Origin of the sequence: Desertivibrio insolitus, assembly GCF_017355965.1 — a bacterium.
Taxonomy (GTDB): domain Bacteria; phylum Actinomycetota; class Actinomycetes; order Actinomycetales; family Microbacteriaceae; genus JAFIQW01.
Map to the genome: position 1 here is coordinate 55,348 of NZ_JAFIQW010000007.1, position 57,142 is coordinate 112,489.

Genomic DNA, 57,142 nt, shown 5'->3' on the forward strand with positions numbered 1-57,142 from the left:
GAGCTGGTCGAGCTTGCCGCGCATCGCCTCGAGCCCCGCCTTGAGCTTCGCGACGACCTCGTTCTGCGCGGCAATCGTCGGCTCGGCCGACTTCGCCTCGTTCTCGGCGGAGATCTGGCGCTGCAGCGCGACCTTGGCGAGGTTGTCGAACTTGTCGGCGCCGGCGGTGTCGCCGGACGTGCGCAGCTCGTCGGCCTTACGGCTCGCCGCGAGGGCCTTGGAGCCCCACTGCTCGGCGGCCTGCAGGTCCTCGCGGTGGTCGTCCTCGAGCAGCCGCAGGTTGCCGATCGTCTCGGCGATCGCCGACTCGGCCTCCGCGATGTTGTTGGTGTAGTCCCTGATCATCTGATCGAGCATGAGCTGGGGGTCCTCCGCCTGATCGATGAGGGCGTTGATGTTCGCCCTCGCCAGCTGGGCGATACGTCCGAGGATCGATTGCTTAACCATGCGTTCCCTTTCTCGTGTGGTCGTCTTGTCCGACCGTCAGAACCTGCCGCCGCCGCGGCGTCCGCGGGAACCGCCGCCGCCGAAACTGCCGGCGCGTCGACCGCCGCCGCCTCCGAAGCCGCCGCCTCCGAAGCCTCCGCCTCCGAAGCCTCCGCCGCCGAAACCGCCGCGGGAGCCGCCGAACCCGCCGCCTCCGAAGCCGCCGCCGAATCCACCCCGCGACCCGCCGCCGCCGAGCACCGAGCCGATCAGGATGCCGCCGAGCATCGCGCCGAGGTCGTCGCCGTCGCGCCCGCCGCCGGACCACTGCGCTCCGCCGTAGCCGTACGGGGCCGCCTCGGCGCGGGCGATGCGGTGCGCGTCGTCGGCGAGCGCGGACGCGCGGCCGGCGATGCTCGCGGCGCGAGCCGGGTCGCTCGCCGCGAACGCCTCGGCGTCGGCGAGTGCACGAGCCGCCTCGTCGAGGCGGGTGCGGGCGGTGTGACCGATCGCGCCGCGGCGGGTCAGGATGTAGTCGCGCGCCGCGGCGAAGCGGCTGCGCGCGTCGAACAGGGCGTGCTCCGCGGCCGCGCGGGAGCGTCGCTCCTGCTCGGCCGACTCCCGCACCCCGACGAGCACCGCGTCGACGCGCCGGTCGAGCTCGGCGATCCGGGCGAGGCGGGCCGTCGGATCGTCCGGGCCGTTGGGCGCCTCGGCGAGCAGCCGCTCGGCGGCATCCGCGGCGCCGACGGCCTCCGGGTGCAGGGGAGAGGCGGGCGGCACCGCCCGCAGCGCGGCGACGTCGCTGCTCAGCTCGGCGAGCGCCCGCGGCACGGTCTCGGCGGCCGCGCGCAGCTCGTCCGCGCGGCGGAGGATCGCGTCGGCGAGCGTGCCCGCCTGGTCGACGCCCTCCTCGGCGGCGCGCACCGCGGTCGCGGCGGCGCCCGTGTCGGCGGCGAGGGCGGACTCCGCCTCGGCGAGCTGCGTGCGGGAGAAGCTCAGCCGGCGCTCCGCCTCCGGCAGGTTGTCGTCGACCAGGTCGACGGCTGCGGCGCCGTAGCGGGAGGTCATGTCGGCGAGCGCCGCCCTCGCCCTGTCCAGGCGGTCGGCGACGGCCTCCGCCTCGGCGCGGGCGGCGGCGATCGCGCTCGGCAGGTTCTGCTCGAGCTTGCGCAGCTCGTCGAACGCGTCGGCCTGCTCGTCGAGGCTGCGGTCGACGCCCTCGGCGACCTCGATGATGCGGGTGAGGGCGGCGCGTCGCTGGTCGGGGCTCTCGGGGTACGCGTCGTCGAGCTGCTGCCGCAGCGCGAAGGCCTCGGACAGGGAGCGGCGGGCCTCCTCGAGGGCGCGGCCGAAGCCGGCCGTCGCCTCGGTGCCGTACTGCGCGGTGGCGAAGCCGAGCTCGTCGGTGCTGGTCGCGATCGCGTCGTCGGCGGCGACGAGGGCGCGTCCGGCGTGCTGCTCGAGCTGGGCGAGCTCCTGTTCCGCGCGTTCCCTCGCGGCGGCCGCCGTGCGGCGGCGACGGATGGCACCGACGAGGGCGAGCACGCCGATCAGCACGAGTGCCGCGAGCGCGAGCCAGAGCAGCCACGACAGGTCGGGCCCCGCGGCCTCGTCGGCGAGCCCGTCCGCGGCGGCGACGGCGGCGCCCGCCCAGTCCTCCGACGCGAGCTCGGGCTCGACGCGCTGGGCCTCGATCCGGGTGACGGCGTCGAAGCCGACGGGACCGTCCGACGTCGAGGAGATGTAGTAGGTGCGCCCCTCGGTCGCGACCGCGAGGAGGTAGTCGCGCGGCCCGAGCCCGTTGAGCTCGGCTGTCGCGTCGGCCCACGCCTGCGCGTCGGCCGGGTTCTCGAAGTCGTCGACGTACGCCACGAAGAGATCGATCTGGTGCTCCGCCGACAGCTGCTCGATGGCGGACTCGACGTCGGCGCGACCGGAGCCCAGCACCCCGTCGGGGTCGAAGATCGGCGAGGAGCCGAGGGTCGGCGGTTCCTCGGCGACCGCCGCGACGGGCGAGAGTGCGAGCATCAGTGCCGAGACGACGGCGGCGGCGATCCCGCGGATCCTCATGCTTCCCCTCCCGGTTCGGCTCACTTTCCGCAGGCTAGCGCACCGCGTCGAACGCCCGGTCCGAGCCGTCGTGGCACCCCTTCTGGGGCTGACTTGACGGTGGTCAGGAATACGAGGATTGATGAAAGCCACATTCCAGTCAAATATCCGGGGACGACTCTTCCGCTCATGACCGCGCGCATCTTCCAGGCGTCTGGCCTGGTCCTGTTCATCGTCGGCGCCGCACTGATGGCGATCGGCACCCCGTCGCTCGTGCTGTTCCTCGTCTACGTCGCGGTCACCGTGGTCGGCGTCGCCCTTTTCGCGGTCGGGCACCACGCCCACGAGAAGACGCTCGGCTGAGGTGGGTGCCACGCTGCCCACCGCGACCGGCCGGATCCGCGGGCCCTGGCGTCGACGGCGCCTCGACGGCTTCGCGACGCCGCTCGAGCCGGTCGAGGTGCTCGCGGCGCTGCACGACGGCTCCGACGGCTGCGAAGGTCTCCGGTTCGTCCCTCGCGAGGATGATCCGCTGCTGCTCGAGTGCGTCACGGCGTCCGGGCTCCGTGCGGAGGTCAGGCTCGACGAGCGGACCGCGGGCGGATGCCGCGTGCGCTGCCGCGTCGTCGATCGCGGTGACGCGTCGGGGGCGGAGCTCGACGATCTCCGCGGATGCCTCCGGCGGCGGATCGAGCGGGCGGAGCACGGCACGGCCGAGAACGGAACGGCGGAGGAACCCGACCGGGCGGGGTCCGGCACGGCGGGGGAGCCCGACCGGCCTGGCGAGGAGCCCAACCCGTACGCACGCACCGGCTGGGTCGCGTCCGAGGACTGACGGCGGTGCGATCATCGAGGCATGACCGCCGAACTGCACATCACCGGTGACGACGCCGCCGACGCGCTGCTCTCGACCGATCCGCTCGCGCTGCTCGTCGGCATGCTGCTCGACCAGCAGGTCGCCATGGAGACCGCGTTCGCCGGCCCGGCCAAGATCAGGGACCGGCTCGGCGCCTTCGACGCGGCGACGATCGCCGCGCAGGACGAGGACGCCTTCGTCGAGCTCTGCCGCACCCCGCCCGCGGTGCACCGCTACCCGGGCTCGATGGCGGCCCGCATCCGCACCCTGTGCCAGTCCGTCGTCGACGACTGGGGCGGACGGGCGGAGGCGATCTGGACCGACGGCGAGCCGGACGGGCCCGAGGTGCTGCGCCGGCTCAAGGGACTCCCGGGCTTCGGCGAGCAGAAGGCGAAGATCTTCCTGGCGCTGCTCGGCAAGCAGTACGGCTTCACCGGCGCCGGCTGGCGCGAGGCGGCCGGTCACTACGGCGACGAGGGCTCGTTCGTCTCCGTCGCCGACATCGTCGACCCCGCGTCCCTGACGAAGGTGCGCGAGGCGAAGCGGGCGATGAAGGCCGCGGCGAAGAGCAAGTAGGTCCGGGAGTTCAGAACAGGGCCCGGGAAGCAGAGAGGCCGGATGCCCCGCGGCATCCGGCCCGACCGTCAATCGATCAGTCCTCCGAGCAGACCCCCGGAGCCCCCGTCTCTCTAAGTCGCCGTGGTGGACGCGGCGATCCACTCCGAGGGCTGCACGATGACCCAGCCCGGCCCGTGGAAGGCGTACTGGAAGCCCTCGCCGCTGCCCCGGCCGATCAGCGCGCCGGCGGTGAAGGAGGACTTGATGCCGGGCACGAGGTTCGCCGACCAGCCGACCGTCGCGTTCATGTCGGTGAACGTGGGCTGCTGGGAGCAGTCGAGGATGACGGGCTCGCCCTGGGCGAGGATCGCGACGGTGCCCTGACCGGTGAGCGTCGTGTTGAAGAGGCCGCCCGTCACCATGCCGGCGCCCTGCACCCGGTTGAGGTCGTACTTCAGGTGCGCCTGGAAGGCGAGGAGGTTCTTGCCGTTGACGGTGATCGACTCGTTCTCGAGTTCGAGCAGGTGGATGTCGCTGCGCTGGCTGGCGAGGAACACCTCGCCGTCGCCGGTCACGCGCATGAGCGGCTGATCGTCGGAGGAGACCATCTTCTTGAGGAACTGGCCGACGCTCGAGGAGCCCTCGTGCGCGAACTCGATGTTGCCCTGGTAGGCGACCATCGACCCCTTCTGCGCGATGAGGTCGTATTGCGGGTACACCCGCGCCTTCAGCATGTAGGGGTTCTGCAGGGCCAGCCACTCGCGGGCCTGCGTCTCGTTGTGCCCCTGGTTGAACAGAGTCGACTTCACGTCGGGGTTCCCTCCTCCGGCGCCCGGCCGGGCGGGGTGCGCGGCCTCGTGGCATCCGCCTGCACGGTACCGGTGCTCAGCACTCCGTCGTCAAGCGCTCGTAGGATCAGGAGGTTGCCGCGTTCTCGGGGCATTCAGCATGCTCCCGGATTGCGGACAGCCCATCGGGGGAACATGTAGAGCAGACGCTCGAACACCAGACTCTCGACAGGAGACCCGTTGAACGGAAACGCGACGACGACGCACCGCAACGTCGCGCTACTCGCAGTCAAGACGACGATCGCGCCGATCGTGACGACCTCCGAGGCGATCGAGCGTCAGCTCGCCCCGGTGCTCAAGCGTCTCAAGCTGCCGACCGGGCTGCTGCAGCGCGTCGCCGGGGTGCACGAACGCCGCAACTGGGGCAGCGAGCTCGCGTTCGACAGCGCCGCCGTCGCCGCGGGTCGCGCCGCGCTCGACGAGGCGGGCATCGAGGCCAAGGACATCGGGCTGCTCATCAACACGTCCGTCACGCGGCCGCATCTCGAGCCGAGCGTCGCCGTGCGGATGCACCACGGACTCGGTCTGCCCTCGAGCGCCATCAACTTCGACATCGCCAACGCGTGCCTCGGCTTCGTCAACGGCATGACCCTCGCCGCGCAGCTGATCGACTCCGGGCAGATCAAGTACGCGATGATCATCGACGGCGAGGACGCCGACGAGGTGCAGATCAACACGATCGAGCGCCTGCAGCGCGAGGGCATCAAGCGCAAGGACTTCATGAGCGAGTTCGCGAGCCTGACCCTCGGGTCGGGCGCCGCCGCCGCGATCCTCGGTCCCGCCGACGAGCACCCCGGCGGGCACCGCCTCGTCGGTGGCATCACGCGCGCGGCGACCCAGTTCAACGACCTGTGCGTCGGCAGCGTCGACGGCATGTTCACCGACGCGAAGGCGCTGCTCAAGGGCGGCATGGACCTCGTCGTCTCCGCGTGGAAGGAGGCGAAGAAGCACTGGAGCTGGGACTCGATGGACCGCTACATCCTCCACCAGGTCTCCGACGTGCACACCGACTCCATCGTCAAGGCCGCCGGCCTCGACCGCTCGCGCATCCCGCTGACCTACCCCAAGTACGGCAACGTCGGCCCCGCGTCGATCCCGATCACCCTCGCCGAGGAGCAGCACAAGCTCAAGCGCGGCGACCGGGTGCTGCTGATGGGCGTCGGCAGCGGGCTGAACACCTCGATGCTGGAGCTCGCCTGGTGAGTCGCCGGCTCCCGGCGACCCCCCGCTCCGCTGCCACCGTCCCGCCGCCCGGCCTGCCCGGGCTCGACCCGCGGTTCTCCCGGCTCGTCGACGACGGCGAGGCGACGTGGCACGTGCTCGACACGGGCGCGGTGCTCGCGGAGCACGGCGTGGAGCCGGTCGGCACCGTCCTGTGCGTGCACGGCAACCCCACCTGGTCGTACCTCTGGCGGCGCTTCGCCGAGCAGGCGACGGATGCGGCGCTGCGGGGCGGCCCCGCCTGGCGCGTCGTCGCCGTCGACCAGCTCGAGATGGGCTTCTCGGAGCGGACGGGGGAGCGGCGGCCGCTCGCACGCCGCGTCGCCGACCTCGGCCGGCTCACCGACGCCCTGGGGCTCGCCGGCCCCGTCGTCACGTTCGGCCACGACTGGGGCGGCGTGGTGTCGCTCGGCTGGGCCGTCGACCACCCCGAGCTGCTCGCCGGCGTCATGCTGCTCAACACGGCGATCCACCAGCCCGAGGGCGTGCCGATCCCGGCGCCGCTGCGGCTCGCGCTCGCGCCCGGCGTGCTGCCGAGGGGCACCGTCGCGACCCCGGCGTTCCTCGAGACGACGCTCGCGCTCGCGTCGCCGCCGCTGCCGACCGACGTGCGGAACGCCTACCGCGCCCCGTACCGCGGCTCCGACCGCCGCGGCGGCATCGGTGCGTTCGTGGCGGACATCCCCGTCGGCCCCGAGCACGAGAGCTTCGCCGAGCTCGAGCGGATCGCCGCCGGCGTCCGCGCGCTGGACGTGCCCGCCCTCTTCGTCTGGGGTCCCCGCGACCCGATCTTCAGCGACCGCTACCTCGACGACCTGATCGACCGGATGCCGCACGCCGACGTGCACCGCTTCGAAGGAGCCGGTCACCTCGTGGCCGAGGACGCCGACTATGCCGGGGTCGCGCTCGCGTGGCTCGACGAACGGCTACCGGACGGAGCGCTCTCCGAGGCTGCGTCCGGCGCCTCGCATCGTGGGGCGCCGGGCATCGATCGGGCAGAGGATCCCTCGCACGTTCGCCGCCCCCTCTGGCATCACCTCGACGAGCGCGCGGACTCCGACGAGCTCGCCCTCGCCGAGCTCGCCCCGCCGACCGGGCCCGCGCCGCGGCGCATCAGCTGGCGGCTGCTGTCGCGGCGCGTGCACGAGCTCGCCGCCGGGCTCGTCGCCGCGGGCGTCCGTCCCGGTGACCGCGTGTCGCTGCTCGTGCCGCCGGGCGCCGACCTCACCGCGGCGCTCTACGCGTGCCTCCGCATCGGCGCGGTCGTCGTCGTCGCCGACGCCGGTCTCGGCGTGCAGGGCCTCACCCGCGCGGTCCGTGGCGCGTACCCCCATCACGTCCTCGGCGCCGTGCCCGGGCTCACCGCCGCCCGCGCGCTCGGCTGGCCGGGCCGGCGGATCTCGACGGCGACGCTTCCTGCCGCGAGCCGTCGCCTGCTCGGCGTCGACCACTCCTTCGGCGAGCTCGTCGCGCTCGGGCGCGGCAGGGAGCTGCCGCCGGAGCCGGCTGCCGGCGCTCTCGCCGCCGTCCTCTTCACCTCGGGCTCGACCGGTCCCGCGAAGGGCGTGCGCTACACGCACGCGCAGCTCGAGGGCGTGCGCGACGTGCTCGCCGCCCAGTACGGCATCGGCCCGGGCACCGGGCTCGTCGCGGGCTTCGCCCCGTTCGCACTGCTCGGCCCCGCCCTCGGCGCCCGCTCGGCCGCCCCCGACATGGACGTCACCGCGCCCGCGACCCTCACCGCCAGGGCCGTCGCGGCCGCCGCGCGAGAGGTGGACGCGACCGCGCTGTTCCTCTCTCCGGCGGCCGTCGCCAACGTGCTCGCGACCGAGCAGGCGCTCGGCGCCGACGAGCGGGCCGCGCTCGGCGGCATCCGTCTCATGCTCTCGGCCGGCGCGCCGCTGTCGCCCACCCTGCTCGAGGGCGCGGCCGGCCTTCTGCCGAACGCGAGCGTGCACACCCCCTACGGCATGACCGAGGGGCTGCTCATGACGGATGTCTCGCTCGAGACCATCCGCGACGCCGCGACCTCCGGCGAGGAGGGCGTCTGCGTCGGCACCCCCGCCGCGAACGTGCAGGTGCGCATCAGCGCGCTCGACGACGACGGGCGCGCCGTCGGCGAGCTGTCCGACCGGCCGCACGTCACGGGCGAGATCGTCGTCTCGGCCCCGCACGTGAAGTCCGGCTACGACCGGCTCTGGTTCACCGACCGCGCCGCCGTCGCCGGCACCCCCGACGACGAGCGCTGGCACCGCACTAGCGACGTCGGCCACTTCGACGCCGAGGGCCGACTGTGGGTCGAGGGACGCCTGCCGCACGTCGTCGTCACCGCGCACGGCGTCGTCACCCCGGTCGGGGTCGAGCAACGCGTCGAGACGGTGCCCGACGTGCGCCGGGCCGCCCTCGCGGCCGTCGGCCCGCGGGGCACTCAGCACTGCGTCGTCGTGCTGGAGACGGTCGCCGGGGTCTCCCAGCCCCGGCTCGCCCCGGCCGACCTCGCCTCGGCGGTGCGGACGGCGGCGGGCCTGCCGGTCGCGGCTGTGCTCGTCGTGCCGGCCCTGCCCACCGACATCCGGCACAACTCGAAGATCGACCGCACCCGGCTCTCGCGCTGGGCGGAGGACGTGCTCGCCGGCGGACGGATGACGGCACCGTGAGGGTGCTCGTCACCGGGGCCAGCGGACTGCTCGGCGGCGCCGTCGCCGCCGAGATCGCCCGCCGCGGCCACGAGGTGACGACGTTCCAGCGCCGTCCCTCCGGCGTCGCGGGCGTCGCCGACCTGCTCGGCAGCGTCACGGAGCCCGGCGACGTCGCGCGCGCGGTGGCCGGTCAGGACGCCATCGTGCACCTCGCCGCGAAGGTCTCCCTCGCCGGCGACCCCGCCGACTTCACCCTCGTCAACGTCGGCGGCACCTACGCCCTCCTGCAGGCCGCCAAGGCGGCGGGCGTCGGGCGGTTCGTCTTCGTCTCCTCGCCGTCGGTCGCGCACACCGGCGACTCGATCATCGGCGACGACGCCACCCCCGCCGACCCGGCGCACGCACGCGGCGACTACGCGCGCACGAAGGCCGAGGCGGAACTGCTGGCCCTCGCCGCCGACGACGAACGGATGCCCGTGGTCGCCGTGCGCCCGCACCTCGTGTGGGGCCCCGGCGACACGCAGCTCGTGGCGCGGATCGTCGACCGCGCCCGCTCCGGGCGCCTGCCGCTCCTCGGTCACGGCGCCGCGCTCATCGACACGATCTACCTCGACAACGCCGCGACGGGGATCGCCGCCGCGCTCGACCGGGCCCCGGAGGTGCACGGCAAGGCGTACGTGCTGACGAACGGCGAGCCGCGCCCCGTCGCCGAGCTGATCGGCGGCATCTGCCGAGCCGCGGGCGTCGCCCCGCCGGAGTGGCGGGTGCCCGCCGGGGTCGCTCGCACGGCCGGTGCCGCCGTGGAGGCGGTCTGGCGCGTCGCACCCGGCGAGGACGAGCCCCCGATGACCCGGTTCCTCGCCGAGCAGCTCTCCACCGCGCACTGGTTCGACCAGCGCCGCACGCGCGCCGAGCTCGAGTGGCAGCCGGAGGTCAGCCTCGACGAGGGGCTACGACGGCTGGCGGAGTGGTACTCGTCGGCGCCCGGCGGATCGCGAGACTGAGCACCGCCGCGACGACGCAGAGACCCGCCGCACCGAACCAGGCGAGCGTGTACTCCCCGGTCGCGTCGCGCACGAAGCCCGCGACCGAGGCAGCCAGCGCGGCGCCGAACTGGTGCGACGCGAACACCCAGCCGAAGACGACGGGCCCGTCCATGCCGAACAGCTCGCGGCACAGCGCGACCGTCGGCGGCACCGTCGCCACCCAGTCGAGGCCGTAGACCACGACGAACACGAGCATCGGCGGCTCGACGGTGGCACCGAGCAGGAACGGCAGCACGAGCAGGCCGAGACCGCGGCCGGCGTAGTAGATGCCGAGCAGCACGCGGGGGTTGTAGCGGTCGGTCAGCCAGCCGGAGGCGATCGTGCCGACCACGTCGAAGATGCCGACGACGGCGAGCAGCCCCGCCGCGGTCGTCTCGGCCATGCCGTGATCGTGGGCGCTCGGGATGAAGTGCGTGCCGACCAGGCCGTTCGTCGTCGCGCCGCAGATCGCGAAGCCCGCCGCGAGCGCCCAGAACGTCGGTCGCCGGGACGCGCGGGCGAGCGTCGACAGGGCGATCCGGGCGGCGTTGCCCGTCTGCCGCGGCGGGGGAGTCCACCCCTCCGGCGCGCCGAACGGGGTGACCTGCAGGTCCTCGGGGCGGTTGCGGATGAAGACGAGCACGAGCGGCACGACCGCGAGGGCCGCCGCCGCGACGAGCAGCGTCGCCTCGCGCCATCCGTTGGTCTCGACGAGGGCCGCGATGAGCGGGAGGAAGACGAGCTGTCCGGTCGCGCCGCCCGCCGTGAGCACGCCCACGACGAGCCCGCGCCGCTCCACGAACCAGCGGTCGGCGACGGTCGCGGCGAAGACGAGCGCCATCGAGCCCGTGCCGAGCCCGATCAGCACGCCCCACGTGGCGACGAGCATCCACGGGGCCGTCGCGAAGACGCTGAGGCCCGCGCCCGCCGAGACGAGCACGAGGGCGCCGGTCGTGATCGCCCGCATGCCGAACCGGTTCATCAGCGCCGCGGCGAACGGCGCGGTGAGGCCGTAGAGCAGCAGGTTCACGGTGACGGCCGAGGAGATCTCGGTGCGGGACCACCCGAACTCGCCCTCGAGCGGCAGCATCAGCGCGCTCGGGGCGGCACGGAACCCGGCCGCCGCGACGAGCGCGACGAAGGCGACGGCGGCGACGATCCAGCCGGGGTGCAGGCGGCGCCGGGGCGGGGTCGGGGTGCGGACCGCATCGCGCGAACTCGTGCTCACGACGAGGAAGGCTAGCGACGATCGGGCCCGAGCGACCGGTCCGCATGCCGGGCGGTGGCTCCCTCGGCAGGAACTCGTCGGAACTCGGCCGTATTCTCACGGGATGACCTCCCGCGATCCCCGCCACGACGCCCTGCTCTCGACCGTTCCGCTGCGGCTCGGCGCGGACATCGCCGTCGAGCCCGTCGGGTACGAGATCGCCGGCGAGCCGTTCGAGGGGGTGCTCGCCGCCGACCGCTCGACCGACGAGCGGCGGCCGGGCGTGCTCCTCGTGCACGACTGGACGGGCGTCGGCGAGTACGTCGCGACCCGCGCCGAGATGTTCGCCCGCCTGGGCTTGGTCGCCTTCGCCTGCGACGTGTACGGCGCCGGCATCCGGCCGCAGGGGGATGCGGCCGCGCAGGAGGCGGGCCGGTACTACGGCGATCTACCGCTGCTGAGGGCCCGGGTGCGCGCGGGCCTCGACCGGCTGCTCGCCGACCGGCGGGTCGACCCCGAGCGCGTCGTCGTGCTCGGCTACTGCTTCGGCGGCACGGCCGCGATCGAGCTCGCCCGCAGCGGGGCGGCGCTCCGCGGCGCGATCTCGATCCACGGCTCGCTCGTGACGCACGAGGCCGGCGACAGCGGAGACATCCGCTGCCCGCTGCTGATCCTCACCGGCGGCGCCGACCCGGTCGTGCCCGACGAGCGCGTCGCGGCGTTCCAGGACGAACTGCGAGCGACGGATGCCTCGTGGGAGGTCGTCACGTACTCCGGCGCGCCCCACGCGTTCACGCTGCCGACGCTGCCCGTGTACCGCGAGCTCGCCGACCGGCGGGCCTGGCGGCGCATCGTCGATTTCCTCGACGAGGTGTTCGCCGACTAGCTGCCGGTCTCGCTGTGCGGGGCGCCGACGTCCTTCGACTCGGGGGAGCCCCGCTGGCGCAGGTAGATCGCGAGCACCGACATGCTGCCGACGGCGAGCAGCTCCGACTGCCAGTTCTGGAACGTGCGGTTCCAGAAGTCGGCGGACGCGAGGTACTCGAGCCACGACTGGGGGCGCTGCAGCGAGGCGAGCTGTTCGGCGTTGAACGCGGCGTTGCCGGTGACGGACTGCACGAACCACGACAGGAAGAAGATGCCGCCCATCACGAGCACGAGCGAATTCGAGTAGAGCCTCAGTCGCCAGCCGCCGGCGTGCACCGGCCCCGGCGAGTCGACCTCGGCGAACCGGCCGAGGCGCTCGTCCTCGTCGCTGCCGACGCCGACGTGCTCGACCTTCTTCGAGTCCGGCGACCCGCGCTGCACGAGCCAGACGAGAGCTGCGATGTAGAGCGAGAACTGCAGGTACTCCGACTGCCAGTTCTCGCTGACGTCGACCGCGAAGCTCGCACTGGTCAGGTAGTCGAAGTAGCCGATCTCGCCGAGGTGGTCCGAGATCTGCTGCTGGTTGAAGGCGGCCCAGCCGGCGAAGGACTGGGCGACGAGCACGACGAGGAAGGCCAGGCCGAAGCCGAGCCCGATGCCGTTGTCACGCAGGAAACGCTTCATCGCCCGAGCAGCCCGATCGCGAGGAAGTACACCAGACCGCCGAGGATCACGGTCAGGTAGGTCACGAACAGCGCGCGCACGTCAGCTCCCGTCCACGATGCACTCGAACGGGGCCTCGACGACGGCCTCGACGCAGCCGGCCGCGCGGACGAGCCAGGACTCGCCGTCGCGGGTCAGGAACAGCGCCGCCTCGGTCGACTCGGCGAAGGCCTCGCCGCCCCACGCCTCGGCGGCGGAGGGCGTGGAGGTCGGCAGATCGAGGGTGACGACGCCCGCGGCGCAGGGCGAGCCGGTCTGCTCCTCCACGTCGGCGGCGGCGCGCTGGGTCAGCAGGGCGCAGGCGTCGGCGCCGTCGCCCGAGGCGACCGCGTCGGTGAACTCCGTCGCGATCGACAGGGGCGGGGTGCCGGATGCCGCGCAGCCGCCGAGCAGCAGCGGCAGCGCGAGCGCCGCGGCCGCGGAGCGGGGGAGCGAGGACCTGACCATCACTCCGATCGTATGGCCCGGAAGCGACGAGTCCTCGCGTTCGCAAGGGGCTAGACGAGACGCTCCGCGAATGAGCGCAGCAGCGCGGCGCCCGCCTCGTCGTGGATGAGGTCGCCCTCCGTCAGCACCGGATAGGGCTTGTCGAGCACGCCGTCGGCCGGACGCACGTCGACGTGGGCGACGTCGTACCCGTCTGCGTGCAGCGCGTCGGCCATCTTGTAGTCGCTCCGGGAGTCGCCGACGCTCCGCCACGTGCGGGGTAGGGCGCCCGTCCGCTCGAAGTGCTGCAGCGCGCGCCGCGCGGCGTGGTCCTTGTCGAGCCGCACGCTCTCGATGTCGGTCGAGATGATCGTCGGGTCGATGCGGAAGGGCACGGCGCCCGAGGCATCCGTCACCTGCCGCTCCCGGTAGCGCATGCCGAGTCCGTGCCGGGCGGCCAGCCCGAAGGCCTCCTCCTCGAAGCGCTGCTGGGCCTCCGGGTAGCGCTCGGCGGGCAGCGAGGTCTGCTGCTCGACCGAGACCATGGCGCGCTTGGTCTCGTCGTAGAACATCGCCTCGGCGTAGCGCTCGGCCACGATCGCGCGCACGTCGTCGGCGAACGCGGCCGGCAGGGCGACGCTGTCGTCGATCTCGATCTCGCCGAGCCCGTCGGGCAGGACCTCGGCCCAGACCGCGCCCTTCTCGAACACGGCGAACATCCTCGCCCCCGGCGTGCGCAGGGCGTCGCCGAGCCCGCGCTCGAGCAGCGGGGTCACGACGCTCTCGCGTACGAACCCGTCGGAGCGTCCGGTGATGAACGCGACGGGCACCCCGGCCGCGGTCAGGGCGACGAGGTCGTCGAGGATCGAGGGGATGCGGATGGTGCGCGTGGCCGGACTCGCAATGGGTCCGTCGACGTCGAGTAGCAGGCCGAGATCGAGCATCCTTCGATTCTGCCGTGTATGCCGGTGGCCCCCTTCCCGAGCCGGGTACGGAGTACTCGACTGGGACTGAAGCACCCCAACGGAAGGAGACGCACGTGACTCAACCGCCTCAGCAGCAGCAGGTGCCCGGCACGGACGAGGAGATGACCCCGAAGCCCGACTACGGAGAGACGTCCTACAAGGGCTCCGGCAAGCTCGAGGGCAAGGTCGCCGTCATCACCGGCGGTGACAGCGGCATCGGCAAGGCCGTCGCGCTCGCCTTCGCCCGCGAGGGCGCCGATCTCGTGATCAGCTACCTGGACGAGCACGAGGACGCCGAGGAGCTCAAGGGCTGGGTCGAGAAGGAGGGGCGCCGCATCGTGCTCGTGCCCGGCGACATCTCGAAGCCGGAGCAGTGCCGCCGAATCATCCAGAAGACGATCGACGAGTTCGGCAAGCTCGACGTGCTCGTCTCGAACGCCGCGTTCCAGATGAACCACGAGACGATCGAGGAGATCCCCGACGAGGAGTGGGACTACACCCTCGCCACCAACCTGAGCGCGTACTTCCACCTCGTCAAGGCCGCCGCGCCGCACCTCAAGGCCGGCGCGTCGATTATCGGCTCGAGCTCGGTCAACTCCGACAACCCGTCGCCGACCCTGATGCCCTACGCCGCGACGAAGGCCGCGATCGCCAACATGTCGGCGTCGCTCGCCCAGCTGCTCGGACCCAAGGGCATCCGCGTGAACAGCGTCGCCCCCGGACCCGTCTGGACGCCGCTGATCCCCGCGACGATGCCGGAGGAGAAGGTCGAGTCGTTCGGCCAGGACGTCCCCCTCGGTCGTCCCGCGCAGCCGGTCGAGCTCGCGCCCGTCTACGTGCTGCTCGCCTCGGACGAGGGCAGCTACGTCTCGGGCGCCCGCATCGCGGTGACGGGCGGTCGGCCGATCCTCTGATCCGGCCGACGCACTGATCGGGTCGATCCTTCGATCGGCCCATCTTCCGAACCGGGCGAGGGGCGGATGCCACGAGCATCCGCCCCTTCCGCCTCTCCCACCCCACGGTCCCTCAGGAGCACCCATGACGAACGCAGCGGCTGCGGCCAAGAACCCGGCCCTCGAGAAACTCGCCCGTGTCGGCCACGCCATGAACGGCGTGCTGCACATCCTGATCGGCGTGCTCGCGATCTTCGTCGCGCTCGGCAGCGGTCAGGCGAGCGCCGACCAGTCGGGCGCGCTCGGCACGGTGGCATCGAACCCCGCCGGCGTCGTGCTGCTGTGGGTGATGGCGCTCGGGCTGTTCGCCCTCGCGCTCTGGCAGATCGCCTCGGCGGTGCTCGCGCGCGAGTCCGACAGCAAGGAGCGCTGGAAGACCCGGCTCAAGGAGGGCGGCAAGGCTGTCGCCTACCTCGTCGTGGGGATCACCGCGCTGCGGTTCGCGCTCGGCAGCGGCACCTCGAGCGGCGGCCAGACGCAGTCGTTCACGTCGACGCTCCTCCAGGCTCCGGGCGGCGTCGTGCTCGTGGTGCTCGTCGGGCTCGGTGTCGCCGCCGTCGGCGCGTACTTCGTCTACTCCGGGGCGACCAAGCGCTTCACGCAGGAGATCCGGGTGCCCTCCGGTGCGGCCGGGACGACGGCCGTGCGGCTCGGGGTGGTCGGCTACGTCGCGAAGGGCGTCGCCCTCGTCGTCGTCGGGCTGCTCTTCGTGTGGGCGGCGCTGACCGCCGACCCCTCGAAGGCCACGGGTCTCGACGGCGCCCTGCACGCGATCGCGTCGCTGCCGTTCGGCGTCGTGCTGCTCGTGCTCGTCGGGCTCGGCTTCATCGCCTACGGGGTCTACTGCTTCGTGCGGGCGAAGAACGCCAAGCTCTGAGGCGCTGCGGCCCCGGCCGCCCGCCCGGCTCCGGTCAGCCGGCGCTCTGCCGAAGGGCGCTCCGTCCGGCGAAGCTCCGCTTCAGCCCCGGCGGGTGCTCCGCCCGGTCAGTGCGCCGCCCGCTCAGTCCTCCGGGCCCTGCCCGGCGTCGAAGTGCTCCTGGTAGTGCGCCTCCGCCTCGTCGAGCAGCCCCTCGCTCAGCCGCGCGACCGGCTCGACGTCGGCGAGCAGCGGCTCCGAGTCCGGTCCCCGGGCGATCAGCTTGCCGCGGAGCAGCCACGCGAAGCGGTCGCCGTTCTTGTCCTTCAGCTGCTTGTACTGGCACAGCTGACGCGACAGCCAGTCCTCGCGCGGCCGCGACCACCAGCTCTCCGGATCGATCGGCACGACCGAGAGCCCGGGCAGGTCGAGCCCGCTCTCGGTGTCACGGCTGCTGTGCGACGCGTCGGCCTCCGGCCCCTCCGAATAGCGGAGGTACAGCCCCGATTCCCGTTCGGACAGCTTGGTCAGTTCGTCGAGCGAATCGATCACCGGAAGCTCGTTGCCCATACTCCGCAGGATATGAGCGCCACTCGCGTTCTGGCTGAGCGAGTGCTCGGTCAGCGCTCCACGGCGCTGCCGCGCCGGCCGGCGGGCACGGCCTGGCCCTCGTCCTGCACGCGCTCGACGAGGGCGCGCCACGGTCCGTCGAGAGAGGACTCCGGCACGGTGGCGGTGCGCTCCTGCGGCGCGCCGGGTCGCGCACCGGGTGCCGTCGTGTCCGCGAGGCTGATGCGGTAGACGAAGCCGTCGCGGGCGGAGGTGCCGGGGGCGGAGGCGCCGGGGGCGGAGGCGCCAGGGCCAGGGGAAGCAGGGCCGGAGGAATCAGGGACGGCGGAGGGTGCGGATGCCTCCCAGGGGCACGCGTCGACGAGGGGCCGCCAGCGCGCGGCATCCGCCTCGTCCCGGACCTCGACGCGCCAGCGACGGGTCAGGCCGGCGAACCCGCCCGACCGGGCGACGACGAGGACGAGCCGCGGGGCGTCGTCACTGCTGCCGCTCGACATCGATCCCGACTCCGTTCCATCCGCCGCGGACCGCGGCGACCTCCTCGGAGTCTTCACCGTACCGCTGAGCCGCGGCGTCCAGGGTGGCGGCCGCGAAGGCCGCGAAGTCGGCGGTGGGGGAGAGCTCGGCCGTGATCGTGTCGTACCAGATCTGTCCAGCACGCTCCCAGGCGAAGCCGCCGAGCGCGACCGCGGTGAGGTAGAACGCCCGGTTCGGGATGCCGGAGTTGAGGTGCACGCCGCCGTTGTCGTCGACAGTGTCGATGTAGTCGCGCATGTGGCCGGGCTGCGGGTCGCGGCCGAGGACGTCGTCGTCGTAGGCCGTGCCCGGCGCGCTCATGGAGCGGAGGGCGCGACCCTCGACCTGCGGGGTGAAGAGCCCCTCTCCGATGAGCCAAGTGGCCTGCTCGACATCCTGAGAGAAGAGGTACTGCTCGACGAGCGCGCCGAAGACGTCGCTGACCGACTCGTTGAGCGCGCCCGGCTGCCCCTGGTAGACGAGGTTCGCCGTGTACTGGGTCACCCCGTGCGCCAGCTCGTGCCCGATCACCGAGACCGAGCCGGTGAAGCGGGCGAAGATCTCGCCGTCGCCGTCACCGAAGACCATCCGGCCGCCGTCCCAGAACGCGTTGTCGTAGTTGCGCCCGTAGTGCACGGTGCCGTCGAGGCGCAGGCCGGCGTCGTCGATCGAGTTGCGGCCGTACACCTCGCTGAACAGTGCGAACGTCGAGCCGAGCCCGTCGTACGCCTCGTCGGCGGCGACGTCGCCCGTCGGCTCCTCGCCCTCGCGCCGCACGATCACACCGGGCAGCTCCTCGCGGTTCTGGGCGTCGTGGATGCGGCGGTCGGGCGCGTCGAGCATCTCGGCGACGAGCCCGTCGGTCTCGTCGACCGACAGCGACAGACGGGCCCGCGTGCGCAGGGGCGCGTCGAGCGTGAGCGCCCGCCGGGCGGCCTCGGCCGCGACGCTGAACGTCGGCGGCGCCTGCTCGGCGATCCGGGAGAGGAGGTAGGGCGGAACGATCCCTCTGCGCATGTACCCCACACTAGGTCGCGCCACCGACGTCGCCCCCTCGTCCTCCGAGGACGCGCAGGCACGGTTTGTAGACTTCGACCGTGGTCAGCGGGAACGACGAGGTCAGCTCCCGCATCTGGACCGTGCCGAACGTGCTGAGCTTCGTGCGGCTGCTGCTCGTGCCGGTGTTCCTGGTGTTCCTGCTGCGCGGCGAGGACGCCCTCGCGCTGGCGACCCTCATCTTCTCGAGCGTCACCGACTACCTCGACGGCGTCATCGCGCGGCGGTTCCACCAGATCACCCGCCTGGGACAGCTGCTCGATCCCGCCGCCGACCGGCTCTACATCTTCGCGACGCTCATCGGCCTCGCCGAGCGCGACATCGTGCCGTGGTGGATCGTCGCCGTCATCGTCGGCCGCGACCTCATGCTCGTCGTGCTCGGCGTGATCCTCGCCAACCACGGCTTCGGTCCGCTGCCCGTCCACCACCTCGGCAAGCTTGCGACGTTCTGCCTGTTCTACGCGCTGCCGATCATCATGCTGGCCCAGGCGCTCCCGGTGACCGCACCGGTCGCGGGCCCGGTGGGCTGGTCGTTCGCGATCTGGGGCGCGTTCCTGTATTGGTGGGCGGGCGTCATCTACGCGATCGAGACCGTCAGGGTCATCCGTCTACCGCGGGTGGAATCGCCCGCCGAATCGGATACGCTAAACCGCTAGCAGAGGAGGTTCCGGGATGGCGGAATTCGGGTCGCCGGGTCGGGCCGGCGGCGATCGGCCTGCGGACAACGAGACGACGGCGACGTTCAGTCACGAGTTCGCTGCGCAGCTCGCTGCGCTCGAGAACACCGCGACGACGGAGGAGCAGGAAGCCATCGGCGCGCTCCCCTCGGGCTCGGCGTTGCTCGTGGTGCGACGCGGACCGAACACCGGTGCACGGTTCCTGCTGGACGCGGATGTCACGACGGTCGGGCGCCACCCGGACGCGGACATCTTCCTCGACGACGTGACGGTCTCGCGTCGCCACGCGGAGTTCCTGCGTCACGGCACGGCCTTCCAGGTGCGCGACCTCGGCTCGCTCAATGGCACGTACTTCGACGGTGTGCGGATCGACACGGCCCTCCTCAGCGACGGCGCCGAGGTGCAGGTCGGCAAGTTCCGTCTCACGTTCTACGCGTCGCGCCTCGACCTCGCGCACGCGTCGCAGCGCTAGTGGCGGCCCGCGCGACCGCGGCCGCGCGTGAGGCCGCGAGCCCGGCGCTGCTCAGCATCGGTCAGGTGCTCGCGAAGCTCACGCCGGAGTTCCCCGACCTCAGTCCGTCGAAGCTGCGCTTCCTCGAGGAGCGTCAGCTCATCACGCCGCAGCGCACCGAGTCGGGCTACCGCAAGTTCTCCCCGAAGGACGTCGAGCGCCTGCGCCTCATCCTCGCGATGCAGCGCGACCAGTACCTCCCGCTCAAGGTCATCCGGGGCTACCTCGAGGACCTCGACGCCGGGCGTCAGCCGCAGCTGCCGGGGGCGAACCCCGCCGCCGCGTCGATCCTGTCGACCGAGCGCCGCTTCAGCCGCGAGGAACTCGTGCGCGAGGCCGGGGCCACGCCGCTGCTGCTGAACGACGCGATCAGCGCGTCGCTCATCCAGCCCGCGGAGCGCTTCCCGCAGGAGGCGCTGACGGTGCTCAAGGCTCTCGTCGAGCTGCAGCGCACCGGCATCGAGCCGCGCCACCTGCGCGGCTACCGCGCGTCGGCGGAGCGCGAGCTCAGCCTCATCGAGTCGGCGCTCATCCCCGTGCGCCGCCGCAAGGATCCGGCGAGCCGGGCCAAGGCCGCCGAGATCGCCCGCGAGATCGCGGAGCAGCTCGAGGTCGTGCGGGCGGGGATTATCCGCTCCGCGCTCGGACGCCTCGACGCGTAGACTGGCGCGAAGCGGATGCCGCGACACGCCGATTCCTCGACGCGGATGTCGTTGATCGGGTGGGGGCCCGCCGCTAGGTTTGACGCAGTTCGAACTTTCAACCGGTACTTGAGACTTTTCGAGGGTCCGGAGCAACGAGGGGTGGAAGGCAGCGCATGAGCGATCTCGGCCGCGGCGGGGAGCGATACGACCTCGGGCTGCTGTTCACCGACGGTCTGCCCGACCTCGACGTCGATGCGGGGTACCGCGGCGCCGTCGCCGCGCGTGCCGCCGGCATCAGCTACCGCCAGCTCGACTACTGGGCCCGCACGGAGCTCGTCGAGCCCACGATCCGCGGCGCCGCCGGCTCCGGCTCGCAGCGGCTCTACAGCTTCCGCGACATCCTCGTGCTGAAGCTCGTCAAGCGCCTGCTCGACACTGGCATCTCCCTGCAGCAGATCCGCACGGCGGTGAACCAGCTGCGCGAGGCCGGCGTCAACGACCTCGCTCAGACGACGCTCATGAGCGACGGCGCGAGCGTCTACCTCTGCACCTCCGACGACGAGGTCATCGATCTCGTCAGCCGCGGGCAGGGCGTCTTCGGCATCGCCGTCGGCAAGGTGCTGCGCGAGGTCGAGACGAGCCTCGTCGAGCTCGACTCCTCCCCGTCGGCCGACCCCATGGACGAGCTCGCGGCCCGCCGCGCCTCCAAGGCCTCCTGACCCCGCCGCGTCCCGCGCTCGAGCACCAGTCGGCTGTCGAGTAGCGCACGGCGCGCGCACGAGCAGCGCGAACCGACCCGCCTCGGCGGTCGAGTAGCGCGCAGCGCTATCGAGGCCCCTCGCACCGACGCGAGCGCGTCATCGCCCGTGTTCCCTCAGCAGGACAAGTGACGCGACACACCGGGGGAGCGCCCGGGCGCAGCGGCGCGTCGTCCGTTTCGTCCTGTTGAACGCTCGCGCCAGCAGACAGCGAGGCGCGACCAAGTCGCGCGCGCGTGGGTGTTCCGTCAGCAGGACAAGTGACGCGACACACCGGGAATCACCCCTGCGCAGCGGCGCGTCGGCAGCTTCGTCCTGCTGAACGCACGCGTCAGCCCACAGCAAAGCGGGCGCCGAGCCCAAGGGGTGCTCTCGCGCCCCGAGTCATCCGGCGACGAACGTCACAGGCGCGACCTACGCCGTGCGCGTCTCCGCGTACTCGCCGATGCGGGCCGTGCGCATGACGCGCTCGAGCAGCTGGTCGAAGTTGCGCGCCATCTCCTGCGCGCTCTCGCCCGGCCAGATGTGCAGCGGCTTCGCAGCGCCCTGCGCCTGCTGCAGCGACGTGCGCTCCGGCAGCTGAGGCGACAGCACGAGGGGGCCGAACATGTCGCGCAGCTCCTTGATGCGGAACTGGTGCTCGAGCGACTGCACGCGGGCGCGGTTCACGATGATGCCGAGCGGCTGCAGCCGGGGCGAGAGGCCGCGGCGGATCTCCTCGATCGCGCGCAGCGCCCGGTCGGCGGCGGCGACGGAGAACAGTCCGGGCTCGGTCACGACGGCGACGCGGTCGCTCGCGGCCCACGCCGTGCGGGTGAGCGCGTTGAGCGAGGGGGCGCAGTCGATGAGCACGAGGTCGTAGTCGGCCTCGACGTTCGCGAGGGCCTCCTCGAGCTTCCAGATGTCGCGGATCGACGGATGCGGTCCGTCGAAGTTGATGGCGGAGGGGCTGCCGATGAGGACGTCGATCTTCCCGGGACGCCCCTTGGTCCAGCCGCTCGGGACGATCGCCGAGCGGACGATCTTCTCCTTAGGCGACGCGAGCACGTCGGCGACGTTCAGGTGACCGGCGACGGTGATGTCCATGCCGGTCGAGACGTCGGCCTGCGGGTCGAGATCGACCACGAGGGTGCTGAGGCCCTTGGCGAATGCGGCGGAGGCGAGACCCAGGGTCACCGTCGTCTTGCCGACGCCTCCCTTCAGGGAGCTGACGCTGAGTACGTGCACGAGGAGACACGATACTTCACTACTCTGAGAGCACCTAAAGCCTCGGCGGCGTTCCGCGAACGTCGTCCGGCGCTCTCGTCGAGCCCCCTGGCGGCGCCCGAAAGGACCTGCATTTGTTCTCGAAGATCCTGGTAGCCAACCGCGGCGAGATCGCCATCCGTGCGTTCCGGGCCGCGTTCGAACTCGGCGCCCGCACGGTGGCGGTGTTCCCGTACGAAGACCGCAACTCTCTGCACCGCCTGAAGGCCGACGAGGCGTACCAGATCGGCGAGCCCGGGCATCCGGTGCGCGCCTACCTCGACGTGTCGGAGATCATCCGCGTCGCGAAGCTCTCGGGCGCGGACGCGATCTACCCGGGCTACGGCTTCCTCTCCGAGAACCCCGAGCTCGCCCAGGCCGCCGCCGACGCGGGCATCACGTTCATCGGCCCCGCCGCCGGCGTGCTCGAGATGGCCGGCAACAAGGTCACGGCCAAGGAGCACGCGATCGCCGCGGGCGTTCCGGTCCTGAAGTCGACCCCGGCGTCCCGCGACATCGAGGAGCTGCTCCGCGGCGCCGACGAGATCGGCTTCCCCGTCTTCGCCAAGGCCGTCGCCGGCGGTGGCGGGCGTGGCATGCGCCGCGTCGAGACCCGCGAGGAGCTGCGCGCCGCCCTCGAGGCCGCCATGCGTGAGGCCGAGAGCGCATTCGGCGACCCGACCATGTTCCTCGAGCAGGCGGTGCTGCGGCCCCGGCACATCGAGGTGCAGGTGCTCGCGGATGCCACGGGCGAGACCGTCCACCTGTTCGAGCGCGACTGCTCCGTGCAGCGCCGCAACCAGAAGGTCGTCGAGATCGCGCCGGCGCCGAACCTCGACGAGTCGATCCGCCAGGCGCTCTACCGCGACGCCATCGCGTTCGCCCGCTCGATCGGCTACGTCAACGCCGGCACCGTCGAGTTCCTCGTCGACACCGTGGGGGAGCGCGCGGGTCAGCACGTCTTCATCGAGATGAACCCCCGCATCCAGGTCGAGCACACGGTGACCGAGGAGGTCACCGACGTCGACCTCGTGCAGGCGCAGATGCGGATCGCATCGGGGGAGACCCTGGAGCAGCTCGGCCTCGAGCAGGACTCGATCCACCTGCGCGGCGCCGCCCTGCAGTGCCGCATCACGACGGAGGACCCGGCGCAGGGCTTCCGCCCCGACACCGGCAAGATCACGACGTACCGCTCGCCCGGCGGTGGCGGCATCCGCCTCGACGGCGGCACCGCGAGCGCGGGCTCGCAGATCAGCCCCCACTTCGACTCGATGCTCGTGAAGATGGTCACGCGCGGTCGCGACTTCCCGGCCGCGGTCGCCCGCGCCAAGCGCGCCCTCGCCGAGTTCCGCATCCGCGGCGTCTCCACGAACATCCCGTTCCTGCAGGCCGTGCTCGACGACCCGACCTTCGCCGCCGGCGACCTGTCGACCTCGTTCATCGACGAGCGCCCGCAGCTGTTCCAGGGCAACCGCTCGAAGGACCGCGGCACCAAGATCCTCAACTGGCTCGCGGATGTCACGGTCAACAAGCCCAACGGCGACGCCCCGACCCTCGTGCACCCGGCCGACAAGCTGCCCGTGGTCGACCTCGCCTCCACCCCGCCCGCAGGGTCCCGTCAGCGCCTCCTCGAGCTGGGGCCGCAGGGCTTCGCCCGCGCCCTGCGCGAGCAGACCGCCCTCGCCGTCACCGACACGACGATGCGCGACGCCCACCAGTCGCTCCTCGCCACCCGCGTGCGCACCCGCGACCTCGTCGCCGTCGCGCCGCACCTCGCCCGCCTCACCCCCGAGCTGCTCTCGGTCGAGGCGTGGGGTGGCGCGACCTACGACGTCGCGCTGCGCTTCCTCGGCGAGGACCCGTGGGAGCGGCTCGCCGAGCTGCGCGAGGCGCTGCCGAACATCGCGATCCAGATGCTGCTCCGCGGTCGCAACACCGTCGGCTACACGCCGTACCCGACTCAGGTGACGGACGCCTTCGTCGCCGAGGCCGCCGCGACCGGCGTCGACATCTTCCGCATCTTCGACGCGCTCAACGACGTCTCGCAGATGCGCCCTGCGATCGACGCGGTGCTCGAGACCGGCAGCACGATCGCCGAGGTGGCCGTCTGCTACACCGGCGACCTGCTGAACCCGGCCGAGGACCTCTACACCCTCGACTACTACCTCCGCCTCGCGGAGCAGATCGTCGACGCGGGCGCCCACGTGCTCGCGATCAAGGACATGGCGGGCCTCCTCCGCGCCGGCGCCGCCGAGAAGCTCGTCGCGGCGTTCCGCGAGAACTTCGACCTGCCCGTGCACGTGCACACGCACGACACCGCCGGCGGCCAGCTCGCGACCCTGCTCGCGGCCTCGCGCGCCGGCGCCGACGCGGTCGACGTCGCGAGCGCGCCCATGGCCGGCACGACGAGCCAGCCCTCGGCATCGGCCCTCGTCGCCGCGCTGGCGCACACCGAGCGCGACACCGGCCTCTCCCTCCGCGCGGTCAGCGACCTCGAGCCCTACTGGGAGGCCGTGCGCCACGTCTACGCGCCGTTCGAGTCGGGACTTCCCGGTCCGACCGGCCGCGTGTACGAGCACGAGATCCCCGGCGGGCAGCTGTCGAACCTGCGCCAGCAGGCGATCGCGCTCGGCCTCGGCGACCAGTTCGAGAAGGTCGAGGACTGGTACGCCGCCGCGAACCGCATCCTCGGCCGCCCGCCGAAGGTGACCCCGTCGTCGAAGGTCGTCGGCGACCTCGCGCTGCAGCTCGCCGCGACGAACGCCGACCCGGCGGACTTCGAGGAGAACCCGCGCAAGTACGACATCCCCGACTCGGTCATCAGCTTCATGGCCGGGGAGCTCGGCGACCTGCCCGGCGGCTGGCCCGAGCCGTTCCGCAGCAAGGTGCTCGAGGGCCGCACCGTGAAGATCGGCGTCGAGGACCTCGCTCCCGCGGATGCCGAGGCGCTGTCGGTCCCCGGTCCGCAGCGTCAGGCCACGCTGAACCGCCTGCTCTTCCCGGGGCCGACCCAGCAGTTCGGCGAGATCCGCGAACTGTTCGGCGACCTCTCCGTCGTCGAGACGGTCGACTACCTCTACGGCCTGCGCCAGGGCGCGGAGCACGTGATCGAGATCGAGAAGGGCGTCAGCCTCTACATCGGGCTCGAGGCGATCGGCGAGGCGGATGCCAAGGGCATGCGCACCGTCATGGCCACGCTCAACGGGCAGCTGCGGCCGACGTTCGTGCGCGACCGCAGTATCAAGGTCGAGACGAAGGCGGCCGAGAAGGCCGACCCCGCACGCCCCGGTCACGTCGCCGCCCCGTTCTCGGGCGTCGTCACGGTGGGCGTCGAGGAGGGCCAGCAGGTCGCCGCGGGCGAGGCCGTCGCCACGATCGAGGCGATGAAGATGGAGGCCGCGATCACCTCGCCGGTCGCCGGACGCGTCGTGCGCCTCGCCGTGCCGAAGACCCAGCAGGTCGACGCCGGCGACCTCCTCGTCGTCGTCGAGTAGGTCGCCGGAGCCGGGCCTCCGGCTGCCGGATCCGGCCGCTTCGCTAGAGTTGCCGGTACACCACCTGAAAGGGACCAGCATGATCTCTCGCCAGCGAAGGCTCGGATCAGGGCTCCTCGACCAGAAATGGGACGGCCTCGCCGGAGGCGACGCCCGCCGCGACGACGAGGAGGGCCGCGACGGCGCCGCCCTCGAGAAGACCCCGACGTTCAGCATCGACCTGCCCGCGCCCGTGCACGAGGCGCCAGAGGACGAGCTCGCCGTGACCATCGACGAGGTGCCGATCACGCCGGTGTCCGTCGACACGGGCAACCTCAGCGCGATCCGCAGCGTTCCGCTGCGCCCGACCGCCCTGCCCGCCGCCGAGGAGCCCGTCGTGATCGCGCCGCTGCCGAGCGCCGAGACGACGCCGCGCCTCGCCCGGCCGCACCTCGAGCAGCCGGAGTCGGCCTCGATGCTGACCGCGGACCGCCTGCTCGACCGCGGCCTCCGCCGCGGCGGCCCCGAGGGCGGTCTCCGGCCGCTGCTCTACCGGGCGAGCTTCGGGCTCGTCGACCTCGGCGATTCGCCCAAGGTGCGCGCCCGCAAGGAGCTCGACGCCCGCATCCACAAGCAGCTCGAGGGCGGCACGCGCTACGTGCCGATCCTCACCCGCAAGGGCGGCGTCGGTAAGACGACCATCACGACGCTGCTCGGCATGGCGCTCGCGAGCGTGCGCGAGGACCGCATCATCGCCGTCGACGCGAACCCCGACCGGGGCACCCTGTCCGAGCGCGTGCCGCGGCAGACCCGGTCGACCGTGCGCGACGTCGTCGTCAAGGCGCCGAGCGTGCAGCACTTCACCGACTTCTCGCAGCTCGTCTCGCGCGACGTCACGCGTCTCGACATCCTCGCGAGCGACACCGATCCGCTGCTGAGCGAGGCCTTCGACGAGAACGACTACAACGTCGTCGCCGACCTCGCCGCGAAGTACTACTCGATCATGCTCACCGACTGCGGCACGGGCATCGTGCACTCGGTCATGCGAGCGACGCTGCAGCGCGCCGATTCCGTGGTCATCGTGTCTGGCGGCAGCGTCGACGAGGCCCGGCTCGCCTCCGAGACGCTCACCTGGCTCGAGGCCAACGGCTACGGCGACCTCGTCGAGAACGCCGTCGTCGCGCTCAACACCGCGACGCAGGGCACCAACCTCGTCAAGCTCGACGAGATCGAGGCGCACTTCCGCTCCCGCGTGCGCGAGATCGTGCGCATCCCCTACGACCCCGTGCTCGCCGCCGGCAGCGTCGTGAACTGGCACGCGCTCCGCCCGCTGACCAAGCAGGCCGCGCGCGAACTCGCGGCGCTCGTCGTCGACGGGCTCCCCTCGGAACGGGACATCTGAGCGCAGTGCCCGACCGTCCCATCCGCCTCTTCGGCGACCCCGTCCTCCGCTCGCCCTCCGACCCCGTGAAGCTCCCCGCCGACGAGCGTGTTCGCGCGCTCGTGACCGACCTCGTCGACAGCGTCAAGGTGCCCGGCCGCGCCGGCGTCGCCGCCCCGCAGATCGGCGTCGGCCAGCGGGTCTTCAGCTACAACGTCGACGGCGAGGTCGGCTACGTCATCAACCCCGAGCTCGTGGAGGTCGGGGGAGAGCCGGAGCTCGTCGAGGAGGGCTGCCTCTCCGTGCCGGGCTTCTACTTCCCGCGCCGCCGCTACCCGTACGCGAAGGTGCGCGGCGTCGACGTCGACGGCAACGCGATCGAAGTCGAGGGCACCGGCGTGCTCGCCCAGGCGCTGCAGCACGAGACCGACCACCTCGACGGCAAGCTCTACATCGAGGGGCTCGACCCCGAGGTCAAGCGCGACGCGATGCGCCAGGTGCGCGCCGCCGACTGGTTCCGCCGCTAGGCCCACCGAGGCAGCCGAGAACGACGGATGCCCCGGGGCCGGTGGTTCACCGGGCCCGGGGCATCCGTCGTTGCGGCTCCTCCGCCCGGATCAGAGCACGAGCGAGTTGCCCTGCGTCGTGGGGACCGTCGCGTAGAGCTCGTCGATGACGGGCGCGAAGTCCTGCACGATGATGTTGCGCTTGATGCTCATCTTCGGGGTGAGGTGACCGGAAGCCTCGGTGAACTCCGTCTCGAGCACCTGGAACTTGCGGATCGACTCCGCCCGCGAGACGTGCGTGTTCGCCTCATCGATCGCGCGCTGGATCTCCGCGAGCACCTTGGGGTTCTTCGCGGCCTCGGGCAGCGGCATGTCGGCCGGCTCGCCGTTGTTGTTGAGCCACACCGGCAGCATCTCGGGGTCGAGCGTGATGAGCGCCGAGATGAACGGCCGCTTGTCGCCGACCACGACGACCTGCCCGACGAGCGGGTTGGCGCGGATGGGGTCCTCGAGCACCGCCGGAGCGACGTTCTTGCCGCCGGCGGTGACGATGATCTCCTTCTTGCGGCCGGTGATCGTGAGGTAGCCGTCGTCGTCGAGCGAGCCGATGTCGCCGGTGCGGAACCACTCGCCGTCCATCGCCTCTGCGGTGGCCGCCGGGTTGTTCCAGTAGCCGCCGAAGACGTTGACGCCCTTGATCTCGATCTCGCCGTCCTCGGCGATCCGCACGCCGACGCCCGGCAGGGCTGGACCCGTGGTGCCGATCTTGAAGCGGCTGGGCACGTTGACCGTCGCCGGAGCGGTGGTCTCGGTCAGGCCGTAGCCCTCCAGGATCCGCACGTCGAGGCTGCGGAAGAAGTGACCGAGCCGCGGCCCGAGCGGCGCGGAGCCGGAGACGGCGTAGCGCACGTTGCCGCCCATCGCCGCCCTGAGCTTGCTGTAGACGAGGCGGTCGAACAGCGCGAACTGCACCTTGAGCCCGAGCGGCACGTGCCCGGCATCCAGCGCCTTCGAGTGCTCGACGGCGACCTCGGCGGCCTTGCGGAAGATGCGGCCCTTGCCGCCGGCCTCCGCCTTCTGCTCGGCCGAGTTGTAGACCTTCTCGAACACGCGCGGCACGGCCAGGAGGAACGACGGCTTGAAGCTGCCGAGCGCGTTCAGCAGCTGCTTCGTGTCGGCCTGGTGGCCGACGCGGACGCCGGCGTGCACGCACATGATCGAGATGAACCGCGCGAACACGTGCGCGGTCGTGATGAAGAGGAGCGTGGACGCGCCGGGCGTGACGACCTCGGGCAGGGCGGCCGCGGCGTTGCGGGCCGTGTCGACGAAGTTGCGGTGCAGCAGCACGCAGCCCTTCGGCTTGCCGGTCGATCCCGACGTGTAGATGAGCGTCGCGAGGTCGTCGCCCTTCGCGAGCCTGCGGCGGCGCTCGATCTCGTCGTCGGAGACGCCGGCACCGGATGCCTCGAGCGACTCCAGCGCGCCGCTGTCGAGCTGCCACACGGTGCGCACGTGCGGCACCTCGTCGTGGATCTCGTCGAAGCGCGCGAAGTGGTCGGCGGTCTCGACGATCACGGCGACGGCGCCGGAGTCCTCGAGGTTCCATTTCACCTGGCCGGGCGAGGAGGTCTCGTAGATGGGCACGAGCACGGCCCCCGCGAAGAAGACCGCGAAGTCGAGCAGCGTCCACTCGTACTTCGTCTTGCACATGAGCCCGACGCGTTCGCCGGGCTCGATGCCCGCCGCGACGAGCCCCTTGGCGACCGCGCGGACGCGGGTCAGGAACTCCGTCGCGGTGACGTCCGACCAGCCGCCCGCCGCGGTGGGCAGGGAGAAGAGCGGGAGGTCGGGGGTCGCCCGAACGCGCTCGACGAGCAGGTCGCTGATGTTGGCCGCCGGGTCGGCGGGCACGAGGGGCGGGAGAACGTATTCGTTCACGGCAACTCCTTCGGTACCGGTATTGCCGCCAGTGTAGTGGGTGCGGTAACGCCCGCCCGCGTGGCTAGGATCGATGCTCGTGCACGCGATCGGAATTGACATCGGCGGTACCAAGATCGCGGGCGCGGTGGTCACCGAGCTCGGGGAGATCATCGCCGAGGACCGGGTCCCCACCGAGGCCGAGTCGGCCGACGGCATCGTCGATGCCGTCGTCGAGATGGTGCAGCGCTTCCGCGCCGACCACGAGGTCGTCGCGGCCGGCGTCGCCGCCGCCGGCTTCATCGACGCGGCGCAGTCGACCGTCTACTACGCGCCCAACATCGACTGGCGCAACGAGCCCCTGCGGGCCCGCCTCGCCGAGCGCATCGGCGAGCTCCCACTCACGATCGACAACGACGCCAACGCGGCCGGCTGGGCCGAGTTCCGCTTCGGCGCCGGGCGGCTCGTCAGCGACATGACGATGCTCACTATCGGCACGGGCGTCGGCGGTGCGATCGTCGCGGGCGACCTGCTGCTGCGCGGCGGCTTCGGCTCAGCCGGCGAGCTCGGTCACATGCGCGTCGTGCCGAACGGCCTGCCGTGCGGCTGCGGTGCCCGCGGCTGCATCGAGCAGTACGGCTCGGGCCGGGCGCTCCTGCGCATGGCCTCCGCCGTCGCCGACGAGGGCGGGGCGGATGCCGCGGGCCTCGTCGCCGCGCGCGAGGCGCGTCGCAGCGGCAAGCTCAAGGGCGCCGACGTCGCGAAGCTCATCGAGGCCGGCGACCCGGGCGCGCTCCGCGCCCTGCGCGAGCTCGGCGGCTGGCTCGGCCAGGCGTGCGCGTCGATCTCGGCGGTGCTCGACCCGCAGCTCTTCGTGTTCGGCGGGGGAGTGGCCGACGCCGGCGACCTCCTGCTCGACTCCGTGCGCGAGGCGTTCGAGGCCAACCAGCCCGCCCGCGGCTACCACCCGGAGCCCGAGTTCACGATCGCGGAACTCGTCAACGACGCCGGCGTGGTCGGCGCGGCCGACCTGGCGCGTCTGCGCGCCGGCATCCGCTGACTACACTCGGAACGCCGGAAGGAGGCCCCGATTGTTCTACTGGATCATGAAGAACATCATCGCGGGGCCGATCCTGCGCGGACTCTTCCGCCCGTGGGTGCACAACCTCGAGGCCGTGCCCGCGACCGGCGCCGCGATCCTCGCGTCGAACCATCTGTCGTTCATCGACTCGATCTTCCTTCCGCTCGTGCTCGACCGGCGGATCTCCTTCCTCGCCAAAAGCGACTACTTCACGGGCAAGGGGCTGAAGGGCTGGGCGACCCGCGCCTTCTTCAACGCGACCGGGCAGCTCTCGATCGACCGCTCCGGCGGCAAGGCGTCGGAGGCCTCGCTCAACACCGGTCTCGGCGTGCTCGCCCGCGGTGAGCTGCTCGGCATCTACCCCGAGGGCACCCGCAGCCCCGACGGCAAGATGTACCGCGGCCGCACGGGCGTCGCACGGATGATCCTCGAGGCCGGCGTGCCCGTCATCCCGGTCGCGATGATCGACACGGAGAAGGTCATGCCGATCGGCACGCGCATCCCCAAGGTGCAGCGCATCGGCATCGTCTTCGGCGAGCCCCTCGACTTCTCGCGCTTCGCGCACCTCGAGGACGACCGCTTCATCCTTCGCTCGATCACGGACGAGATCATGTACGAGCTCAACCGGCTGTCGGGCCAGGAGTATCGCGACGTCTATGCGTCGACGGTCAAGGAGCGGATGGCCTCGAAGGCCGCCGCGACGAAGACCGTCGCCTCCCGCTGACGCCGCGCCGCCCGCGGCATCCGCCCCTCCCACCCGCTAGGCTCACAGGCGGCTTTTCCGCCGCCGTACCGTTGACAAGGACACATCCCGTGGTCTACACCTCCGAACCCGTCGTGCTGCCCGAACCCGCAGTTGTCGCTGGGCTCGACCACTGGCGCACCCTGCCGATCAAGCAGCAGCCGACCTGGCCGTCGGCCGAGGAGGCCGCCGCCGCGTCCGCCGAGATCGCGACCATGCCGCCGCTCGTCTTCGCGGGCGAGGTCGACCAGCTGCGCGAGCGACTGGCGCGCGCGGCCCAGGGCCGTGCCTTCCTGCTGCAGGGCGGCGACTGCGCCGAGACCTTCGCCGGCGCGACCGCGGACCAGATCCGCAACCGGGTCAAGACGATCCTGCAGATGGCCGTCGTGCTGACCTACGGCGCCTCGATGCCCGTCATCAAGATGGGCCGCATGGCGGGCCAGTTCGCCAAGCCGCGCTCGAGCGACACCGAGACCCGAGGCGGCGTCACCCTGCCGGCCTACCGCGGCGACATCGTCAACGGCTACGACTTCACGCCGGAGTCGCGCAACGCCGACCCGGCCCGCCTGGTGCGCGGCTACCACACGGCCGCGTCGACCCTGAACCTCATCCGCGCGTTCACGCAGGGCGGTTTCGCCGACCTGCGCCAGGTGCACAGCTGGAACAAGGGCTTCGCCCAGAACCCCGCCAACGCCCGCTACGAGCACCTCGCGCGCGAGATCGACCGCGCCATCAAGTTCATGGAGGCCGCCGGCGCCGACTTCGACGAGCTCAAGCGCGTCGAGTTCTACGCGAGCCACGAGGGCCTTCTCATGGACTACGAGCGCCCCATGACGCGGATCGATTCCCGCACGGGCCTGCCGTACGACACGTCCGCGCACTTCCTCTGGATCGGCGAGCGCACTCGCGAACTCGACGGCGCGCACGTCGACTTCTTCTCGCGCGTCCGCAACCCCATCGGCGTCAAGCTCGGCCCGTCGACCACACCCGAGGCGATGGAGCGGCTGATCGACAAGCTCGACCCCGAGCGCGAGCCCGGCCGCCTCACCTTCATCACGCGGATGGGCGCCGGCAAGATCCGCGACGCCCTGCCGCCGCTGCTCGAGCACATCAAGACCCTGGACGCCACGCCGCTCTGGGTCACCGACCCGATGCACGGCAACGGGCTCACGACGCCGACCGGCTACAAGACGCGTCGCTTCGACGACGTCGTCGACGAGGTGCGCGGCTTCTTCGAGTCGCACCGCGCCGTCGGCACGTTCCCCGGCGGCATCCACGTGGAGCTCACGGGCGACGACGTGACCGAGTGCCTCGGCGGGTCGGAGCAGATCGACGAGGAGACCCTCGCGACGCGCTACGAGTCGCTGTGCGACCCGCGCCTCAACCACATGCAGTCGCTCGAGCTCGCGTTCCTCGTGGCCGAGGAGCTCGGCGGCACGGCGCCGACGACCGCGGCGCTCTAGCTCGCACACGACGAAGCGCCCGGGCGGATGATCCGCCCGGGCGCTTTCTCGTCGCGGGCCTAGCCCGGCGCGAGCGCGCGTCGGGCGCGCTGGCGCCTGAAGGATCAGACCGACCCGGTGATGGTGATGGTGCTGCCCTTCTTGACCTCCTGGCCGGCGCCGGGGTTGCTGCCGGTCACGGGGATGAAGCCCCAGCCGCTACGCGGGATGTCGGAGTTGACGGTCACGCTGAAGCCGGCGGCCTCGAGGGTCGAGACGGCCTCGGTGATGACCATGCCGCGCACGTTCGGCACCTCGACGAGCTCGGGCCCGAGCGAGACGATGAGCTTGATCGTCCCTCCGGGGCGCAGCGGGTCGTCGTAACGGTAGTTGACCATCGCGCCCTCGGCGACGCTGTCGCTGTACCAGTACTCGTACTCGGGATCGACGGTGAGGCCGAGTTCCTGCAGACGCGGGATCACGTCCTCCGGGTCGTCGCCGATCGTGTACGGCAGCGAGCCGGCCGAGACGTCGAGGTACACGGTCGACTGCTCGAACCAGGTGCCGGACGACGTGAGCGGGTCGGTGAGCGCCTCGTCGCGGTAGGCGCCCATGACCGTGCCCTCGGGCACATCCCACGAGAACTGGCGCGCGACGTTCTCCGCGACGACGAAGTTCGCGTCGGTGAGCTGCTGGACGGCCTGGTCCTGCGGCAGGTTCGTGACGTCGAGCGTCGGCACCTCCGCCGGTCCGGACGACACCACGAGGGTCACCTCGGTGCCGCGCACGAGGCTCTCGCCGGCATCCGGAGTCGTGCGGAGCACCAGCCCCTCGTCGATCTCTGGCGACGTCTCCGGCTGGGTTTCGTCGGCGACCGCGAGGCCGAGCGCCTCGAGCTCGGCGCGGGCGTCGTCGGGCGTCGCGCTGACGAGGCTCGGCACCGTGACCTGGCCGCCCGGCCCAGGGCCGAAGTACCAGCCGGTGCCCGCCGCGAGGGCGGTCAGCAGCACGAGCAGCCCGGCGATCCACGCGCCCCGGCGGCGGCGATTGCTCGCGACGGCGGTGAGTGCGGCGACGGGGGAGGTGGCCGCCGCGTCGCGAGCGGGCTTCTCCTTCTTCTGCTTCCGCTTCTCGACGGGAGCGGGACGCAGCACCTGCGTCGCGGCCTCGGCGCCGCTGCGGAGGGCCGCCGGCAGCACCGCGGTCCGGTTCAGCGAGGGCTGCGGTCCGGAGTGGCCGTGCAGCACGCGCTGCACCTCGAACAGCTGGTCGAGCATGACCCGGGCGTCGCGGGGACGCTCGTCGGGCTCGCGCGCGGTCGCCCACTGCACGAGCTCGTCGAGCTCGGCGGGCACGGAGGGGTTCGCCGTCGACGGCGTCGGCACCGTGTCGTTCGCGTGCTGGTAGGCGATCTGCATCGGCTGGTCGCCCTTGAAGGGCTGCTCGCCGGTGAGCATCTCGTAGAGCATGATGCCGACCGCGTAGATATCGCTGCGGGTGTCGGCGATGCCACGGGTGACGAGCTCGGGGGAGAGGTATGCGATCGTGCCGAGCAGCGCGGCACCGGTGGCGGTGTTCGCGGTCGCGGCGCGGGCGAGGCCGAAGTCGCCGATCTTGATGCGGCCGTCGTCGGCGAGCAGCACGTTCTCGGGCTTCAGGTCGCGGTGCACGATGCCGGCCTTGTGCGCGGCGGCCAGCCCGGAGAGCACGGCCTCGAGGATGTCGAGGCTCTGCTCGGGCGTGAGCACCTTGTGCTCCTTGAGCAGCTCCCGCAGCGTGATGCCGGGCAGGTACTCCATGACGAGGTACGCCATGTCGAGTTCCTGGCCCTGGTCGAAGACCCCGACGACGTTCGGGTGCGACAGCCGCGCGGCCGAGCGGGCCTCCTGGATGAAGCGCTGCTTGAAGGCGACGTCGTCGGCGAGGTGGTGGTGCATCACCTTCATCGCGACGCGGCGCTCGAGGCGTAGATCGGTCGCGAGGTACACGGTCGCCATGCCACCGCGGGCGATGCGTGAGCGCACCTGATAGCGGCCGTCGATCAGACGGCCGATCATGGGATCGGTCGTGTTCGTGCTGCTCACGGCCGAGAGTCTACGAAGACGGATGCCGCGGGGCGGTCCTTGACACGGCGTTCCGGCAACTGACCGCCGCTCAGCCGAGCTGGTCGAGCCACGCCCACGCCGACTTCTCCCACTTCGCGTACGCGTCGGGGTGCGCCGAGACCTGCACGGCCTGGGCGGCGCGGGTCACCGTCATCGACGACCAGCCGCGGATGTCGAGCAGCCCCGGGGCATCCGGAGTGCCCTTGAAGAAGAGGTACGTCGCGTGCCGTCGCTTCATGAGGTCGTCGCGCTCGCCCCAGCCCTGGCTCGGGCGCTGCTGGAAGAGCCCCACCGAGTCGCGGTCGCCGTGGTCGATGTTGCGGAGGCTCGACTCCTGCATGGCGGTCGCGAGTGCGATGACGATGCCGTAGTCGCTGACGCCGAGCTCGCGCGCGACGTCGATGATGATGCCGGCGTTCTCGCGCTGCGGCGCGTTGAGGGCCACCACCGTCGACGCGGGGGTCTTCGCGGGGATGGTCAGCGTGCGGCCGGGGAAGATGATGCTCGACCAGGTGAGCCCGTTGGCGTCGAGCAGGGCCTGCTGGCGCACGCCGAAGCGTTCGGCGATCGACTCGATCGTGTCGCCCTTCGCGATCGTGTAGCGGCCCGCGGTCGCGGTGGGGCTCGTGCTGGCGGTCGACGCGGCGGCGGCCGCGCTCGGCAGCACGAGCGTCTGGCCGGGGTGGATCAGGGTCGACCAGCCGAGGCCGTTGGCGGTGAGCACCGAGACCGTCGAGAGGCCGTAGCGGCCGGCGATCGCGCTGATCGTCTCGCCGGCGCGGACCGTGTGGGTCGCGGGCACTGCCGCCGTCTTCACAGGGGCGGCGTGGCGCGCGACGGGGGCGACGTGGCTCGCGACGGGAGCGACGCGGGCGGCGGTGCGCGCGGAGGGCTGGGGGGAGGTGGCCGCGTGCCGACGGGTGTCGTCAGCCTGAGCGGGAGTCGGAGCGACGAGGCTGACGGCGACGGCGCCGACGATCGCGATCGGCAGGGTGGCTGCCGCCCGGTTGTTGCGGTTCCTGCCGGTTCGTCCGGTCGCACCCGTGTCGTTCATCGAAGCCCTCCCCTTGGCTCGCTGGACCATTCCCCGGGAAACGCTGTCACAGCAGTAGGGGCGTGTCAACGCGAGTGACGGATGTGACGACCGTTATATTGCGCCGCGCTCCGGTCGGCTCGGCTCCCCGGCGCCGGGTCTGGCACTCTAGGGACCGTGAGCGATGCCGCAGAGATCTCCTGGCTGACCGTTCCCGACCTCGTCGAGCGGCTGGGCGTCGGCCCCGGCCGCATCCGCCGCCTCATCGAGGAGAGGATCCTCCTCGCGCAGCGGCGCGACGGCGTGCTCAAGGTGCCCGAGCTGTTCCTCTCGGGCGACGAGCCGCTGCACGAACTGCGCGGCACACTGATCGTGCTCGCCGACGCCGGCTTCACCGACGACGAGGCGATGAACTGGCTGCTCGCCAAGGACGACACGCTCGGCACGAGCCCGATCGAGGCGCTGCGTAGCGGGCGCAAGGCCGAGGTGCGCCGCGTCGCCCAGGCACTCGGCTTCTAGGGGACGCTGCGGCGGGCGCCTCAGGAGGTGCGGCGGCTCGCCCGGTCGGCGAGCTCGAGCAGGCGCTCCCGAGCGACCTCGGTGATCGGTGCCGTGCGCACCGCGGACGTCGCGAGCCCGACGTTGTAGGCAATGAGCTTCTCCACCGCGTCGACCGCGCCGCTGTCGCGGATGGCGAGTTGCAGCATCCGGATCTGCTCGTCGTCGAGCGCGGGGTCGCCGAGCAGTTCGTCGAGCAGTCGCCGGCCCGTCGGGGGCAGCTTCGCCCGGGCGATCGCGATGAGCACGGTGCGCTTGCCCTCGCGCAGATCGTCGCCGCTCGGTTTGCCCGTCGTCGCGGGGTCGCCGAAGACCCCGAGCAGGTCGTCACGCAACTGGAACGCGACGCCCAGCGGGAGGCCGAAGTCGCTGAGCGCGGTGAGCTGCTCCTGCGTCGCGCCGCCCATGGCGGCCCCGATCAGCAGCGGGGCCTCGACGGAGTACTTCGCCGACTTGTAGACGATGACGCGCTGTGCCCGGGGGAGCAGGTCCGACTCCGCCTGCACCGACCAGGACCGCTCCTCGAGGATGTCGAGGTACTGCCCGGCCGTGACCTCCGTGCGCATGCGGTTGAACTCCGTGCGCGCGGCACGCGACGCCGCCGGGTTCGTGAGCAGGGAGAGGGCCTGGTCGAACACCTCGTCGCTCCAGACGAGCAGGAGGTCGCCGAGGAGGATCGCGGAGGAGCGCCCGAAGTCGGAGCCGTCGCCGGTCCAGCCCGAGGTGCCGTGCAGGCCCTCGAAGCGGCGGTGCGCCGCGGGAAGGCCGCGGCGGGTGTCGCTGCGGTCGATGATGTCGTCGTGCACGAGGGCCGCGGCCTGGAAGAACTCGAGGGCGCTGGCCGCGAGCACGACCGCTTCGAGGTCGCCCGTGCCGCTGCCGATCGGCTCGACGGGCTCGCCGCAGACGGCCTGCCAGCCCCAGTAGCAGAACAGCGCGCGGAACCTCTTGCCGCCCCTGAGCAGCTCGCGGCCCCAGTCGGCGAACGGAGCCAGCTCGGGGGTGATATCGAGAAGAGTCGCAGCCTGCGCGTCTAGCGTCTCATCAATGCGCGACTGGATGACATCGACCAACCGCGTACTCTCAGCCACGCGCCTAGCCTAGCCGCGGGGCGGGGACTTACAATCGAGACCCATTCGATGCGTCGATCCCGTGAAACGAGGGGAACAAGATGCCACTTTCCGAGCAGGAGCAGCGCCTTCTCGAGGAGATGGAGCGCAGCCTCTACCAGAACGATGCCGACTTCGTGGCAACGGTCGGTGCTTCTCGTGGCCGGGTCAACTACACGATGCTCGTCGTCGGGATCCTCGTCGGCGTGCTCGGCGTGGCCGCCCTGGTCACCGGCGTCGTGATCCAGCAGACCGTCGTCGGCATCCTCGGCTTCGTCGTGATGTTCGTGGGCGTCCTGCTCGCCGTCACCCCCTCGCGCCGCATGCCCGCCCCGTCCGCCCGCTCGGCGTCGAGCGGTCGTGCGCCTCGCGGACGCGCCTCCTTCATGGACCGCATCAACGAGCGCTGGGACCGTCGGATGGACGACCGCGAACGCTGATCGCCAACTGAACCTCTAGAAAGGGTCGGCCTACGGGCCGGCCCTTTTCCCGTTTTCCGGCGCCGACCGGACTAGGCACGGCCCGAGCGAACGTTCCGCCGCGCGCTCTGCGGTGCCCTCTCGGAGCCTGTCCTCCCTTCCGCTCCACGCGCCGCGACGCCCGTCATTCCGGGCGCTCCCGTGCCCGCTGCCGGATGACGCGCCCGTGACCCCCGAACGCCGGCTGCCGCGGAGGGCTGCCGCATCCACCTCGAGCTCCCGCATTCCTCCACTGTCCTCCCCGCGGATCCTCCATCCGGCTCCACTTCGACTGCGAGCGCCGTAAAACAGCCGCGCTTTCTTCGCGCGAGCGGCTATCGCGGCGCCGGAAGGGGCGAGCGGGAGTCCGGCCGCCCCCATTCCCCTCCACCGTGCTCCTGCCGCGGAATTCCGGGGCAGAAGCAGTGCCGTTACCCGTGAAATGGGGGTGAACTCTTCCGTTCGGTGGTGCTGAGTGGAGTAGAGTGGAGGAGAATTCCACGTGGCCGGACGGGAAGAGGGGGTGCGCCATGTTCCTGGGCACCTACTCGCCCAAGCTCGACGAGAAGGGGCGCATCATCCTTCCGGCCAAGTTCTGGGCAGAGCTCGAGGGCGGCGTCGTCCTCACTCGCGGCCAGGAGCGGTGCGTCTACGTCTTCAGCCGTGGCGAGTTCGAGCGCATGCACGAGGCGATCCGGCAGTCGCCCGTCACCAACAAGGGCGCCCGCGACTACATGCGTCTGTTCCTCTCGGGCGCGAGCGACGAGGTCCCCGACAAGCAGCGCCGCGTCACGATCCCCGCGCACCTGCGCACCTGGGCGGGTCTCGACCGCGAGCTCGTCGTGATCGGCGCCGGCAACCGCGCCGAGATCTGGGACGCCGAGGCCTGGAACGCCTACTACGAGGAGCAGGAGGCGGCCTTCGCCGACACCACCGAGGAGGTGATCCCGGGACTGTTCTGACCCTTCGGGCGTGACTCCCAGCCGATCGCCCTGGCACACCTTCCCCGGTGCCAGGTCGGGCCGGATGGGGATCAGGCCCTGAGGTTCCAGAACGAGGGAACAGGATGAACGAGATCCACACCCCGGTGATGCTCGAGCGGACCGTCGAGCTGCTCGCCCCGGCGCTCTCCGCCCCCGGCGCCGTGCTCGTCGACGCCACCCTCGGCATGGGTGGCCACTCGGAGGCCTTCCTCCGTCGCTTCCCCGAACTGCACCTCGTCGGCCTCGACCGCGACACCGACGCGATCGCGATCGCCGAGGCGCGACTGGCCCCGTTCGCCGACCGCGTCGACCTCGTGCACACCGTCTACGACGGGCTGCCCGACGCCCTGGAGTCCCTCGGCATCGACAGCGTGCAGGGCGTGCTGTTCGACCTCGGCGTCTCCTCGCTGCAGCTCGACCGGGTCGAGCGCGGATTCTCGTACTCCCAGGACGCCCCGCTCGACATGCGGATGGACGCGACGAGCGAGCTGACCGCGGCGAAGGTGCTGGCCGAGTACTCCGAGGCGGACCTCCGCCGCATCTTCTACGAGTACGGCGACGAGAAGCTCGCGCCGCGCTACGCCCGGCGGATCGTCGAGCGCCGCGCCGTCACCCCGTTCGAGCGCTCCGGCGACCTCGTCGACGTGATCCAGGCCGCCACCCCCGCAGCGGTCGCCCGCAGCGGCCACCCCGCCAAGCGCGTCTTCCAGGCCCTCCGCATCGAGGTCAACCAGGAGCTCTCCGTGCTGGAGCGGGCGATCCCCGCCGCCCTCGAGGCACTCTCCGTCGGCGGACGCATCGTCGTGCTGGCGTACCAGTCGCTCGAGGACCGGATCGTCAAGCGGCAGCTGGCCGCCGCCTCGACCTCCACCTCGCCGGCCGGGCTGCCCGTCGAGCTGCCCGACCACGCCCCCACCTTCAAACTCCTCGTCCGCGGCGCCGAGCTCGCGAGCGACGAGGAGAAGCGCCAGAACCCCAGAGCCACCCCGGTGCGGCTGCGTGCCGCCGAACGGTTGAGGAGTGCCTCATGAGCACCGCGAATCTCGCCTTCACCCTGCCCGCCCCGGAGGTCCCGGCCGAGGAGCAGCGGACGAGACACATCGAGGTCGTCCCGAGCAGGTCCCAGCGCCGCGCGCGCCCGCGCCTGGTCTACGCGGTGACGGCGGTCGTCGGCGTCGTCGGGGTGCTGTTCGGGCAGCTCGGCCTCAGCATCCTGCTCGCCGACAACACCTACGAGATCTCCTCGCTGCGCTCCGAGCAGCAGCAGCTGACCCGCGACGAGGCGGCGCTCTCCGAGAAGCTCAACGTGCTCTCCTCGCCGCAGCACCTCTCCGACGAGGCCGTCGCACTCGGCATGGTCTCCGACGCGAGCCCCGTGTTCTTCGATCTCGCCACGGGCGCCGTGCTCGGCGAGGCGACGCCCGCCGAGGGCGACGTCGAGCGCCAGTTCGAGTCGGGGCTCACCCCGAACGAGGCCCTCGCCGGCATCCCCGTCGGCGCCGCCGCAGCCGAGCAGCAGCAGCAGCAGCCGACGCAGCCGGTCGTCGCCGAGGAGACGGATGCCGCGGCGTCCGCCCCGGTTCCGGCCGCGCCCGCGCAAAACGCCGAGGAGGCTCCCGCGGACTCGCTGCCCGCGCCGCAGACTCACTGACGGGGCGACCCGACCGCCGCAACCGAAGGAGTTCCATGCCAAGGGCTCAGCGAAGCCTGCGCGCCCGTCTCGCGCTGACCCTCGTCGTCGTGCTCGCCGTGGTGACCGTCTTCGTGGTGCGGCTGATCGACATCCAGGTCGTGCAGGCCGCGGCGCTCAACGAGCAGTCGACGAGCCGGCGCAGCGTGCCCGTGACGACCTACGCGCCCCGCGGCGAGATCATCGACTCCACCGGCAAGGTGCTCGCCGACAGCACGGACCGCTGGGACATCACGGCGTCGCCGCGCTACGCGCTCGCCAGCACGAAGCATCCGGTGCAGGAGAGCGCCGAGGCGATCGCCGCGATCACGGGTCAGGACCCGGCCGAGATCGTCGCGGCGCTCCAGGCCAAGCCCGACGCCGACCACGCCTACGTGAGCCGCTCCGTCTCCCTCGACCAGCTCCGGCGCATCAAGGAGCTCGACATCTCGTGGCTCTACGACGAGTACCGCCCGAGCCGGAACTACCCCCAGGGCTCGGTCGCGGGCAACCTCGTCGGCTTCATCGGCACGGACGGTCCCCAGGCAGGCCTCGAGCTCAGCGAGAACGACTGCCTGGCCTCGACGAACGGCGTCTCCACCTACGAGCGCGGCGCCGACGGGGTCCGCCTGCCCGGCAGCACCGTCACCGAGACCCAGGCGCAGCCGGGCGGCACCCTCCAGCTCACGATCGACAGCGACCTGCAGTACTTCGTGCAGCAGGCGATCGGCCAGCAGGCCAACGCGCTCGGCGCCGAGTCGGCGACCGCGGTCGTGATGAAGGCCTCGAGCGGCGAGCTGCTCGCCGTCGCCGACTATCCGAGCGTCGACCCGAACAACGTCGACGGCGTCGACATCCGCTACCTCGGCTCGCTGGCCTTCTCGACCCCGTTCGAGCCCGGCTCGACCTTCAAGGCGCTCACCGCCGCGACCCTGCTCGACAAGGGCGTCGTCTCGCCGACGAGCAAGATCGTCGCACCGTACGAGCTCGAGGTCGGCGACGGCACGATCAAGGACTCGTTCGTGCACGGCGACCTCAACCTGACCCTCACGGGCGTGCTGCAGAACTCGTCGAACACCGGCATCGCGCAGCTCGCGGAGTACATGCCCGCGTCCCAGCGCTACGAGTACATCGAGCGCTTCGGTATCGGCACGAGAACCGAGGTGGGTTTCAACGGCGAGTCACCGTCGCCGCTCCGCCCCTTCGAGGACTGGGACTCCCGCACCGCGCTCAACTCGACCTTCGGCCAGGGCGTCGTCGCGACGAGCGTGCAGGTCGCGAGCATCTACCAGACCCTTGCGAACAACGGCGTGCGGATGCCCGTGACGCTCGTCAAGGGCTGCCAGCTGCCCGACGGCAGCTGGGTCGACACGCCGACGGGGGAGGGCACCCGCGTCGTGTCCGAGTACGCCGCCGACACGACCGTGCACATGCTCGAATCGGTCGTGCAGGACGGCTTCCTGGCGAAGTCGCTGACGATCGACGGCTACCGCGTCGCCGCGAAGTCGGGAACCGCCGAGATCGCGGAGGGCGGCGTCTACACGTCCGACCGCGTGATCTCCATCGCAGGCATGGCTCCCGCTGAGAACCCTGAGTACGTCGTCGTCGTGACCCTCACGAAGCCGGATACGATCAAGACGTCGGCCGGAGCGGCTCCGACCTTCCGTGAGATCATGAGCCACGTGCTCACGACGTACCGGGTGCCGCCGTCGACGGACCCGGCAGAGCTGTACCCCGCCACCTGGTGAGTGCCCGAGGCGGGAAGAAAGAGGACTTAGTGCATAGTCGGATCCCCCCGGTCATCCGGCCGGAACATCCGATCGCCCGATCGCTTCCCGGACTCGTCGAAGAGTTCGGACTGACCGCGGAGGGCCCCATCGACGGGCTCGAGGTGACGGGGGTGACCCTGACCTCCGGCGACGTCCAGCCGGGCGACCTCTACGTGGGCGTGCCCGGCGCGAAGCACCACGGCGCGCAGTTCGCGGCTCAGGCCGCCGAGGCCGGCGCGGTGGCGATCGTGACGGATGCCCAGGGGCGCGAGTTCGCCCGCGAGTCGGGGCTCCCGGTCATCGTCGTGGAGAACCCGCGGGCCGCGCTCGGCGCGATCTCGTCGTGGGTCTACCGCACCGCGGAGGCCGAGCCGAAGCCGACCCTGTTCGGCGTCACTGGCACGAACGGCAAGACGTCGGTGGCGTTCCTGCTCGAGGGGATGCTCCGCCAGCTCGGCCTCGAGACGGGCCTCAGCTCGACCGCGGGCCGCCGCATCGGCGAGCTCGAGTTCGCGTCGCGGCTGACGACGCCCGAGGCGAGCGAGTTGCACGCGCTGCTCGCCCGCATGCGGGAGAGCGAGGTGCGCGCCGTCGTGCTCGAGGTGAGCGCCCAGGCCCTCAGCCGCAACCGCGTCGACGGCATCGAGTTCGACGTCGTCGGCTTTACGAACCTCAGCCACGACCACCTCGACGACTACGGCGACATGGAGACGTACTTCCACGCCAAACTCCCGCTGTTCGACCCCGAGCGGGCCGGCCGCGGCGTCGTGTCGCTCGACTCGGAGTGGGGCGACCGCGTCGTCGAGAATTCGCGCATCCCCGTCACCACCGTGTCGACGGTCCCGGAGCGCGAGGCGGACTGGAACGTCGAGGTGCTCGACGAGCAGCCCACCGGCACCGACTTCAGGCTCACCGGTCCCGAGTCGCGCTCGCTCACGACGCGCGTGCCGATCATCGGCCGGCACATGGTCGCCAACGCGGCCGTCGCCATCGTGATGCTCGTCGAGGCGGGCTTCGAGCTCGAGGCGATCGGCCAGGCGCTCGACGAGCAGGGCGGCATCCGTGCGTACTTGCCGGGCCGCACCGAGCGTGTGTCGGGCTCCCGCGGGCCGAGCGTCTACGTCGACTTCGGGCACAGCGCGGACGCCTTCGGCCGCACCCTCGAGGCGGTGCGCCGCTTCACGCCGGGCCGCACCATCATGGTCTTCGGAGCCTCCGGCGACCGCGACAAGACGAAGCGCTTCGGCATGGGCAAGATCGCCGCCGACCTCGCCGACGTCGTCATCATCACCGACCATCACCCCCGCTTCGAGGACCCGGCCGTGATCCGCGCCGCGCTGCTCGAAGGCGTGCGGGCGAGCGACAACACACCGGAGCTGCACGAGGTGCCGAACCCCGACGACGCCATCCGTCTCGCCGTCTCCCTGGCCGACGAGGGCGACACGATCCTCTGGTCCGGACCCGGACACCTCGACTATCGCGACATCCAGGGCGTGCACGAGCCGTTCTCCGCCCGTGAGGTCGCCCGCACCGCGCTGCAGGAAGCGGGGTGGGACGAGTGATCGCACTGACCCTCGCCGAACTCGCCGAGGCCGTCGACGGACGCCTCGTCCGCGCGGCCGACCCCGCGACGGTCGTCGACGGCGTCTCCGAGACCGACTCCCGGCTCGTCGTGCCGGGCGGGATCTTCTTCGCCCTGCGCGGTGAGGAGACCGACGGGCACCTCTTCGCCGAGCAGGCCGTCGAGAAGGGCGCGGCGCTGCTGATCGTCGAGCGCGAGCTCGACCTCGACGTGCCGCAGATCGTCGTCGCCGACGGGTATACCGCCCTCGCCGCGCTTGCCCGCTCGGTCGTGCAGCGCGTGCGCGACCGCGGCGACCTCCGCGTCGTCGGCATCACCGGCTCCAACGGCAAGACCACCACCAAGAACATGCTCCGCGCGATCCTCGAGCGGCAGGGGCCGACCGTCGCCCCGCCCGGATCGTTCAACAATCACGTCGGCGCCCCGATCTCGATGCTCCGCATCACCGACGAGACCCGCTACCTCGTCGTCGAGATGGGCGCGTCGAAGCCGGGCGCGATCGCGCACCTCGTCTCGATCGTCACGCCCGACGTCGCCGTCGTGCTCAAGGTCGGCCTCGCCCACATCGGCGGCTTCGGCGGCATCGAGGGCACCCAGAAGGCCAAGTCCGAGATGGTCACCGACCTCCCCGAGACGAGCGTCGCCGTGCTCAACGCCGACGACCCGCGGGTCGTCGCCATGGAGGAGCTGACGCGCGCCCGGGTCACCTGGTTCGGACAGTCGGCCCGGGCGGATGTCTCGGCGCGCGACGTCGACGCGACCGCCGCCGGCACGACGTTCACCCTCGTCGCCGCGGGGGAGGAGCGTCCCGTGCGGCTGCGCATCCTCGGCGAGCACCACGTCATGAACGCCCTCGCCGCGACCACCGTGGCCCTCGAGCTCGGGCTGTCGCTCGACGACGTCGTGCCGGTGCTCGAGGAGGTCGCGCGCGCGGAGCGCTGGCGCATGGAGGTGCTCGACCCCGGCACCGGCTGGATCGTCATCAACGACGCCTACAACGCGAGCCCCGACTCCACGGCGGCCGCGCTCAAGACCCTCGCGCAGATCGCGGGCCCCGGGCAGCGCACGATCGCCGTGCTCGGCGAGATGGCGGAGCTCGGCGAGCACGCGGCGGAGGAGCACGACCGGGTCGGCCGGCTCGCCGTGCGCCTCGACATCCGTCAGCTCGTCGTCGTCGGCGAGCGGGCGCGCGGCATCCACCTCGCGGCCGGTCTCGAGGGCAGCTGGGACGGCGAATCGGTCGCCGTCGGGTCACTCGACGAGGCATACGATGTCGTGAGTGCTCTACTTCGCCCGGGGGATGTCGTGCTCGTGAAGTCTTCGAAGTCCGCGGGGCTCCGCTTCCTCGGTGACCGGCTCGGTGGTGTCGCCGAGTGATCGCCCTTCTCGTCGGCGGTCTGTTCGGCCTGCTCTGGACCCTGCTGCTCACGCCCCTCTTCATCCGCCTGTTCAAGCGGATCCAGTGGGGCCAGTTCATCCGCGACGACGGCCCGAAGTCGCACCACACCAAGCGCGGCACCCCGACCATGGGCGGCATCGTCTTCATCTCGGGGTCGGTGCTCGGCTGGATCGTCGGTCACCTCGTCGGTGAGCTCGTCGGCAGCGCCCCCTTCACGCCGAGCGGCTGGCTCGTCGTGTTCGCGATGGTGGGCCTCGGCGTCGTCGGCTTCCTCGACGACTTCACGAAGACCCGCCGTCAGCGCAGCCTCGGCCTCACGCCCTGGGCCAAGATCGCCGGCCAGACGCTCGTCGCCATCGGCTTCGGCGCCCTGGCGCTCAACTTCCCCAACAGCGACGGGCTGACCCCGGCGTCGTTCAACATCTCGTGGGTGCGCGACATCCCGTGGCTCGACCTCGCGTTCTGGGGCACCGCCGTCGGCGCCGTGCTGTTCGTGCTCTGGACCGTGATCATCTTCACGAGCGCCTCGAACGGCGTGAACGTGGCGGACGGCCTCGACGGACTCGCGACCGGATCCTCGATCTTCGCGATCGGCTCCTACGTGCTCATCGGCTTCTGGCAGTTCAACCAGTCCTGCTCGAACCTGCTGCCGAGCGACGAGCTCTACTACAAGTGCTACGAGGTGCGCGATCCGCTCGATCTCGCGATCATCGCCGCCGCGATCGTCGGCAGCCTGGTCGGCTTCCTCTGGTGGAACACCTCGCCCGCCCAGATCTTCATGGGCGACACCGGCTCGCTCGGCCTGGGCGGCGCCCTCGCCGCGCTCGCGATCCTCACCCGCACCGAGCTCCTGCTCGTGCTCATCGGCGGCCTGTTCCTCATCGTCGTCGGCTCGGTGATCGTGCAGCGCATCTACTTCAAGGCGACGAAGGGCAAGCGCATCTTCCTGATGAGCCCGCTGCACCACCACTTCGAGCTCAAGGGCTGGGCCGAGGTGACGGTCGTCGTACGGTTCTGGCTGATCGCCGCGTTCTTCGTGGCCTCCGGCGTCGGCCTCTTCTACCTCGAATGGGTGGTCCGGACGCGGTGAGGGACCTCGACACGCTCACCAGCTGGCACGCCGACTGGTCGGGCCTCCGCGTCGGGGTGCTCGGCCTCGGTGTCACCGGCTTCGCCGTCGCCGACACGCTCACAGAGCTCGGCGCGAAGGTCCTCGTCGTCGCGGAGTCCGGCGACCCCGACCAGATCAACCTGCTCGACGTCATCGGCGCCGGATGGCTCGCGGCCGACCTGTCCGCGCCGCCCGCCGGACTCGTCGAGCACGCCCCCGAACTCCTCGTCGTGTCGCCCGGGTTCCACCCCGACCACCCCGTGCTGCTCTGGGCCGCCGAGCAGGGCATCCCCGTTTGGGGCGACATCGAGCTCGCCTGGCGGCTGCGCGACAAGACCGGCACGCCCGCCGAGTGGATCGCGATCACCGGCACGAACGGCAAGACCACGACGACCCAGCTCACCGCGGCGATGCTCGAGGCCGGGGGAGCGCGGGTGACCGCGTGCGGCAACATCGGCGTGCCCGTCCTCGACGCCATCCGCGACCCCGCGGGCTTCGACGCGCTCGTCGTCGAGCTCTCCAGCTACCAGCTGCACTACGCGAACGGGCTGTCGCCCTACGCGAGCGTCGTGCTGAACGTCGCCCACGACCACCTCGACTGGCACGGCTCGTTCGAGGCCTACCGCGCCTCCAAGGGCAAGGTCTACGCGAACACGAAGGTCGCGTGCGTCTACAACCTCGAGGACGACACGACCCGCGAGCTCGTCGAGGAAGCCGACGTCGTCGAGGGCTGCCGCGCGATCGGCTTCGGCCCCGGCGTCCCCGGCCCCTCCGACATCGGCATCGTCGAGGACATCGTCTGCGACCGGGCCTTCCTCGAACAGCGCCAGACCTCCGCGCTCGAGATCGCGACGCTCGCCGACCTCGCGACCGTGAACCTCTCGGCGCCGCACCTCGTGGCCGACGTGCTCGCCGCGACCGCGCTCGCCCGCGCGTGGGGCGTGAAGCCCCGCGTCATCCGCGACGCCCTGCTCGCCTTCCACGTCGACAAGCACCGAACCCAGACCGTCGCCCGCGGCGACGTCCACTGGGTCGACGACTCCAAGGCCACCAACCCGCACGCCGCCGACGCCTCGCTCGGCGCGTTCGACTCGGTCGTCTGGATCGTCGGCGGCCTGCTCAAGGGCGTCGACATCGCGCCGCTCGTCGAGAAGCACGCGGAGCGCCTCCGGGCGGCCGTCGTCATCGGCGTCGAGCGCGAGCCGGTGCTCGCGGCGTTCGAGCGACACGCCCCCCAGGTGCGCGTGGTCGAGGTGGACGCGGCGGACACTGGGGAGGTAATGCCATCGGCCGTCCGCCTCGCGGGCGAGGTCGCACGTCCCGGTGACGTCGTCCTCCTCGCACCGGCGGCCGCGTCGATGGACCAGTTCGTGAGCTACTCCGACCGCGGCGACAGGTTCGCCCGGGCGGTGCGGGAACTGGTGGCGGACGACGAGGGAGGAAGTGGACGTGACGACGACTCCGCGCAGCCTCCCTCGGCGCAGACCGACTGAGGCCGGCCCCCGACCGAACGTCGCCCGCGTCGCGGTGCGCCGCATCTTCAAGGCCGAGACCACCGACTTCTTCCTGCTGCTCGGCACGACGGTCTTCATCGTGCTGTTCGGGCTCGTCATGGTGCTCTCGAGCTCGTCGATCGAGGCGCGTTCGGAGACCGGCAGCGCGTTCGGCGCGTTCACCCGGCAGGCCGTGTTCGGCGCCGCCGGCATCGCGGTCATGCTGCTCGCGAGCCGCGCCCCGATCTTCTTCTGGAAGAAGTGGGCGCCGCGCGCGATCCTCTTCGCCATCGGGTTCCAGCTGCTCGTGTTCACCCCGCTCGGCATCGCCGTCGGCGGCAACCGCAACTGGGTCGACCTCGGCCTCTTCACGGCGCAGCCCTCGGAGACGGTGAAGCTCGCGCTCGTGCTCTGGCTCGCGTTCATGCTCTCCAGCCGCCCGGAGCTCCTCGACGACTGGCGCAAGCTCGGCGCGACGATCGCGCCGTTCGTCGTCGTGTCGGTCGGGCTCGTGCTCGGCGGCCACGACCTCGGCACCGGCATCGTGCTGATCATCCTCGTCTTCGGCGCCCTCTTCTTCGGCGGCGTCCGGCTGCGCTACCTCGGCGTCGCCGCGGCCGGCGCCGCCCTCGTCGGCTTCGCGCTGTCGCAGGTCGGCGGGTCCCGCGTCTCCCGCATCTCTGCCTGGCTCAACGGCTGCACCGAGGAGAACCTCCTCGACGTCTGCTGGCAGCCGCAGCACGGCACCTGGGCCCTCGCGGCGGGTGGCCTCTTCGGCCGCGGGCTCGGCAACTCCGACATGAAGTGGAACTGGCTGCCCGAGGCCGACAACGACTACATCTTCGCGATCATCGGCGAGGAGCTCGGGCTCGTCGGCGCCGTGCTCGTGCTCGGGCTCTTCGTGCTGCTCGCGATCACGTTCGTGCGGATCATCCGCTCGTCGCGCGACCCCTTCGCGAAGATCGCCACGGCCGCCGTCATGACCTGGATCATCGGCCAGGCCCTCATCAACATCGCCGTCGTGCTCGGGGTGCTGCCCGTGCTCGGCGTGCCGCTGCCCATGATCTCCGCGGGCGGCTCCGCTCTCATCGTGACCCTGCTCGGCGTCGGTATCGTGCTGTCGTTCACCCGCACCCGCCCCGAGCCCGTTCAGGAGCCCCTGTCGTGACGACCTATCTGCTGGCCGGCGGCGGGACCGCCGGCCACGTCAATCCGCTGCTCGCCGTCGCCGACCGGCTGCGCGAGCGCGATCCGGATGCCACGGTGCTCGTGCTCGGCACCCGCGAGGGCCTCGAGTCGCGGCTCGTGCCCCTCCGCGGCTACGAGCTGCTCACGATCGCGCGCCTGCCGTTCCCGCGCCGGCTGAACCGGGCGGCGCTGAGGTTCCCCGCGGGCTTCTCCCGCGCCGTCGGCGAGATCGTCCGCATCATCCGCGAGCGCGGGATCGACGTCGTCGTCGGGTTCGGCGGCTACGCCGCGGCGCCGGCCTACGTCGCCGCACGCCGCGCCGGCATCCCGCTCGCGATCCACGAGGCGAACGCCAAGCCCGGCATCGGCAACCGGCTCGGCGCCGCGCTCACGCCGCACGTCGGCGTCGCGTTCCACGGCACCCCGCTGAAGCGCGGCCGCTTCGTCGGCATGCCCCTCCGCCGCGAGATCGAGACGCTCGACCGCACCGCCGCCCGCGCCGAGGGCTACGCCGAGTTCGGTCTCGACCCGGCGCTGCCGACCCTGCTCGTCACCGGCGGCTCGACCGGCGCGCGCCGCATCAACGCGACCGTCTCCGCGGCCGCATCCGACATCGTCGCCGCCGGCTGGCAGGTGCTGCACCTCACCGGGTCGCGCGACCCCGTGCCCGACACCGGCCTCCCGGGCTACCGCCCGCGCGAGTACGCCGACCGCATGGACCTCGCCCTCGCCGTGGCCGACTTCGTCGTCTCGCGCGCCGGGGCCGCGACCGTCAGCGAGCTCTCCGCGCTCGGCATGCCCGCCGTCTACATCCCCTACCCCGTCGGCAACGGCGAGCAGCGCTACAACGCGAAGGACGCCCTCGAGGCCGGCGGCGCGATCCTCGTCGAGGACGCCGAGTTCACGCCGGAGTGGGTGCGCGAGCGCCTCGTGCCGCTGCTCACCGACCCGCAGCGCATCGCCGCCATGGCCTCGAAGGCCGGCGGCGTCGGCGCGATCGACGGCACCGACCGCATGGTCGCCCTCGTCGACGAGGCGCTGTCGGCTGCGTCCGCGGCGCGGAAAGTAAGGTAGCCGCCGTGATCAAGCCCGACCTCACCCAGCCCCTGCCCGAGTCCCTCGACGCCGTGCACTTCGTCGGCATCGGCGGATCCGGCATGAGCGGCATCGCGAAGCTGTTCCTCGCGGCCGGGCACCGCGTCACCGGCTCCGACGCCCGCGAGACCGCCACCGTGCTCGAACTGCGCCGCCTCGGCGCCGAGATCGCGATCGGTCACGCCCGCGAGAACCTCGGCGACGACGCCTCCGCGATCGTCGTCACGAGCGCGCTCTGGCCCGACAACCCCGAGCTCGTCGCCGCCCGCGAGCGCGGCCTCCCCGTGCTCCACCGGTCGCAGGCGCTCGCCTGGCTCATCGCCGGCCGCCGGCTCGTCTCGGTCGCGGGCGCCCACGGCAAGACGACCTCGACCGGCATGATCGTCACGGCCCTGCTCGAACTCGGCGCCGACCCGAGCTTCGTCAACGGCGGCGTCATCCAGTCGATCGGCACGAGCGCCAAGGCCGGCTCCGGCGAGCTCTTCGTCGTCGAGGCGGACGAGTCCGACGGATCCTTCCTGCTCTACGACACCGCCGTCGCGCTCATCACCAACGTCGACTCCGACCACCTCGACCACTACGGCTCCTTCGACGCCGTCGACCAGGCCTTCGCGCAGTTCGCGGACGCCGCGAGCGAGCTCGTCGTCATCTCGAGCGACGACCCCGGCGCGCTCCGCGTCCGCACCCTGCTGCAGCACGGCACCGTGCTGAGCTTCGGCGAGGCGGCGGATGCCGACGTGCGCGTCACCGACGTGACGACCGAGGGCCCCGTCGCGTTCACCGTCGAGTGGCGCGGTGAGCGTTACAGCGCCCAGCTCCGCGTGCCCGGCCGGCACAACGCGCTCAACGCCGCCGGCGCCTTCACCGTGCTCGTCGGCATGGGCTTCGACCCCTCCGGCGTGCTCACCGCCCTCGAGACGTTCGGCGGCACCCAGCGCCGGTTCGAGCTGCACGGCGAGGTGCGCGGCGTGCGGGTCTACGACGACTACGCCCACCACCCCGCCGAGGTGATCGCCGCCCTCGAGGCCGCGCGCACCGTCGTCGGCGACGGGCGCCTCATCGCCGTGCACCAGCCCCACCTCTACAGCCGCACGCAGGCGATGGCCGGCGAGTTCGCCGAGGCGTACGAGCGGCTCGCCGACCACACGGTCGTGCTCGACGTGTACGGCGCGCGCGAGGACCCGGTGCCCGGCGTGACCGGCGCGCTCGTCTCCGAACGCTTCGCCGACCCCGGCCGCGTCGCCTACCTGCCCGACTGGCAGGAGGCCGCCGAGCACGCAGCATCCGTCGCCAAGGACGGGGACTTCATCATCACGCTCGGCTGCGGCGACGTGTACCGCATCGTTCCGCAGCTGCTCGGATCCCTCGAGCAGGGAGCCAAGTGACGGGGGAGCCGCGGTGAAACGCCCCGAGCGGCTCCCGCAGCCGCCGGCCCCACCCGCCCCGCCGCCGACGCCGGCGCGCGGGCGGAAGGCGGCCCCCGCGGCTCCGCGCACACCCGCCGCGCGGAGCGACTCCGCTCCGCGCACGCCGGTTGAGCGGGACCCCGCCCTGCGCACCGCCGCCGAGCCCCGCGGATCCGCTCCCTCCGGGTCGCGCAGCGCGACGTCGACCGAGACCGCCGCGCGCCGGCGGTCGACGGGCGCGAGCGAGCGCATCGCGGGACTCGTGCACGCGGCCCGCGAGTCGGCCCTCTCGCGCGTCGAGCCCGACGCCGACACCGACCAGCTGACGCTGCCGCAGGGCGTCGGCTCGACCGGACCCACCGGCGCCGCTGGTAGCGCGCCCCTCGCGCCTGACACCGGACGCGACGCGCCGGAGGAGAGCCCGGCCCGACGCTCGATCTCGCTGCCCCGGCTGCGGCCCGCCCGCCGCCGGCGGGAGGGGGTGCCGGATGCCAAGCGCGAGCTGCGCGCGGCGATCCGCGAGCGCAAGCGCGCCGAGCGCGAAGAGATCCGCCGCTTCACCCGCCGCGCCCGCCACCGCGCCCTCACCTGGGGCATCTCCGGCGGACTCGTGCTCCTGCTCGTGGTCGGCACCCTCATCGCCGTCTTCTCCCCGCTGCTGTCGCTGCGCACGATCACCGTCGCCGGCACGCAGACGATCGACCCCGCGGCGATCGAGGACGCCCTCGCCGACCAGCTCGGCGCGCCCCTCGCCTTCGTCGACGAGAACGAGATCGCCGAGAAGCTGTCCGAGTTCCCCGCCGTCGCGAGCTACGCGACCCGCACGGTGCCCCCGAACGAGCTCGTCGTCACCGTCGTCGAGCGCACGCCGCTGGCGGTCGTGCAGGGCGGGTCGGGCTTCGACCTCGTGGACCCCGCCGGCGTCGTGCTCTCGACCACGCCGGAGCGTCCCGCCGGCTATCCGCTCGTGAGCGTCGCCGACGGCACCGAGGGCGACGGCTTCCGCGCCGCCGCCGAGGTCGTGCTCGCGCTGCCCGACAGCATCGCGCCGCAGGTCGACACCGTCACGGCGACGACTACCGACGACGTCGCGCTCACCCTGTCGGGCGGCGCTCAGCGCGTCGTGTGGGGCAGCGCCGACGACAGCGAACTGAAGGCCCGCGTGCTCGCGGGGCTGCTGCCGCAGGTCGAGGGCGGGGCCTCCGTCGAGATCGACGTGTCGGCGCCGATGGCGCCGTTCTGGCGCCCGCTCTGATCCGCGCCGGTGCGGATCGCCCCGCCCCAGGCCGGGTCGGCGCGTCCGCCGCCTGTACCTCAAGTCGAGGTCGAGGTGGATATCCGACACGTAGGGCGCGCCTAGCGACACGCGGTGCTCACCGCGCCTAACTTCGAGGCAAGAAAACCCGAATCAGAAAGACTTTCGACCCCTCACCCCAGGGGTCGCCTAGCGGGGCCGGAGGATCCACGTGGCAAGCAACTCGAACTACCTGGCGGTGATCAAGGTCGTCGGCATCGGCGGCGGCGGCGTCAACGCCGTCAACCGAATGATCGAGATGGGGCTCCGCGGCGTGGAGTTCATCGCGATCAACACCGATGCGCAGGCGCTGCTCATGAGCGACGCCGACGTCAAGCTCGACATCGGACGGGAGCTGACCCGCGGACTCGGCGCCGGCGCCGACCCCGAGGTCGGCCGCCGCGCCGCCGAGGACCACGCGGAGGAGATCGAGGAGGCGCTCGCGGGCGCCGACATGGTCTTCGTCACCGCGGGTGAGGGCGGCGGCACCGGCACCGGTGGCGCGCCCGTCGTCGCGAGGATCGCCAAGTCGATCGGCGCGCTCACGATCGGTGTCGTCACGAAGCCCTTCGGCTTCGAGGGCAAGCGCCGCGCCGCTCAGGCCGAGACCGGCGTCGACACCCTGAAGCAGGAGGTCGACACCCTCATCGTCGTGCCGAACGACCGCCTGCTCGAGATCAGCGACCGCGGCATCAGCTTCCTCGAGGCGTTCGCGACCGCCGACCAGGTGCTCCTCGCAGGTGTGCAGGGCATCACCGACCTCATCACGACCCCCGGTCTGATCAACCTCGACTTCGCCGACGTCAAGAGCGTCATGCAGGGCGCCGGTTCGGCCCTCATGGGCATCGGCTCCTCCCGGGGCGCCGACCGTGCGATCAAGGCGGCCGAGCTCGCCGTCGCGTCGCCGCTGCTCGAGGCCTCGATCGACGGTGCGCACGGCGTGCTGCTGTCGATCCAGGGTGGCTCGAACCTCGGCATCTTCGAGATCAACGACGCGGCCCGCCTGGTGCAGGAGGCCGTCCACGCCGAGGCCAACATCATCTTCGGTGCGGTGATCGACGACACCCTCGGCGACGAGGTGCGCGTCACCGTCATCGCCGCGGGCTTCGACGGCGGCGAGCCGCAGCAGAAGGTCGACGCACGCCGCGCCAACTTCGTGCCCGCGGGTGTCGCCGCCGGCGCCGCCGCCGCGCCCACCACGGTCGCGGCCGAGGCCGGCGAGACGAGCGACGTGCCCAAGTGGTCGGCCGTCGAGCCGGAGATGCCCGCGACGACGCCCGACCCGATCTTCGCGGATCACGACCGCGACGACGACCTGGACGTCCCCGACTTCCTCAAGTGACCGACGAGACCCCTGGTCTCGCCGAGCGCCTCTCGGCCGTGCGTGAAGGCATCGCGGATGCCTCGCGCGCGGCCGGTCGCGTTCCCGGAGAGATCACGCTCATCGTCGTGACCAAGTTCCACCCCGCCTCCCTCGTGAGGGAGCTGCACGCCCTCGGCGTGCGGGAGCTGGGGGAGAACCGGCACCAGGAGGCGCAGGCCAAGGCGGAGGAACTCGCCGACCTCGACCTGCGCTGGAACTTCGTCGGGCAGCTGCAGTCGAAGAAGGCGCGCCAGGTGCGCCGCTACGCCTCGAGCGTGCACTCCGTCGACCGCGACGCCCTCGTCGACGCCCTCGCCTCCGAGGAGGGCGCGCCGCTCGACGTGTTCCTCCAGATCAACCTCACCGACGACCCCGGTCGCGGCGGCACCGCGCCGGACGACGCGCCGCGCCTCGCCGAACGCGTGCTCGGCACCCCAGGGCTCACGCTGCGCGGCGTCATGGCCGTCGCGCCGCTGGGGGAGGAGCCCCGCGCGGCGTTCTCCCGCGTGCGTGCCGTCTCCGAGCGGGTGCGCGAACTCAGCCCCGAGGCATCCGCCCTCTCCATGGGCATGTCGGGCGACTACCGCGACGCGATCCTCGAAGGCGCGACACACCTCAGAATCGGCACGGCAATCACGGGAAACCGTCAACCACTGGTTTAAGTTCCAAGAGAGACGACCCACCCCGGAGGAACATCATGGCCAACCCCCTGCGTAAGACGATGGTCTACCTCGGACTCGCCGACGAGGAGTTCGAGTACGAGACGCCCGAACAGCCGGCCGCCCCGGCGACCCCCGCCCCCGCCGCCTCGAAGCCCGAGAGCCAGGCGAAGGCCCCCGTGACCCCGCTGCGCCGCGCGACCCCCGTGATCCGGCCGGCAGCGACAGAGATGAACGAGATCCTCACCGTCCACCCCCGCCAGTACAAGGACGCCCAGGTCATCGCGGAGCACTTCCGCGAGGGCATCCCCGTGATCATCAACCTCTCGCAGATGACCGAGCCCGACGCGCGTCGCCTCGTCGACTTCGCGAGCGGACTCTCGCAGGGCCTCCGCGGCCGCATCGAGCGCGTCACGAGCAAGGTCTTCCTGCTCTCGCCCGAGCACGTCGCGGTCTCCGGCGACAAGCCCGACCACGTCACCGGCGAGGTCGACCAGGCCTTCCTGGCTCAGGGCTAGTCTTCGGGGGTGACCTTCGCCCTTCTCAGCGTGCTCGCGACGATCGCGTACTACCTCCTGCTCATCTTCTTCCTCCTGATGATCGGGCGGTTCGTGCTCGACTTCGTGCGCACCGTGTCGCGCGAGTTCCGTCCCCGTGGATTCGGCCTGGTCGTCGCCGAAGCCGTGTACACGGTGACGGATCCGCCCCTGCGCGCCGTCCGTAAAGTGATCCCTCCGCTGCGCGTCGGAGACATCGCGCTGGACTTCGGATTCGGCATCGTCATGCTCGGAGTCCTCATCGCGATCTACGCCGTCCAGCTACTCAGATGAGCCTCGGGGCGCGTGTAGTCTTGTCGCGTCCTGCAGCCCTAACTCGCACGTGAGGTGGTTCTCATGGCCTTGACGCCGGAAGATGTTGTCAACAAAAGGTTCCAGCCGACGAAGTTCCGGGAGGGCTACGACCAGGACGAAGTTGACGACTTCCTCGACGAGATCGTCGTCGAGCTCCGACGCCTGAACCAGGAGAACGAGGAGCTGCGTCAGCGCCTCGTCGCCAGCGAGAACCGCGTCAGCGAGCTCCAGCGCTCCGGCAGCCAGGCCGCTGAGGCCCCGGCTCCCGCCGCTGCGGCCGCCCCCGCGCCGGCTCCTGCCGCCGTCGCCGCCCCGGCTCCCGCCCCCGCGTACAACGCGGTCGACGAGGCCACGCAGAGCACGAACAACCTGCTGCAGCTCGCCCGCCGCCTCCACGAGGAGCACGTGCGCGAGGGCCAGGAGAAGCGCGACTCGCTCATCGCCGAGGGCCACGCCACCGCCGCGCGCATCGTCGCCCAGGCCGAGGCCAAGCAGCGCAACCAGATCAACGCGCTCGAGGCCGAGCGCGGCGTGCTCGAGGGCCGCATCGACGAGCTCCGCGCCTTCGAGCGCGAGTACCGTGCCAAGCTCCGCAGCTACATCGAGGGCCAGCTGAAGGACCTCGACGCCTCGGCCGGCACGCCGATCGCTCCCGCGGCTCCCGCCGCGACCCCGGCTCCCGCCGCTGCGGGCAGCTTCCAGGGCGTTGCCGACAGCTGATCACGCTGACGGCGGAAGGCTGGGGCGTCTCGACAGGAGGCGCCCCAGCCTTCGTATGATGCTGCTCCTGCTCGGCATCGCCGTCGGCGTCTTCGCGCTCGACCAGGGCAGCAAGGTCCTCGTCCTCGCCAACATGACGGAGGGCGAGCGCATCCCCGTCCTCGGGGAGCTCCTGCAGTTCTTCTTCGTCCGCAACTCGGGCGCCGCCTTCTCGCTCGCGAGCGGCTCGACGTGGATCTTCTCCATCGTCGCCGCGGTCGTGACGGTGTTCATCGTGGCCTTCGCCACGCGCATCCGCTCGGCCGCCTGGGCCGGCCTGTTCGGCATGCTGCTCGGCGGCACCGCGGGCAACCTGTACGACCGCCTCTTCCGCGAGCCGGGCTTCGGCGTCGGCCACGTGATCGATTTCCTGCAGCTCTACGCGTTCCCGGCGATCTTCAACCTCGCCGACGTCGCGATCGTCTCGAGCATGGGGCTGTTCATCCTGCTCTCGATCCGCGGCGTCGCGCTCGACGGCACCCGCAACACGAAGGACGGGCAGCCGGATGCCTCGGACTCCGGCGACTCCGCGCCCGTCGACTCCGGCGAGGCGCGCTGACGTGGAGGTCCGCAGCCTCCCCGTCCCCGACGGCCTCGCGGGCGAGCGCGTCGACGCCGCCCTCGCGAAGCTGCTCGGCTTCTCGCGCACGTTCGCCGCGGAGGTCGCCGCCGAGGGCGGCGTGACCGCCGACGGCGTGGTGCTCGGCAAGTCCGACCGGCTCGTCGCCGGAGCATGGCTCGAGGTGGCCTGGTCGCCGCGCGAGGAACCGACGATCGTGCCCGTCGCGGTGCCGGAGCTGGGGATCGTGCACGACGACGACGACATCGTCGTCGTGGACAAGCCCGTCGGCGTCGCCGCCCACCCCTCCGTCGGGTGGGAGGGCCCCACGGTGCTCGGCGCCCTCGCGGCCGCGGGCTTCCGCGTCGCGACCTCCGGCGCGGCCGAGCGCGCCGGCATCGTGCACCGGCTCGACGCCGGGACGAGCGGTCTCATGGTCGTCGCGAAGACCGAGGGCGCCTACAGCGCCCTGAAGCGTGCCTTCCACGACCGCGAGGTCGACAAGATCTACCACGCCGTCGTGCAGGGGCACCCCGACCCGCTCGCCGGCACGATCGA

General features: G+C 71.8%; 55 protein-coding genes (2 of these 55 running past the window's edge). 40 read left to right on the forward strand and 15 right to left on the reverse strand.

Features of this window, described 5'->3' with window-relative positions; genetic code table 11:
* Together JUB10_RS14035 and JUB10_RS14040 are read right to left on the reverse strand one after the other, a co-directional pair.
* Positions 1–447: the 5' portion of a PspA/IM30 family protein gene (locus JUB10_RS14035; RefSeq protein WP_207457752.1), read on the reverse strand. Its footprint begins 264 nt before the window's first position; 447 of the gene's 711 nt are visible here — the first part of the coding sequence; its start codon is at positions 445–447; its stop codon lies beyond the left edge, outside the window.
* Between the two features lie 36 nt (positions 448–483).
* Positions 484–2,499, reverse strand: a complete 2,016-nt coding sequence (locus JUB10_RS14040; protein WP_207457753.1) for a TPM domain-containing protein — start codon at positions 2,497–2,499, stop codon at positions 484–486.
* A 168-nt stretch (positions 2,500–2,667) separates the two neighbouring features.
* Here JUB10_RS14040 and JUB10_RS14045 point away from each other — a divergent pair, with 168 nt between their 5' ends.
* The 3 genes from JUB10_RS14045 to JUB10_RS14055 are packed head-to-tail and all read left to right on the forward strand — an operon-like array spanning position 2,668 to position 3,910.
* Complete coding sequence (locus JUB10_RS14045) at positions 2,668–2,841, forward strand: hypothetical protein (protein ID WP_207457755.1); 174 nt, start codon at positions 2,668–2,670, stop codon at positions 2,839–2,841.
* A 1-nt stretch (position 2,842) separates the two neighbouring features.
* Positions 2,843–3,313, forward strand: a complete 471-nt coding sequence (locus tag JUB10_RS14050) for a hypothetical protein (RefSeq protein WP_207457757.1) — start codon at positions 2,843–2,845, stop codon at positions 3,311–3,313.
* A gap of 21 nt (positions 3,314–3,334) precedes the next feature.
* The gene (locus JUB10_RS14055; RefSeq protein WP_207457759.1) at positions 3,335–3,910 is read left to right on the forward strand and encodes an HhH-GPD-type base excision DNA repair protein; all 576 of its coding nucleotides are present in this window, start codon (positions 3,335–3,337) and stop codon (positions 3,908–3,910) included.
* Between the two features lie 113 nt (positions 3,911–4,023).
* On the opposite strand, the gene JUB10_RS14060 is transcribed toward JUB10_RS14055, so the two are convergent.
* On the reverse strand, positions 4,024–4,701 hold the full coding sequence (locus tag JUB10_RS14060) for an AIM24 family protein (RefSeq protein WP_207457761.1): 678 nt from the start codon (positions 4,699–4,701) through the stop codon (positions 4,024–4,026).
* 219 nt (positions 4,702–4,920) lie between these two features.
* Here JUB10_RS14060 and JUB10_RS14065 point away from each other — a divergent pair, with 219 nt between their 5' ends.
* Genes JUB10_RS14065 through JUB10_RS14075 form a run of 3 tightly spaced genes read left to right on the forward strand, consistent with a single transcriptional unit; the run spans position 4,921 to position 9,604 of the window.
* On the forward strand, positions 4,921–5,943 hold the full coding sequence (locus JUB10_RS14065) for a 3-oxoacyl-ACP synthase III (RefSeq protein WP_207457763.1): 1,023 nt from the start codon (positions 4,921–4,923) through the stop codon (positions 5,941–5,943).
* Positions 5,940–8,618: an alpha/beta fold hydrolase gene (locus JUB10_RS14070; protein WP_207457765.1), complete on the forward strand. Its 2,679-nt coding sequence runs from the start codon at positions 5,940–5,942 to the stop codon at positions 8,616–8,618. Before JUB10_RS14065 ends, JUB10_RS14070 begins: the two co-directional genes overlap by 4 nt.
* Positions 8,615–9,604, forward strand: coding sequence for an NAD-dependent epimerase/dehydratase family protein (locus JUB10_RS14075; protein ID WP_207457767.1), 990 nt, complete (start codon positions 8,615–8,617; stop codon positions 9,602–9,604). Before JUB10_RS14070 ends, JUB10_RS14075 begins: the two co-directional genes overlap by 4 nt.
* Here the strand turns inward: JUB10_RS14075 and JUB10_RS14080 are convergent.
* Positions 9,534–10,853, reverse strand: coding sequence for an MFS transporter (locus tag JUB10_RS14080; RefSeq protein WP_207457769.1), 1,320 nt, complete (start codon positions 10,851–10,853; stop codon positions 9,534–9,536). The two genes, JUB10_RS14075 and JUB10_RS14080, sit on opposite strands and share 71 nt — an antisense overlap.
* A gap of 103 nt (positions 10,854–10,956) precedes the next feature.
* Between JUB10_RS14080 and JUB10_RS14085 the strand changes: the two genes are divergently transcribed.
* A complete protein-coding gene (locus tag JUB10_RS14085) occupies positions 10,957–11,718 on the forward strand; it encodes a dienelactone hydrolase family protein (protein WP_207457771.1) in 762 nt (253 codons plus the stop codon).
* Here JUB10_RS14085 and JUB10_RS14090 read toward each other — a convergent pair.
* The 3 genes from JUB10_RS14090 to JUB10_RS14100 all read right to left on the reverse strand — a co-directional run bounded on the left by JUB10_RS14090 (position 11,715) and on the right by JUB10_RS14100 (position 13,792).
* On the reverse strand, positions 11,715–12,383 hold the full coding sequence (locus tag JUB10_RS14090) for a DUF6766 family protein (protein WP_207457773.1): 669 nt from the start codon (positions 12,381–12,383) through the stop codon (positions 11,715–11,717). The two genes, JUB10_RS14085 and JUB10_RS14090, sit on opposite strands and share 4 nt — an antisense overlap.
* Positions 12,384–12,464: 81 nt before the next feature.
* A complete protein-coding gene (locus tag JUB10_RS14095) occupies positions 12,465–12,869 on the reverse strand; it encodes a hypothetical protein (RefSeq protein WP_207457775.1) in 405 nt (134 codons plus the stop codon).
* Between the two features lie 50 nt (positions 12,870–12,919).
* Positions 12,920–13,792 carry a hypothetical protein gene (locus tag JUB10_RS14100; RefSeq protein WP_207457777.1) on the reverse strand — a complete coding sequence of 291 codons (873 nt, stop codon included), beginning with the start codon at positions 13,790–13,792 and terminating at the stop codon, positions 12,920–12,922.
* 95 nt (positions 13,793–13,887) lie between these two features.
* Between JUB10_RS14100 and JUB10_RS14105 the strand changes: the two genes are divergently transcribed.
* Positions 13,888–14,727: an SDR family oxidoreductase gene (locus JUB10_RS14105; protein ID WP_307859244.1), complete on the forward strand. Its 840-nt coding sequence runs from the start codon at positions 13,888–13,890 to the stop codon at positions 14,725–14,727.
* Positions 14,728–14,851: 124 nt separating this feature from the next.
* Positions 14,852–15,643, forward strand: coding sequence for a DUF1206 domain-containing protein (locus tag JUB10_RS14110; RefSeq protein ID WP_207457779.1), 792 nt, complete (start codon positions 14,852–14,854; stop codon positions 15,641–15,643).
* Positions 15,644–15,766: 123 nt separating this feature from the next.
* On the opposite strand, the gene JUB10_RS14115 is transcribed toward JUB10_RS14110, so the two are convergent.
* The 3 genes from JUB10_RS14115 to JUB10_RS14125 are packed head-to-tail and all read right to left on the reverse strand — an operon-like array spanning position 15,767 to position 17,725.
* Positions 15,767–16,192, reverse strand: a complete 426-nt coding sequence (locus JUB10_RS14115; protein WP_207457781.1) for a DUF6098 family protein — start codon at positions 16,190–16,192, stop codon at positions 15,767–15,769.
* A 50-nt stretch (positions 16,193–16,242) separates the two neighbouring features.
* Positions 16,243–16,689, reverse strand: a complete 447-nt coding sequence (locus JUB10_RS14120) for a protealysin inhibitor emfourin (RefSeq protein WP_207457783.1) — start codon at positions 16,687–16,689, stop codon at positions 16,243–16,245.
* On the reverse strand, positions 16,670–17,725 hold the full coding sequence (locus JUB10_RS14125; protein ID WP_207457785.1) for a M4 family metallopeptidase: 1,056 nt from the start codon (positions 17,723–17,725) through the stop codon (positions 16,670–16,672). Before JUB10_RS14125 ends, JUB10_RS14120 begins: the two co-directional genes overlap by 20 nt.
* A gap of 80 nt (positions 17,726–17,805) precedes the next feature.
* On the opposite strand from JUB10_RS14125, the gene JUB10_RS14130 reads away from it, so the two are divergent.
* The 4 genes from JUB10_RS14130 (at position 17,806) to JUB10_RS14145 (ending at position 20,315) form a co-directional block, all read left to right on the forward strand.
* Positions 17,806–18,420: a CDP-alcohol phosphatidyltransferase family protein gene (locus JUB10_RS14130; protein WP_307859245.1), complete on the forward strand. Its 615-nt coding sequence runs from the start codon at positions 17,806–17,808 to the stop codon at positions 18,418–18,420.
* Positions 18,421–18,436: 16 nt separating this feature from the next.
* Positions 18,437–18,913 (forward strand): FHA domain-containing protein, encoded by a 477-nt coding sequence (locus JUB10_RS14135; protein WP_207457787.1) that lies wholly within the window; start codon positions 18,437–18,439, stop codon positions 18,911–18,913.
* On the forward strand, positions 18,913–19,614 hold the full coding sequence (gene ftsR / locus JUB10_RS14140; protein ID WP_207457788.1) for a transcriptional regulator FtsR: 702 nt from the start codon (positions 18,913–18,915) through the stop codon (positions 19,612–19,614). The genes JUB10_RS14135 and ftsR overlap by 1 nt, the downstream gene beginning before the upstream one ends.
* A 155-nt stretch (positions 19,615–19,769) precedes the next feature.
* Positions 19,770–20,315, forward strand: coding sequence for a MerR family transcriptional regulator (locus JUB10_RS14145; protein WP_207457790.1), 546 nt, complete (start codon positions 19,770–19,772; stop codon positions 20,313–20,315).
* Between the two features lie 453 nt (positions 20,316–20,768).
* Here the strand turns inward: JUB10_RS14145 and JUB10_RS14150 are convergent, their stop codons facing one another.
* Complete coding sequence (locus JUB10_RS14150; RefSeq protein WP_207457792.1) at positions 20,769–21,581, reverse strand: ParA family protein; 813 nt, start codon at positions 21,579–21,581, stop codon at positions 20,769–20,771.
* 113 nt (positions 21,582–21,694) lie between these two features.
* Here JUB10_RS14150 and JUB10_RS14155 point away from each other — a divergent pair, with 113 nt between their 5' ends.
* The 3 genes from JUB10_RS14155 to JUB10_RS14165 all read left to right on the forward strand — a co-directional run bounded on the left by JUB10_RS14155 (position 21,695) and on the right by JUB10_RS14165 (position 26,980).
* Positions 21,695–25,093, forward strand: coding sequence for a pyruvate carboxylase (locus JUB10_RS14155; RefSeq protein WP_207457794.1), 3,399 nt, complete (start codon positions 21,695–21,697; stop codon positions 25,091–25,093).
* A gap of 79 nt (positions 25,094–25,172) precedes the next feature.
* Positions 25,173–26,474, forward strand: coding sequence for a MinD/ParA family ATP-binding protein (locus JUB10_RS14160; RefSeq protein WP_207457796.1), 1,302 nt, complete (start codon positions 25,173–25,175; stop codon positions 26,472–26,474).
* Between the two features lie 5 nt (positions 26,475–26,479).
* Positions 26,480–26,980 (forward strand): peptide deformylase, encoded by a 501-nt coding sequence (locus JUB10_RS14165; protein WP_207457797.1) that lies wholly within the window; start codon positions 26,480–26,482, stop codon positions 26,978–26,980.
* Between the two features lie 90 nt (positions 26,981–27,070).
* On the opposite strand, the gene JUB10_RS14170 is transcribed toward JUB10_RS14165, so the two are convergent.
* The gene (locus JUB10_RS14170; protein WP_207457799.1) at positions 27,071–28,897 is read right to left on the reverse strand and encodes an AMP-dependent synthetase/ligase; all 1,827 of its coding nucleotides are present in this window, start codon (positions 28,895–28,897) and stop codon (positions 27,071–27,073) included.
* 79 nt (positions 28,898–28,976) lie between these two features.
* Between JUB10_RS14170 and JUB10_RS14175 the strand changes: the two genes are divergently transcribed.
* The 3 genes from JUB10_RS14175 (at position 28,977) to JUB10_RS14185 (ending at position 32,162) form a co-directional block, all read left to right on the forward strand.
* Positions 28,977–29,936, forward strand: a complete 960-nt coding sequence (locus tag JUB10_RS14175) for an ROK family glucokinase (protein ID WP_207457807.1) — start codon at positions 28,977–28,979, stop codon at positions 29,934–29,936.
* Positions 29,937–29,967: 31 nt separating this feature from the next.
* The gene (locus JUB10_RS14180; protein WP_207457809.1) at positions 29,968–30,681 is read left to right on the forward strand and encodes a lysophospholipid acyltransferase family protein; all 714 of its coding nucleotides are present in this window, start codon (positions 29,968–29,970) and stop codon (positions 30,679–30,681) included.
* A gap of 89 nt (positions 30,682–30,770) precedes the next feature.
* Positions 30,771–32,162, forward strand: a complete 1,392-nt coding sequence (locus JUB10_RS14185) for a class II 3-deoxy-7-phosphoheptulonate synthase (RefSeq protein WP_207457811.1) — start codon at positions 30,771–30,773, stop codon at positions 32,160–32,162.
* Between the two features lie 104 nt (positions 32,163–32,266).
* Here the strand turns inward: JUB10_RS14185 and pknB are convergent, their stop codons facing one another.
* Together pknB and JUB10_RS14195 are read right to left on the reverse strand one after the other, a co-directional pair.
* Entirely contained in the window at positions 32,267–34,198 is a 1,932-nt protein-coding gene (gene pknB, locus JUB10_RS14190) for a Stk1 family PASTA domain-containing Ser/Thr kinase (protein ID WP_207457885.1), read from the reverse strand.
* Positions 34,199–34,295: 97 nt separating this feature from the next.
* Complete coding sequence (locus JUB10_RS14195; protein WP_242682692.1) at positions 34,296–35,300, reverse strand: LysM peptidoglycan-binding domain-containing protein; 1,005 nt, start codon at positions 35,298–35,300, stop codon at positions 34,296–34,298.
* 156 nt (positions 35,301–35,456) lie between these two features.
* Between JUB10_RS14195 and JUB10_RS14200 the strand changes: the two genes are divergently transcribed.
* Entirely contained in the window at positions 35,457–35,798 is a 342-nt protein-coding gene (locus tag JUB10_RS14200) for an Rv2175c family DNA-binding protein (protein WP_207457813.1), read from the forward strand.
* A 20-nt stretch (positions 35,799–35,818) separates the two neighbouring features.
* Here the strand turns inward: JUB10_RS14200 and JUB10_RS14205 are convergent, their stop codons facing one another.
* Positions 35,819–36,928: a polyprenyl synthetase family protein gene (locus tag JUB10_RS14205; RefSeq protein ID WP_207457814.1), complete on the reverse strand. Its 1,110-nt coding sequence runs from the start codon at positions 36,926–36,928 to the stop codon at positions 35,819–35,821.
* 80 nt (positions 36,929–37,008) lie between these two features.
* Between JUB10_RS14205 and JUB10_RS14210 the strand changes: the two genes are divergently transcribed.
* The 20 genes from JUB10_RS14210 to JUB10_RS14305 all read left to right on the forward strand — a co-directional run.
* Complete coding sequence (locus tag JUB10_RS14210) at positions 37,009–37,386, forward strand: DUF3040 domain-containing protein (RefSeq protein WP_207457815.1); 378 nt, start codon at positions 37,009–37,011, stop codon at positions 37,384–37,386.
* A 548-nt stretch (positions 37,387–37,934) separates the two neighbouring features.
* Complete coding sequence (mraZ, locus tag JUB10_RS14215) at positions 37,935–38,366, forward strand: division/cell wall cluster transcriptional repressor MraZ (protein WP_207457816.1); 432 nt, start codon at positions 37,935–37,937, stop codon at positions 38,364–38,366.
* Between the two features lie 104 nt (positions 38,367–38,470).
* A complete protein-coding gene (gene rsmH / locus JUB10_RS14220; RefSeq protein ID WP_207457817.1) occupies positions 38,471–39,418 on the forward strand; it encodes a 16S rRNA (cytosine(1402)-N(4))-methyltransferase RsmH in 948 nt (315 codons plus the stop codon).
* Entirely contained in the window at positions 39,415–40,038 is a 624-nt protein-coding gene (locus tag JUB10_RS14225) for a hypothetical protein (protein WP_207457819.1), read from the forward strand. The genes rsmH and JUB10_RS14225 overlap by 4 nt, the downstream gene beginning before the upstream one ends.
* Before the next feature lie 35 nt (positions 40,039–40,073).
* Positions 40,074–41,804 (forward strand): peptidoglycan D,D-transpeptidase FtsI family protein, encoded by a 1,731-nt coding sequence (locus JUB10_RS14230; RefSeq protein WP_207457821.1) that lies wholly within the window; start codon positions 40,074–40,076, stop codon positions 41,802–41,804.
* 29 nt (positions 41,805–41,833) lie between these two features.
* Positions 41,834–43,387 carry a Mur ligase family protein gene (locus tag JUB10_RS14235; RefSeq protein ID WP_207457823.1) on the forward strand — a complete coding sequence of 518 codons (1,554 nt, stop codon included), beginning with the start codon at positions 41,834–41,836 and terminating at the stop codon, positions 43,385–43,387.
* Entirely contained in the window at positions 43,384–44,784 is a 1,401-nt protein-coding gene (locus JUB10_RS14240) for a UDP-N-acetylmuramoyl-tripeptide--D-alanyl-D-alanine ligase (protein ID WP_207457825.1), read from the forward strand. The genes JUB10_RS14235 and JUB10_RS14240 overlap by 4 nt, the downstream gene beginning before the upstream one ends.
* Entirely contained in the window at positions 44,781–45,896 is a 1,116-nt protein-coding gene (mraY, locus tag JUB10_RS14245) for a phospho-N-acetylmuramoyl-pentapeptide-transferase (protein WP_207457826.1), read from the forward strand. The genes JUB10_RS14240 and mraY overlap by 4 nt, the downstream gene beginning before the upstream one ends.
* Positions 45,875–47,410 carry a UDP-N-acetylmuramoyl-L-alanine--D-glutamate ligase gene (gene murD, locus JUB10_RS14250; RefSeq protein ID WP_207457828.1) on the forward strand — a complete coding sequence of 512 codons (1,536 nt, stop codon included), beginning with the start codon at positions 45,875–45,877 and terminating at the stop codon, positions 47,408–47,410. Before mraY ends, murD begins: the two co-directional genes overlap by 22 nt.
* Entirely contained in the window at positions 47,367–48,578 is a 1,212-nt protein-coding gene (gene ftsW / locus JUB10_RS14255; protein WP_207457830.1) for a putative lipid II flippase FtsW, read from the forward strand. The genes murD and ftsW overlap by 44 nt, the downstream gene beginning before the upstream one ends.
* On the forward strand, positions 48,575–49,672 hold the full coding sequence (locus tag JUB10_RS14260; RefSeq protein WP_207457831.1) for a UDP-N-acetylglucosamine--N-acetylmuramyl-(pentapeptide) pyrophosphoryl-undecaprenol N-acetylglucosamine transferase: 1,098 nt from the start codon (positions 48,575–48,577) through the stop codon (positions 49,670–49,672). Before ftsW ends, JUB10_RS14260 begins: the two co-directional genes overlap by 4 nt.
* A gap of 5 nt (positions 49,673–49,677) precedes the next feature.
* Complete coding sequence (murC, locus tag JUB10_RS14265; RefSeq protein WP_207457833.1) at positions 49,678–51,078, forward strand: UDP-N-acetylmuramate--L-alanine ligase; 1,401 nt, start codon at positions 49,678–49,680, stop codon at positions 51,076–51,078.
* 13 nt (positions 51,079–51,091) lie between these two features.
* Entirely contained in the window at positions 51,092–52,354 is a 1,263-nt protein-coding gene (locus JUB10_RS15120) for an FtsQ-type POTRA domain-containing protein (RefSeq protein ID WP_207457835.1), read from the forward strand.
* A gap of 211 nt (positions 52,355–52,565) precedes the next feature.
* Positions 52,566–53,735 carry a cell division protein FtsZ gene (gene ftsZ / locus JUB10_RS14275; RefSeq protein ID WP_207457837.1) on the forward strand — a complete coding sequence of 390 codons (1,170 nt, stop codon included), beginning with the start codon at positions 52,566–52,568 and terminating at the stop codon, positions 53,733–53,735.
* The gene (locus tag JUB10_RS14280) at positions 53,732–54,418 is read left to right on the forward strand and encodes a YggS family pyridoxal phosphate-dependent enzyme (RefSeq protein WP_307859247.1); all 687 of its coding nucleotides are present in this window, start codon (positions 53,732–53,734) and stop codon (positions 54,416–54,418) included. The genes ftsZ and JUB10_RS14280 overlap by 4 nt, the downstream gene beginning before the upstream one ends.
* Before the next feature lie 35 nt (positions 54,419–54,453).
* A complete protein-coding gene (locus JUB10_RS14285) occupies positions 54,454–54,933 on the forward strand; it encodes a cell division protein SepF (protein ID WP_207457838.1) in 480 nt (159 codons plus the stop codon).
* Between the two features lie 9 nt (positions 54,934–54,942).
* Positions 54,943–55,245: a YggT family protein gene (locus tag JUB10_RS14290; protein ID WP_207457840.1), complete on the forward strand. Its 303-nt coding sequence runs from the start codon at positions 54,943–54,945 to the stop codon at positions 55,243–55,245.
* Between the two features lie 63 nt (positions 55,246–55,308).
* Entirely contained in the window at positions 55,309–55,986 is a 678-nt protein-coding gene (locus JUB10_RS14295; RefSeq protein ID WP_207457841.1) for a DivIVA domain-containing protein, read from the forward strand.
* A gap of 58 nt (positions 55,987–56,044) precedes the next feature.
* Positions 56,045–56,584: a signal peptidase II gene (lspA, locus tag JUB10_RS14300; protein ID WP_207457843.1), complete on the forward strand. Its 540-nt coding sequence runs from the start codon at positions 56,045–56,047 to the stop codon at positions 56,582–56,584.
* Position 56,585: 1 nt separating this feature from the next.
* Positions 56,586–57,142: the 5' portion of an RluA family pseudouridine synthase gene (locus tag JUB10_RS14305; RefSeq protein ID WP_207457845.1), read on the forward strand. The gene runs 364 nt beyond the window's last position; 557 of the gene's 921 nt are visible here — the first part of the coding sequence; it begins with the start codon at positions 56,586–56,588; its stop codon lies off the right edge, out of view.

Bases quoted from the DNA above. Each gene is read 5' to 3' on its own strand.
- JUB10_RS14040 (WP_207457753.1), bottom strand. From the start codon at position 2,499: ATGAGGATCCGCGGGATCGCCGCCGCCGTCGTCTCGGCACTGATGCTC.
- JUB10_RS14045 (WP_207457755.1), top strand. From the start codon at position 2,668: ATGACCGCGCGCATCTTCCAGGCGTCTGGCCTGGTCCTGTTCATCGTC.
- JUB10_RS14055 (WP_207457759.1), top strand. From the start codon at position 3,335: ATGACCGCCGAACTGCACATCACCGGTGACGACGCCGCCGACGCGCTG.
- JUB10_RS14085 (WP_207457771.1), top strand. From the start codon at position 10,957: ATGACCTCCCGCGATCCCCGCCACGACGCCCTGCTCTCGACCGTTCCG.
- JUB10_RS14090 (WP_207457773.1), bottom strand. From the start codon at position 12,383: ATGAAGCGTTTCCTGCGTGACAACGGCATCGGGCTCGGCTTCGGCCTG.
- JUB10_RS14095 (WP_207457775.1), bottom strand. From the start codon at position 12,869: ATGGTCAGGTCCTCGCTCCCCCGCTCCGCGGCCGCGGCGCTCGCGCTG.
- JUB10_RS14100 (WP_207457777.1), bottom strand. From the start codon at position 13,792: ATGCTCGATCTCGGCCTGCTACTCGACGTCGACGGACCCATTGCGAGT.
- JUB10_RS14110 (WP_207457779.1), top strand. From the start codon at position 14,852: ATGACGAACGCAGCGGCTGCGGCCAAGAACCCGGCCCTCGAGAAACTC.
- JUB10_RS14115 (WP_207457781.1), bottom strand. From the start codon at position 16,192: ATGGGCAACGAGCTTCCGGTGATCGATTCGCTCGACGAACTGACCAAG.
- JUB10_RS14120 (WP_207457783.1), bottom strand. From the start codon at position 16,689: ATGTCGAGCGGCAGCAGTGACGACGCCCCGCGGCTCGTCCTCGTCGTC.
- JUB10_RS14125 (WP_207457785.1), bottom strand. From the start codon at position 17,725: ATGCGCAGAGGGATCGTTCCGCCCTACCTCCTCTCCCGGATCGCCGAG.
- JUB10_RS14135 (WP_207457787.1), top strand. From the start codon at position 18,437: ATGGCGGAATTCGGGTCGCCGGGTCGGGCCGGCGGCGATCGGCCTGCG.
- JUB10_RS14145 (WP_207457790.1), top strand. From the start codon at position 19,770: ATGAGCGATCTCGGCCGCGGCGGGGAGCGATACGACCTCGGGCTGCTG.
- JUB10_RS14160 (WP_207457796.1), top strand. From the start codon at position 25,173: ATGATCTCTCGCCAGCGAAGGCTCGGATCAGGGCTCCTCGACCAGAAA.
- pknB (WP_207457885.1), bottom strand. From the start codon at position 34,198: ATGATCGGCCGTCTGATCGACGGCCGCTATCAGGTGCGCTCACGCATC.
- JUB10_RS14195 (WP_242682692.1), bottom strand. From the start codon at position 35,300: ATGAACGACACGGGTGCGACCGGACGAACCGGCAGGAACCGCAACAAC.
- JUB10_RS14210 (WP_207457815.1), top strand. From the start codon at position 37,009: ATGCCACTTTCCGAGCAGGAGCAGCGCCTTCTCGAGGAGATGGAGCGC.
- mraZ (WP_207457816.1), top strand. From the start codon at position 37,935: ATGTTCCTGGGCACCTACTCGCCCAAGCTCGACGAGAAGGGGCGCATC.
- rsmH (WP_207457817.1), top strand. From the start codon at position 38,471: ATGAACGAGATCCACACCCCGGTGATGCTCGAGCGGACCGTCGAGCTG.
- JUB10_RS14225 (WP_207457819.1), top strand. From the start codon at position 39,415: ATGAGCACCGCGAATCTCGCCTTCACCCTGCCCGCCCCGGAGGTCCCG.
- JUB10_RS14230 (WP_207457821.1), top strand. From the start codon at position 40,074: ATGCCAAGGGCTCAGCGAAGCCTGCGCGCCCGTCTCGCGCTGACCCTC.
- murD (WP_207457828.1), top strand. From the start codon at position 45,875: ATGGGTGGTCCGGACGCGGTGAGGGACCTCGACACGCTCACCAGCTGG.
- JUB10_RS14285 (WP_207457838.1), top strand. From the start codon at position 54,454: ATGGCCAACCCCCTGCGTAAGACGATGGTCTACCTCGGACTCGCCGAC.
- JUB10_RS14295 (WP_207457841.1), top strand. From the start codon at position 55,309: ATGGCCTTGACGCCGGAAGATGTTGTCAACAAAAGGTTCCAGCCGACG.
- lspA (WP_207457843.1), top strand. From the start codon at position 56,045: ATGCTGCTCCTGCTCGGCATCGCCGTCGGCGTCTTCGCGCTCGACCAG.